42 protein-coding genes are annotated in these 57,368 nt (G+C 39.2%); 35 read left to right on the top strand and 7 right to left on the bottom strand.

What is annotated here, in order from left to right; all coding sequences use genetic code 11:
- Positions 1-103 precede the first annotated feature (103 nt).
- From gldF to dnaN, 3 genes are all read left to right on the top strand, one after another.
- Positions 104-841 (top strand): gliding motility-associated ABC transporter permease subunit GldF, encoded by a 738-nt coding sequence (gene gldF / locus RM553_RS17075; RefSeq protein WP_311536173.1) that lies wholly within the window; start codon positions 104-106, stop codon positions 839-841.
- 1 nt (position 842) lies between these two features.
- A complete protein-coding gene (gene gldG, locus RM553_RS17070) occupies positions 843-2,519 on the top strand; it encodes a gliding motility-associated ABC transporter substrate-binding protein GldG (protein WP_311536172.1) in 1,677 nt (558 codons plus the stop codon).
- A gap of 194 nt (positions 2,520-2,713) precedes the next feature.
- A complete protein-coding gene (dnaN, locus tag RM553_RS17065) occupies positions 2,714-3,832 on the top strand; it encodes a DNA polymerase III subunit beta (RefSeq protein ID WP_311536171.1) in 1,119 nt (372 codons plus the stop codon).
- Positions 3,833-4,013: 181 nt separating this feature from the next.
- Here dnaN and RM553_RS17060 read toward each other — a convergent pair whose 3' ends face one another.
- Complete coding sequence (locus RM553_RS17060; protein WP_311536170.1) at positions 4,014-4,370, bottom strand: DUF4870 domain-containing protein; 357 nt, start codon at positions 4,368-4,370, stop codon at positions 4,014-4,016.
- Between the two features lie 166 nt (positions 4,371-4,536).
- Between RM553_RS17060 and mnmE the strand changes: the two genes are divergently transcribed.
- From mnmE to RM553_RS17045, 3 genes are all read left to right on the top strand, one after another.
- Complete coding sequence (mnmE, locus tag RM553_RS17055) at positions 4,537-5,997, top strand: tRNA uridine-5-carboxymethylaminomethyl(34) synthesis GTPase MnmE (protein WP_311536169.1); 1,461 nt, start codon at positions 4,537-4,539, stop codon at positions 5,995-5,997.
- A 221-nt stretch (positions 5,998-6,218) separates the two neighbouring features.
- A complete protein-coding gene (locus RM553_RS17050; RefSeq protein WP_311536168.1) occupies positions 6,219-7,361 on the top strand; it encodes a site-specific integrase in 1,143 nt (380 codons plus the stop codon).
- Complete coding sequence (locus RM553_RS17045; protein WP_311536167.1) at positions 7,351-8,070, top strand: hypothetical protein; 720 nt, start codon at positions 7,351-7,353, stop codon at positions 8,068-8,070. Before RM553_RS17050 ends, RM553_RS17045 begins: the two co-directional genes overlap by 11 nt.
- Before the next feature lie 128 nt (positions 8,071-8,198).
- Here the strand turns inward: RM553_RS17045 and RM553_RS17040 are convergent, their stop codons facing one another.
- Positions 8,199-9,581, bottom strand: coding sequence for a sensor histidine kinase (locus RM553_RS17040; RefSeq protein WP_311536166.1), 1,383 nt, complete (start codon positions 9,579-9,581; stop codon positions 8,199-8,201).
- Complete coding sequence (locus RM553_RS17035; RefSeq protein WP_311536165.1) at positions 9,529-10,872, bottom strand: sigma-54-dependent transcriptional regulator; 1,344 nt, start codon at positions 10,870-10,872, stop codon at positions 9,529-9,531. The genes RM553_RS17040 and RM553_RS17035 overlap by 53 nt, the downstream gene beginning before the upstream one ends.
- 205 nt (positions 10,873-11,077) lie before the next feature.
- On the opposite strand from RM553_RS17035, the gene RM553_RS17030 reads away from it, so the two are divergent.
- The 11 genes from RM553_RS17030 to RM553_RS16980 are packed head-to-tail and all read left to right on the top strand — an operon-like array spanning position 11,078 to position 30,551.
- Positions 11,078-12,328: an efflux RND transporter periplasmic adaptor subunit gene (locus RM553_RS17030; RefSeq protein WP_311536164.1), complete on the top strand. Its 1,251-nt coding sequence runs from the start codon at positions 11,078-11,080 to the stop codon at positions 12,326-12,328.
- Between the two features lie 60 nt (positions 12,329-12,388).
- On the top strand, positions 12,389-13,066 hold the full coding sequence (locus RM553_RS17025) for an ABC transporter ATP-binding protein (protein WP_311536163.1): 678 nt from the start codon (positions 12,389-12,391) through the stop codon (positions 13,064-13,066).
- A gap of 31 nt (positions 13,067-13,097) precedes the next feature.
- A complete protein-coding gene (locus RM553_RS17020) occupies positions 13,098-15,488 on the top strand; it encodes an ABC transporter permease (protein WP_311536162.1) in 2,391 nt (796 codons plus the stop codon).
- 20 nt (positions 15,489-15,508) lie between these two features.
- Positions 15,509-17,908, top strand: coding sequence for an ABC transporter permease (locus tag RM553_RS17015; RefSeq protein WP_311536161.1), 2,400 nt, complete (start codon positions 15,509-15,511; stop codon positions 17,906-17,908).
- 21 nt (positions 17,909-17,929) lie between these two features.
- Positions 17,930-20,353 carry an ABC transporter permease gene (locus RM553_RS17010; protein WP_311536160.1) on the top strand — a complete coding sequence of 808 codons (2,424 nt, stop codon included), beginning with the start codon at positions 17,930-17,932 and terminating at the stop codon, positions 20,351-20,353.
- A gap of 22 nt (positions 20,354-20,375) precedes the next feature.
- On the top strand, positions 20,376-22,793 hold the full coding sequence (locus RM553_RS17005; protein ID WP_311536159.1) for an FtsX-like permease family protein: 2,418 nt from the start codon (positions 20,376-20,378) through the stop codon (positions 22,791-22,793).
- 2 nt (positions 22,794-22,795) lie between these two features.
- A complete protein-coding gene (locus RM553_RS17000; RefSeq protein ID WP_311536158.1) occupies positions 22,796-25,207 on the top strand; it encodes an ABC transporter permease in 2,412 nt (803 codons plus the stop codon).
- 24 nt (positions 25,208-25,231) lie between these two features.
- Positions 25,232-27,667 (top strand): ABC transporter permease, encoded by a 2,436-nt coding sequence (locus tag RM553_RS16995; RefSeq protein ID WP_311536157.1) that lies wholly within the window; start codon positions 25,232-25,234, stop codon positions 27,665-27,667.
- Between the two features lie 10 nt (positions 27,668-27,677).
- Positions 27,678-28,442: a head GIN domain-containing protein gene (locus RM553_RS16990; RefSeq protein WP_311536156.1), complete on the top strand. Its 765-nt coding sequence runs from the start codon at positions 27,678-27,680 to the stop codon at positions 28,440-28,442.
- An 11-nt stretch (positions 28,443-28,453) separates the two neighbouring features.
- A complete protein-coding gene (locus tag RM553_RS16985; protein ID WP_311536155.1) occupies positions 28,454-29,119 on the top strand; it encodes an ABC transporter ATP-binding protein in 666 nt (221 codons plus the stop codon).
- Positions 29,120-29,129: 10 nt separating this feature from the next.
- Complete coding sequence (locus RM553_RS16980; RefSeq protein ID WP_311536154.1) at positions 29,130-30,551, top strand: TolC family protein; 1,422 nt, start codon at positions 29,130-29,132, stop codon at positions 30,549-30,551.
- A gap of 56 nt (positions 30,552-30,607) precedes the next feature.
- On the opposite strand, the gene RM553_RS16975 is transcribed toward RM553_RS16980, so the two are convergent.
- Complete coding sequence (locus RM553_RS16975; protein WP_311536153.1) at positions 30,608-31,480, bottom strand: HipA domain-containing protein; 873 nt, start codon at positions 31,478-31,480, stop codon at positions 30,608-30,610.
- Positions 31,481-31,820: 340 nt separating this feature from the next.
- On the opposite strand from RM553_RS16975, the gene RM553_RS16970 reads away from it, so the two are divergent.
- The 18 genes from RM553_RS16970 (at position 31,821) to RM553_RS16885 (ending at position 49,383) form a co-directional block, all read left to right on the top strand.
- Positions 31,821-32,114, top strand: coding sequence for a helix-turn-helix domain-containing protein (locus RM553_RS16970; RefSeq protein WP_311536152.1), 294 nt, complete (start codon positions 31,821-31,823; stop codon positions 32,112-32,114).
- Between the two features lie 15 nt (positions 32,115-32,129).
- A complete protein-coding gene (locus tag RM553_RS16965; RefSeq protein WP_311536151.1) occupies positions 32,130-33,320 on the top strand; it encodes a VapE domain-containing protein in 1,191 nt (396 codons plus the stop codon).
- 185 nt (positions 33,321-33,505) lie between these two features.
- Positions 33,506-34,279 (top strand): DUF8464 domain-containing protein, encoded by a 774-nt coding sequence (locus RM553_RS16960; RefSeq protein WP_311536150.1) that lies wholly within the window; start codon positions 33,506-33,508, stop codon positions 34,277-34,279.
- Between the two features lie 195 nt (positions 34,280-34,474).
- On the top strand, positions 34,475-34,771 hold the full coding sequence (mbpA, locus tag RM553_RS16955) for a mobilization protein MbpA (protein WP_311536149.1): 297 nt from the start codon (positions 34,475-34,477) through the stop codon (positions 34,769-34,771).
- Positions 34,768-35,640 carry a relaxase/mobilization nuclease domain-containing protein gene (locus RM553_RS16950; protein ID WP_311536148.1) on the top strand — a complete coding sequence of 291 codons (873 nt, stop codon included), beginning with the start codon at positions 34,768-34,770 and terminating at the stop codon, positions 35,638-35,640. Before mbpA ends, RM553_RS16950 begins: the two co-directional genes overlap by 4 nt.
- An 11-nt stretch (positions 35,641-35,651) precedes the next feature.
- The gene (locus RM553_RS16945; RefSeq protein WP_311536147.1) at positions 35,652-36,101 is read left to right on the top strand and encodes a DUF6730 family protein; all 450 of its coding nucleotides are present in this window, start codon (positions 35,652-35,654) and stop codon (positions 36,099-36,101) included.
- A gap of 378 nt (positions 36,102-36,479) precedes the next feature.
- Positions 36,480-37,088, top strand: a complete 609-nt coding sequence (locus RM553_RS16940; RefSeq protein ID WP_311536146.1) for an RNA polymerase sigma factor — start codon at positions 36,480-36,482, stop codon at positions 37,086-37,088.
- Between the two features lie 93 nt (positions 37,089-37,181).
- Positions 37,182-38,123 (top strand): FecR family protein, encoded by a 942-nt coding sequence (locus tag RM553_RS16935; protein ID WP_311536145.1) that lies wholly within the window; start codon positions 37,182-37,184, stop codon positions 38,121-38,123.
- A gap of 85 nt (positions 38,124-38,208) precedes the next feature.
- A complete protein-coding gene (locus tag RM553_RS16930) occupies positions 38,209-41,736 on the top strand; it encodes a SusC/RagA family TonB-linked outer membrane protein (protein WP_311536144.1) in 3,528 nt (1,175 codons plus the stop codon).
- 10 nt (positions 41,737-41,746) lie between these two features.
- Positions 41,747-43,486, top strand: coding sequence for a RagB/SusD family nutrient uptake outer membrane protein (locus tag RM553_RS16925; protein WP_311536143.1), 1,740 nt, complete (start codon positions 41,747-41,749; stop codon positions 43,484-43,486).
- Positions 43,483-44,361 (top strand): endonuclease/exonuclease/phosphatase family protein, encoded by an 879-nt coding sequence (locus tag RM553_RS16920; protein WP_311536142.1) that lies wholly within the window; start codon positions 43,483-43,485, stop codon positions 44,359-44,361. Before RM553_RS16925 ends, RM553_RS16920 begins: the two co-directional genes overlap by 4 nt.
- Positions 44,361-45,185, top strand: a complete 825-nt coding sequence (locus RM553_RS16915; RefSeq protein ID WP_311536141.1) for an endonuclease/exonuclease/phosphatase family protein — start codon at positions 44,361-44,363, stop codon at positions 45,183-45,185. The genes RM553_RS16920 and RM553_RS16915 overlap by 1 nt, the downstream gene beginning before the upstream one ends.
- A 21-nt stretch (positions 45,186-45,206) precedes the next feature.
- The gene (locus RM553_RS16910; protein WP_311536140.1) at positions 45,207-46,799 is read left to right on the top strand and encodes a calcineurin-like phosphoesterase C-terminal domain-containing protein; all 1,593 of its coding nucleotides are present in this window, start codon (positions 45,207-45,209) and stop codon (positions 46,797-46,799) included.
- Between the two features lie 368 nt (positions 46,800-47,167).
- Complete coding sequence (locus RM553_RS16905; RefSeq protein WP_311536139.1) at positions 47,168-47,548, top strand: DUF7793 family protein; 381 nt, start codon at positions 47,168-47,170, stop codon at positions 47,546-47,548.
- Positions 47,549-47,570: 22 nt separating this feature from the next.
- Complete coding sequence (locus RM553_RS16900; RefSeq protein ID WP_311536138.1) at positions 47,571-48,155, top strand: hypothetical protein; 585 nt, start codon at positions 47,571-47,573, stop codon at positions 48,153-48,155.
- A gap of 36 nt (positions 48,156-48,191) precedes the next feature.
- Positions 48,192-48,485, top strand: coding sequence for a helix-turn-helix domain-containing protein (locus tag RM553_RS16895; RefSeq protein ID WP_311536137.1), 294 nt, complete (start codon positions 48,192-48,194; stop codon positions 48,483-48,485).
- 95 nt (positions 48,486-48,580) lie between these two features.
- Positions 48,581-49,015 (top strand): MauE/DoxX family redox-associated membrane protein, encoded by a 435-nt coding sequence (locus RM553_RS16890; RefSeq protein WP_311536136.1) that lies wholly within the window; start codon positions 48,581-48,583, stop codon positions 49,013-49,015.
- 83 nt (positions 49,016-49,098) lie between these two features.
- Entirely contained in the window at positions 49,099-49,383 is a 285-nt protein-coding gene (locus tag RM553_RS16885; RefSeq protein ID WP_311536135.1) for a DUF6520 family protein, read from the top strand.
- Positions 49,384-49,448: 65 nt separating this feature from the next.
- Here RM553_RS16885 and RM553_RS16880 read toward each other — a convergent pair whose 3' ends face one another.
- From RM553_RS16880 to RM553_RS16870, 3 genes are all read right to left on the bottom strand, one after another.
- Positions 49,449-51,563, bottom strand: a complete 2,115-nt coding sequence (locus RM553_RS16880) for a M16 family metallopeptidase (protein ID WP_311536134.1) — start codon at positions 51,561-51,563, stop codon at positions 49,449-49,451.
- Between the two features lie 703 nt (positions 51,564-52,266).
- Complete coding sequence (locus RM553_RS16875; RefSeq protein ID WP_311536133.1) at positions 52,267-53,673, bottom strand: RagB/SusD family nutrient uptake outer membrane protein; 1,407 nt, start codon at positions 53,671-53,673, stop codon at positions 52,267-52,269.
- Positions 53,674-53,683: 10 nt separating this feature from the next.
- Complete coding sequence (locus tag RM553_RS16870; RefSeq protein WP_311536132.1) at positions 53,684-56,701, bottom strand: SusC/RagA family TonB-linked outer membrane protein; 3,018 nt, start codon at positions 56,699-56,701, stop codon at positions 53,684-53,686.
- Between the last annotated feature and the right edge of the window lie 667 nt (positions 56,702-57,368).

Raw genomic sequence — 57,368 nt, 5'->3', positions numbered from 1 at the left:
TTTAAGGTTTTTTAAAATTAAGAAACCCTAATTCGAAGCACAAAATCTTCAAAACTTTTCAACAACTCACAACAGACAACAGACAACAGACAACAGAAGTTAAATGTTCGCGATTTTAAATAAAGAAATACAGTCCTTTTTTTCGTCACCAATTGGTTACCTGGTGATTGGGATTTTTTTGGTGGCTTGCGGACTCTTCCTCTTTGTTTTTTCGGGGGAATATAATATCCTGGACAATGGTTTTGCCGATGTTAAACCTTTCTTCAACCTGGCCCCGTGGATCTTTATTTTCCTGATTCCCGCGGTGACCATGAAGAGCTTTTCCGAAGAAAAAAGACAGGGCACCATGGAATTGCTGCTTACCAAACCTATCGGGTTATGGCAGCTTATTTCAGGCAAATACCTTGGCTCCATAATATTAGTGATTTTGGCCATTTTACCTTCATTGTTATACGTGCTAACGGTTTATCAATTAGGAAATCCGGTGGGCAATCTTGATATTGGCGCTACCCTGGGTTCGTATTTCGGACTCTTGTTTCTTGGCGGCTGTTACACGGCAATTGGCATTTTTGCCTCAAGCCTTTCCAGGAACCAGATTGTGGCTTTTGTTGTTGCTGTTTTCCTTTGCTTCTTTTGCTATTTTGCTTTTGAAGGCCTTGCCGGTTATAACATTTTTGGGGAAGCAACGTACGGAGTGGAATATCTGGGCATAAGCTACCACTACCAAAGTATTAGCCGTGGCGTTATAGATACCCGCGATATTATTTATTTTTTCAGCTTTATTTTTCTATTTCTGAAGCTTACCCACATCAAATTAAAATCCATTCAGCAAAAATCTTAACTTGAAAAAAACCGGCACATACACGTCCCTAGCAATTCTGATAGTTGGTTTGATCCTGCTGAATATTCTTGCAGCCAACTTTTTTGAGCGGTTTGACCTTACCCAGGACAACCGCTACACCCTTTCTTCGGCTTCCAAAAATATAGTTGGAGATGTAGAAGAACCGGTGATTATAGATGTTTTTCTAAAAGGCGATTTTCCTGCGGAATTTAGAAGGCTTCGCAACGAAACCCGGCAACTTCTGGAAGAATTTGCCGCTTATAATACCCATATTAAATTCAATTTTATAAATCCTTTGGCTGAAGGACAGGATGCCAATGCCATTGCGCAGGAATTTATGCAGTTGGGAATGACGCCGGCGCGGGTTAGCGTACAGGAAAGTGGCAGGACAAGTGAAGAAATTATTTTTCCATGGGCTATCGCAAATTATGGAGAAGCCACGGTAAAAATTCCTTTACTGAAGAATAATCTTGGCGCTACAGACCAGGAGCGGGTGAACAACAGCGTGCAGCAACTGGAATACGCTTTTGCCAATGCATTGAGCCAGCTTATTTACAAAAAGGAAAAAAAGATCGCCGTAATACGCGGCAATGGGGAACTTGCCGATCCATATCTTGCCGATTTCCTGCAAACACTTCAAAATTATTATTTTATCGCGCCGTTCACGCTGGATTCCGCAGCTGTAAATCCGCAGAAAACATTAGAGAATTTAAATGAATTTGACCTCATTTTAGAAGCCAAGCCAACACAACCTTATACCGAAAATGAGAAATATGTGCTGGACCAGTACACCATGAATGGCGGAAAGTCTATGTGGTTGGTGGAAAGTGTAGCAATGGAAACCGACAGCCTCTTAAATGAAACCGGGACCGCCTATGCCCTACCCAGGAATTTAAATTTGGGAGACTTGTTCTTTTCCTACGGCTTCAGGATTAATCCCGTGCTGGTAAACGATATTTATTCGGCACCAATTATCCTGGCCACGGGAAGCGGAAACAACACCCGCTTTAACCCTTACCCCTGGTTCTATAGCCCTCTAAGCGCCTCTCCAAATAACCATCCCATCATCAACAATATTGAAGCGGTAAAATTTGAATACGCCAACCAGATTGATACCCTGGCCAACGATTTACAAAAAACAATCCTGCTTAGCAGTTCTCCCAGGTCCAAAATTGAAGGAACCCCGCTTCAAATAAGCCTGGAAATGGTTAGCCAGAAGCCCGATATTGCAAGCTATACCGATGGGGAACAGCCCCTGGCCGTATTGCTGGAGGGACAGTTTACTTCAGCCTATAAAAACAGGGTAAAACCTTTTAATTTATCAAATCCTTTAACTGAGAGTGAACCAACACAAATGCTGGTAATTTCTGATGGCGATGTGATTAAAAACGAACTGCAGCGGGGCGCACCGCTGGAACTTGGCTTTGAAAGGTACACCGGAAACACCTATGGCAACAAGGAATTTTTACTAAATGCGGTGAATTATATGCTGGATGACAGCGGACTTATTGAAATACGCTCCAAAGAAATCAGCATTCCCTTTCTCAATCCTGAAAAAACCGCAGCAGCGCGCGAAAAATGGCAGATTATAAACCTGGTTGTCCCGCTGATTATACTGGGGATTTTCGCTTTTATTTTTAATTTTTTCCGCAGAAGGAAATACATTAAAAAAGCTTAAAGAAGTAAAGCAACCTGTCTAGCCAAAGGACATATTAACAAAATACTTTAGCGAATATTAATTATTAAATTGATTTTAAGCTGTTTACCGCAAACATCGGGTAATTTTCTGTTAATAAAAACTACTCCTGCAGGCTTCCTCTTTTGAAGTATTAAAATATATTTGTAGTAGATTCAAATTAATCAACAAAGCCGATGAAATTTATTGTATCCAGCAGTTATTTGCTGAAACAGCTACAAATACTGGGCGGTGTAATTAACAACACCAATACTTTACCCATTTTAGATAATTTCCTTTTTGACCTTAAAGAAGATGAATTAACTGTTTCTGCTTCAGATTTGGAGACCACCATGTCTGCCAAACTCAAAGTAGAATCAGATTCTGAAGGAAAAATTGCTGTTCCCGCAAAGCTGCTCCTTGACACGTTGAAAACCTTTCCTGAGCAACCGCTTACTTTTGTTGCCGAGGATAATAATACCATAGAACTAAGTTCAAACCACGGGAAATACGCCCTGGCTTATGCCGACGGGGAAGAATTTCCAAATCCAGTTGAGCTTGAAGAACCAAGCAGCACGGTTATTGAAGGGGATATTCTTGCCACGGCTATAAGCAAAACAATTTTTGCATCAGGAAACGATGACCTTCGCCCGGTAATGAGTGGTGTTTTCTTCCAGTTTTCAGATGAAGGATTAACTTTTGTGGCTACAGATGCGCATAAACTGGTAAAATATTCCAGGGAAGATGTGAGTGCCTCGCAGTCGGCTGAATTTATTATGCCGAAAAAACCTTTAAACCTTCTGAAAGGGATTTTGGCCGGAAGCGAAAGCGAAGTATTAATTGAATACAACGATTCCAATGCAAAATTCACCTTTGACGAAACACAACTGATTTGCCGCCTGATTGACGGAAAATACCCTAATTACGAGGCGGTTATCCCAAAGGAGAATCCAAATAAACTGACCATTGAAAGAAACCAGTTTTTAAGTTCAGTAAGAAGGGTTTCCATTTTCTCCAATAAAACCACTCACCAGGTAAGGTTAAAAATTGCCGGCGCCGAGTTAAATATTTCTGCGGAAGATGTGGATTACAGCAACAAGGCAGAAGAAAGATTAACCTGTGCCTACCAGGGAGACGATATGCAAATTGGTTTCAATTCAAGATTTCTTACAGAAATGCTGAATAATTTAAATTCAGATGAAGTTCAGCTGGAAATGAGCCTGCCAAACCGCGCGGGAATTTTGACACCTGTTGATGGATTGGATCCGGGTGAAAGAATTACCATGCTGGTTATGCCGGTGATGTTGAATAATTAAAAATAAAAATTGCTGCCGGAAATTAAGTGCAGTACATAAAAATGTTCTGAAAATCAAAGCCCGTTCATAATCCTGAACGGGCTTTAGTTTTATATTCGCATTTAAAATGAAAAAGTGATTATTTGTTAACAGCGTATGGCTAAAATTGATCATTCACTAAGTATAACATATCATTTTGGTTTCACTTAATCAATTCGATGGTAAGAGGATAATGACATGGCTCTCCATTGCTCGCATTTATCGCATTGATTATTGGCATAATTATCCCGAAGACCCAAACTACCCCCAGGAGTAAAAAGCCTATGCCGAAAAGAAAAATTAGTGGTATACAGATAATGCTGTAGATAAAGAGGCTAATCTGGAAATTCATTACCATTTTACCGTGTGCATCCATACCTATTACTTTATCTTTTTGTGTCGCCCAAAGAATAAGCGGGACAATAAAACCTCCAAAGCCGGTAATTAGATCCAGTAGCTGGCTAATATGTGTGATTACGAGCATTTGCCTGTCTTCTCTCATGGCTGCATAAGTTTCCATAATTGATTTCTTTTAAAACTATAAAAAATATCCAAACAAAGTACTGATTATCAGCATTTGTATTAATAAGACGAAGGGAAATTTCATTTGTTACATCTGGTTTTTAGAATTTATGACAGAAATTTAAAGAAATGGCAGATTGCCACCCGTTTCTTACCTTTGCCCCATGAAAATGAATGACACCATTGTAGCACTCGCCACGCCATCAGGGGCTGGTGCAATTGCCATAATCAGAGTTTCCGGGCCGGAGGCCATTTCTATAGTTTCTCCTTTATTTAATGCAAAAAGCGGAAAACTGCTGGAAAAGCAACCCACGCATACGCTCCATTTAGGAAATATTATTGATTCTGAAAGAGTTATAGATGAAGTTTTAGTTTCGGTTTTCAGGGCACCTAAATCTTATACAGGGGAGGAAACCATAGAAATCTCCTGCCATGGCAGTCCTTATATTCAGCAGGAAATTATTCAGCTGCTGGTGCGAAAAGGTTGCCGGTCAGCCGAAGCAGGAGAATTTACTTTGCGTGCTTTCTTAAATGGAAAAATGGACCTGAGCCAGGCAGAGGCTGTGGCCGATTTAATTTCTTCTGAAAACCAGGCCTCTCACCAGATGGCTATGCAACAGATGCGGGGAGGTTTTTCAAATGAAATTCAGCGTTTGCGGCAGGAACTTCTCGATTTCGCTTCTTTAATAGAGCTGGAACTGGATTTTGCTGAAGAAGACGTGGAATTTGCTAATCGGGAAGAATTCAAAAAACTCATTCAAAGGATACAGAACGTCCTGAAAAAATTGATCGACTCTTTTGCCACCGGAAATGTGTTGAAAAACGGAATTCCTGTTGCTATTGTTGGGGAGCCAAACGTGGGAAAATCTACCCTTTTAAATTCACTTTTAAATGAAGAGCGTGCCATAGTTTCTGAAATTGCGGGAACCACCAGGGACACGATAGAAGATGAAATGGCTATTGGCGGAGTTGGTTTCAGGTTTATCGATACGGCAGGAATTCGTGAAACGAAAGATGTGGTGGAAAGCATTGGGATTAAAAAAACGTTTGAAAAAATAAGCCAGGCACAGGTTGTGGTATTTCTGCTAAATGCAGAAAAGTTCGAAGTTCGGAGTTCGTCCCTCTCTGCCTCCGGCATCTCCCCCGAAGGTGGAGAATTATCAGAACTTAAAACAGAAATTGAAAAAATTAGAAATAAGTTTCCGCAAAAACCACTGCTGATAATTGCCAATAAAGCAGATAAAATAGAAGAAGCAGGGAAAGAAAGTCTGATAGCAGAATTAAACAGCATTGCCCAAAACAGAGAAAAAGCTCATTTCTTATTGCTTTCAGCAAAAACGGGAGCGGGAGTTGAGGAGTTGAAGGATAAATTGCTGGATTTTGTTAATACCGGAGCGTTAAGAAACAACAATACCATCGTGACCAACAGCCGTCATTACAATGCCCTGCTAAGTGCCTTAGAAGAAATCAATAAAGTACAGGAAGGATTAAAAATGGGTCTTTCAGGAGATTTAATGGCTATTGATATTCGCCAGGCCCTGCACCATTTTGGAGAGATTACCGGCGAAATCACAAATGACGATTTATTAGGAAATATTTTTGCTAATTTCTGTATTGGGAAATAAACAGCAAATTTTATTTGATATCATTTGATATCAAACAGCACCAAAACCCACCAAATTTAAGGCTTACAAAAGTTTTACTTCACTCCTTCATTCTCCTTTAATAATTCATTGTGCACCCCTTTTTGTGCCTAAAGTGCACCCCGATGTTAATTTTCTTTCTTGAGGTGCATTTCGTGCACCTCATATCTCTTTTTGTTTTATCTTTATAGAAAGCTGGAGTTATGAAAATCAATCTTAGAAAAAAGAAGTTGACAACCGGGAAGTATAGTCTTTATATAGATTATTATAAAGGAAAGGTTATTGATCAGAATGGAAAATCGAAAAACAATAGGGAATTTGAATATCTCAAGGAGTATTTATACATCAATCCTAAAAATGCTTCTGAGAAACGGGAAAACGAAGAAACCCTTTTACGAGCAGAACAAATACTCTCAATTAGAAGAGCAGAATATGCCCAGGGTAAGTATGGTATTAAAGACAGATCTAAAGACAAACTATTATTTCTAACCTACTACGAAAAATTGAAAGAAGAGCGATATGAGAGTAAAGGGAATTATGACAACTGGGATGCCGCCCAAAATCATATAGAAGACTACTGCAAAAAGAGAAACATTACTTTTGAAGATATTGATGAAGATTTTGTAATAGGATTCAAAAAACATCTCGCTAATAAAGCCCGGACAAAATCAAATACGCCATTATCTCAGAATTCCAGATATACCTACTACAATAAGTTCAAAGCTGCTTTAAAACAGGCTTTTGAAGACGGATATACCCGTAGAAATTTTGCTACCACGGTTAAAGGATTTACCCAGGGTGAAACTTCCCGGGAGCATCTTACACATGAGGAGCTTCAGGCAGTGGTAAAGGCACATTGCAAACATCCTGTTTTAAAATCCGCATTTTTGTTCAGTTGCCTGACAGGTTTAAGATGGAGCGACATCAATAAGCTCATATGGTCTGAGGTTCGGGATGAAGAAGATGAGACCCGGTTAGTTTTTAAGCAGAAGAAAACAGCGGGCCAGGAATATCAATTTATCTCCAACCAGGCAAGACAGCTTTTAGGTAAAAGAAAACGGGAAAACGAGCTGGTATTCAAAGGCCTTAAATATGGAGCACATTTTAATGCAGAACTTCTCAGGTGGTGTATGCGTGCCGGTATCACCAAGCACATTACTTTCCATAGTGGCCGACACACCCATGCTGTGCTCCTGCTCGAAAATGGAGCCGATATTTACACCGTTTCAAAAATTCTTGGACACAAGGAAATCAAAACTACGCAGGTGTATGCAAAGATTGTGGATAAGAAGAAAAAAGAAGCAGCTTATTTGATACCGGAACTTGAAATTAATAATGAGTTTTGACTTATTTCCATACCTGGCCAGTATCGCCTTTATTTATACATATGGGCAATTAGCACTTCACTTTGCTCCGAAGATTTTTTATTATTTCTTAAATGAGCCCTTTGCATGGCAAAAGCAGGTGGAAAAGCCAAGGATCTTTTTGCACCTGATAGGGTTAAGTTATATGTATCTCATGGTTTACTCCTACTCATCCTTAGGAAATAGAGGAATATTTATTCAGTTAATAACCTGGCTTGCATTTATTCTTGGATTTTTTTCATGTTATTTTACCTGGACAGAAAAATTTCAGGTGTCATTCCAATCGCAGTTGAAAAAGAATGCTACGAGATCTTCTGAGAACTTCAATCTCTCAATTTCAGATTCACAATTAGGAGGGCTATATAATGAGATGATACGGCATGAATTAATAGATCAAGACAGAACCACCGTAGAAGATTTTAAAAATGTTCTACTTAAAGATTGGAAAAGTCATGATTCTAAACTCCATTTTAAAATGGACGGGCCAAGTTGCAGGGAATTTTACGACCATCTTACCAAAAAATTTCCGAATAATACCCTGACTCTGAAAAACCTCTTTATAAATTCAGGTTTGATTTTCCGGCCAGATGGCAAAAAATATAATTATAATACCCTAAAAAACGCTCCTACCAGGACACATGTTTCTAAACAGCACGAGGTAATCATTAACATTTTTCAGAAACTAAACTAAACTAAATTATGACCATAGCCACTGGTTGAAAGACTCCATCATTAAAATTAGTAGTTGTTTCTCTGAAGAATTTGTTAACCCGTAACAGAAATTATCTCAGTCCGAAAAAAGAAGGACTAATTGGGAAATTAAAAACTTAGAACAACACTGGTTCCTTCCCCAGCTAAACTATTAATCTGGATTTTCCCTCCATGCAGCGTCATAATTTGTTTACTTAGGCTAAGCCCAATCCCACTTCCCTGTTTTTTGGTGGTAAAAAAAGGTATGAAGATCTGATCTATAATCTCTTGTGAAATTCCTGGACCGTTATCTGCTACCGCAACTTCCGTTTTCCCATCAGTTTTACGCCTGGCATAAACTCTTACTTCTGCACCAGACACTTCTTCACAAGCCTCAATAGCATTTAATATAAGATTAATAAGTACCTGTTCCAGTAAATAGGTATCAGCCTCCACTTCTATTCTATTGTCTTTAAGCTCGAATTGAAGCCGTACGGAAGTTTTATCAATTGAAGGCTTCATCAATTGCTCAAGATCACGGAAAAGTGTTTGGATCTCAATCTTTTCTTTATTAAGATGAGTAATTTTGTTCAGGCTTCTGTAGGTTTTTGCAAATTTCATAAGCCCTTCACTACGTTTGCCTATGCTGCTCAAGCCGGCGTCAAAATCTTGCAGTTCCAATACTTTTGATGGGTTTTCCAGATTTTCCTGTACCTGAATTTTTAATGTATTGGCGAGAGACGAAATTGGTGCTATAGAATTCATGATTTCATGAGTCATGACACTTAGGAGTTTTTTCCAGGCTTCCGATTCCGTCTTATTTATGGTATCTTCGATATTATGAACAACTAACAGTTTGCAATAACTTTCTTCAATCCTGAACATACTATGGGAAATAAGCACCTTTAAATTTTCCTTCCGTATTTTAATATCTATAGTAGAAGGTTCGGAATAATGATTATCAAACAGTAAATCGTAAACATGCTTATTCCTTGATTTTAAAAAATTTATATTTTTAAAACCTGGCACATCCAGCATTTCCTGAAATGATTCATTTATCCAGAGTGTTTTGCCTGATTGAGTATTGTAAGCCAGGATCCCTATGTCTATCATTTCTAATATTTTCTGAAGGTAGAGATATTGGACTTCCTTTTCAGAATTCATTTCACGAATCGTACGGTTTACGGTATTAAAACCTTTGTAAAGCCGCCTGATATCTTTGGTTTTATTCTCCTCCAGGTAATTTCTGGAAAAATCCCTGTATTTCACAGCTTCAAAAAAATCATCCATCACTTCAAAACGCTTCCCCATATACCGGAAGAATTCATAGACAAGTAAGAGCAAAATTAGTGCGGGAAGAAGGGCCAAATAATAAGTCTCCTTCACTATAAACCATGCAAGTGCAATGGCGGTAATGGTAATTACCGTCACTCTAAATAAAATCGAAGTATGGTAGCTTTTAAAGGTCATACTTATCGAGCCTTCGGTAAAGAGCCGCACGTGTAATGCCAAGCTCTTTGGCCGATTTTGAAATATTTCCTTTATTCTTATCTATAACTTTCAGAATAGCATTTTTTTCCACAGTTTCCAGGCGCATATCATCCATTTCCTGTATTTCCGGAGCCGTCTCAATAGCCGAAAATGAAAGATCTTCAGCTTTTAAAATGTTATTTTCAGCCATTATAACTGCCCGCTCTATCACAAACTGAAGTTCCCGCACATTGCCGGGGAAAGAATGACTCTTTAATTTTTCAAGAAAACTCTTTTCTGTTTTTAGCGCGCCTTTGGCATATTTTTCAGCATAAAAATCGAGGAAATAACGGCTGAGCAAAGTTACATCTGTTCCCCTTGCCCGTAAAGGGGGAATCACCATATCCACGGTATTTATGCGATATATAAGATCTTTCCGGAATTTCGATTCATCAGAAAGCTCGGAAATCTTTAAGTTAGTCGCACAGATAAGCCTGATATCTACCGGGATTACTTCATTAGAGCCCAGGGGCGTAATTGTCCTGTTTTGAAGCACAGTAAGCAGCCTTGCCTGCTGCCGTAGGCTTATATTACCAATCTCGTCTAGGAAAAGTGTTCCTCCATGGGCAGTTTCAAACCTGCCCTTCCGATCCGCCCGGGCATCAGTAAAAGCTCCTTTTTTATAACCAAACAGTTCGCTTTCAAATAAAGTTGAAGTAAGTGCACCAACATCAACTTTTACAAAAGCCTTGTTTTTTCGATTTGAATTTTCATGAATGGCCTTTGCGATAAGATCTTTCCCTGTACCATTTTCGCCAAGAATCAAGACATTTGCATCGGTTGGAGCTACTTTTTTTATTTTTGCAAAGACTTCCTGAATCTCCTCACTTTCGCCTATAATTTTTGTTTCCCCTGCTTTGGGACGTAATTTGACTCCGGACCTCTTCTTTTTCTGAAGCATTTCCGTAACCGATTCAATAACCTTTTCATTCTGCCAGGGTTTCACAATAAAATCTGCCGCGCCTTCTTTTAAAGAGCGAATAGCCAGATCTATATCCCCATAGGCAGTAATAAGGATCACATCGGTATCAGGAGCGAGTTCCTTTATGCGGTTCAGCCAGAATATGCCTTCGTTTCCTGTGTTTACGAGTCCGTTGAAATTCATATCAAGAATAATCACGTCAAACTTCTTCTCTGAAAGCAAAGAAGGAAGGTTTCCCGGCTTCTTTTCCACCGCAATTTCAGCAACATGGGGTTTCAGTAGTAGCCTCATGGCTATAAGCACATCGGGATCATCGTCTATGACCAGTATTTTGGCATTGTGTAACTGCATGACACAATATTACAATTTATTCAAGGCATGCTGAATTTTGATCAAAAGAAAAAATCGAAAGCTTAAAATTGTTTTAAAACCGAACAGGAAGTGTCTCAAAACCGAACACTTTTTTCTCTATTAAAAAACCTATTCTACTGATTAACAGATACATATTTTTTTGGCACCTTTTTCACAATAGATCCATAGAAACAAAAGAACATTTATGGACATTCCATTAGAAAAAAAACGTTTTACTCCAAAAAAAATAGCCCTGATCGCCGGCGGGGTATTGCTGGCCGCGCTAATATTATTTGTGTTTTTTTCCTCCAGCGGCAGTTCAAAACTTAATGTAGAAAGAGAACGCATCAGTATAAATGAAGTAAAAAAAGGAAATTTTCAGGAAAATATTCCGGTAAATGGGGTTGTACTACCTATAAAGACCATTTACTTGGATGCCATGGAAGGCGGAAGAGTTGAAGAAAGGTTTGTAGAAGACGGCACCATGATGAAAAAGGGAGAACCTATTATTCGTCTTTCCAATACCGATCTTGAACTTAGCCTGGTAAACCAGGAGACATCGGTATACAACCTGCTTACGCAAATGCAAATTTCGCAAAATGCGGCCAGGCAAAATACCATTAACAAAAGAAACAACCTTACCGATGTTGAAAACAATTTAATAGAAGCTAAACGCAAATATGAACTGAACAAAAAACTTTTTGAAAAAGATGCAATTGGGAAGCAGGATTTCCTGGAAGCCAGGAATAATTACAATTATCAGCAAGAGAAATTTGAATTAGCCAAAGAAGTGCTTGCCCAGGACTCCATTTCTTCCCAACAGGAAACCCAACAGGCGCGTGAGTCTTATGAGCGTACCCGAAAAGCACTTGAACTTATGCGCAAAAAGGTTGGGGACCTTGTGGTAAAAGCGCCGGTAGACGGGCAGCTTACTGCCCTTGATGCCGAAATTGGACAATCCAAACAAAAAGGAGAACGTTTAGGACAAATTGACGTGATTAGCCGATATAAAGTTCGGGCTGAAATTGACGAGCATTATATATCCAGAATTTTCAATGGGCAAAGAGGTAGTTTTACCTTCAACGGAAAAGATTATGAATTAGAGATAAAAAAGGTTTATACCCAGGTTTCTAATGGCCGTTTTCAAGTGGACATGCATTTTGTAGATGAAAGCCCCGAAAATATCAGAAGAGGCCAAAGCCTTCAGATAAAATTATCTTTAAGCCAGGAAAAAGAAGCAATAATGGTCGCAAAAGGTGGCTTCTTTCAGCAAACCGGTGGAAACTGGATCTTTAAAGTTTCCGAAGATGGAGAAACCGCTTATAAATCACCAATAAAACTTGGAAGCCAGAATACCGAATATTATGAAGTTCTGGAAGGGCTTCAACCCGGCGATAGAGTGATCACCTCCAGTTATTCTAATTTTGGAGATATCGAAGAGCTGGTGCTCAATTAATGTAACGAACTCCATTGTAACAGATCATTTAAATATAAAACAGTTAAATAATTCATCAAAATGATAAAAATCACCAACCTCGAGAAATATTATAAGACCGAAGAGGTACAAACAATCGCACTGAATAAACTCTCTTTTGAAGTAAAAGAAGGTGAATTTGCGGCTATTATGGGCCCTTCAGGCTGCGGAAAATCTACGTTATTAAACATTCTTGGCCTGCTTGACGATCCAGATGGCGGCAGTTATTTATTCAATGGGATTGAAGTGGCCGGTTTTAATGAACGAAAAAGAGCGCAGCTTAGAAAGCACAATATCGGCTTTGTGTTCCAGAGCTTTAACCTCATCGATGAGCTTAGCGTTTATGAAAATGTAGAACTTCCGTTGATCTATACCGGTGTAAAACCTGCCGAACGTAAAGAACGGGTTCATGCCGTACTGGAGAAAATGCAAATCATGCATCGTAGAAAACACTTTCCGCAGCAACTCTCCGGAGGGCAGCAACAAAGGGTTGCCGTGGCACGAGCGGTTGTAAATAATCCAAAGATCATTCTTGCCGATGAGCCAACAGGTAACCTGGACAGCAGCAATGGGAACGAAGTCATGGACCTTTTAACCGAACTCAACGAAGCGGGAACTACCATCATCATGGTAACTCACAGTGAACACGACGCGAAATTCAGTCATCGAATTATCAGGATGCTGGACGGGCAGAAGGTTACGGAAAATGTACTAGTCTAGGGGATCATTCATCAATCAAAAATTAAAAAACATGTTTAAACTTTATCTCAAATCAGCTTTCAGAAATTTATGGAACAGAAAATTTTATAGTTTTCTGAACATACTAGGCCTGGCGGTTGGACTGGCCACGAGCATCATGCTGCTAATGTGGGTTCAGAATGAGTGGAGTTTTGACAAATTTCATGAGCAGGCTGAAAACATTTACCGCATCAATTCCCATTTTAAAACAGAGACAGAAGAAAATGTTTGGGGAACCGCACCCGGACCGGTAAAAGTTTATGCTCGCGATATTCCTGAAATTAAAAAACTGGTAAGGATCAATTTTGCTTCGGGTGTGACTATTAGCGATAAAGCCAGCGAACGAAAATTTTATAATAACAAAGTAGCAATGGCCGATGAGAACTTTTTCGATGTTTTCAGCTTTCCTTTTTTATATGGAAACAAAGAGGAAGCAATGGCCGATCCTTATTCGGTAGTACTCACCCGCAAAACTGCTGAAAAGATCTTCAAAAGTGATCTTGAGGAAATTGTGGGAAAACAGCTCATCTCAAATGGAGAAACTTTTAATATCAAAGGAATTATACAGGATATTCCTAAAAATTCAACGCTGCAGTTCGATGCGGTCATCCCCATGTCTTATTACGCAGCAATGTTTAAAGCCGGTGGTGGCAATGGCCAGTGGAAAACTATCGATACAGATGTTGGTAATTACACATTTTCATCATTCGTCGAACTTTCTAATAATGCTTCGGTATCCAATGCTGCAAATAAAATGTCATCAAAACTTAAAAATGCAATTGGTGACAATGGTGATTTCAATATTTTTTTTTCATTGCAACCGCTAAAAGATATTCACCTTATTAGCGCTGATGGTAATAGCAGCTCGGCTACTCAGGTAAATATTATCATGCTTGTGGTTATTATGCTACTTGCGATTGCCAGCATCAACTACATCAATATTTCTACGGCACAGGCCATTAAAAGAGCCAAAGAAGTAAGCGTTAGAAAGATCATTGGTGCCAATAAACATCAATTATTTTTACAGTTCCTTCTGGAAACCACTCTCCTTTTCGCTTTTGCCATAATCCTTGCAATGGCACTCATTTATCTGTTAATGCCGGTTTATAATTTCATCGCAGATAATGAACTTGCTTTTTCAATTTTCGATAGCAGTGTATGGAAAATCACGGGTATCAGCTTTTTTGCCACGCTAATAGCCTCCAGTATTTATCCGGCATTATTGCTTTCTTCATTTAAACCTATCGAAAGTTTACGCGGTAGGATAAAATCGGGGGTAAAATCTGGAACTCTTAGAAAAGGATTAGTCGTTTTACAGTTTTCAATGGCTATCATATTGCTAATCGCCACACTTTTTATGTCTCAACAAATGGAGTATATGAAAAATCGTGATCTGGGATATTCCAAAGAGAATGTTGTTATGGTACCCCTGAATTCCGAAGCCCGTAAACATCTGGACGCGCTAAAAAACACCCTTAACAATAACGACGCTATTGAAAATACAGCGGTGACCAGTGTAACAGATTTTAGTGATATTGATGGTTCTACCGGAGACCTGGACTGGCCCGGGAAACCTAAAAACAGTTCAATTATTATCACACAGGTTTATGCGGAAAAAGATTTTATTCCCACGATGAAAATTGAGCTTTTGGAAGGTCATAATTTCTTTGGTACTCCAGCCGATTCTTCTTCATTCATTCTGAATGAAACTGCGGTGAGACAAATGGGTCTTCAAAAGCCTTATGTGGGGCAAGAGATCAGTTTTCATTCCAAAAAAGGAAAAATTATTGGTGTCGCTAAGGATTTCAACTTTAAACATCTTCGGGAAAAAGTATCTCCGTTAATACTCTTCTCATTTTGGAATATTAAAAATCAACTAATCGTGCGCACGAAAGCGGGACAGGAAGATAAAGCTATTGCAGCGCTGGCTTCAGCATTTGAAAAATATCCGGGGGAAGAACCATTTAGTTATTCTTTTATAGATGATCAGTTTGATACCCGTTATAAGGCCGATGAACAGTCTGAAACTCTTTTCGAAGTATTTGCGGGAATTGCCATTTTTATTTCCTGTCTGGGGCTTTTTGGACTTTCAACCTATACCGCGCAAACACGAAAAAAAGAAATCGGCGTCAGGAAAGTACTGGGGGCAAATGTAGCTACCATCGTTTCTTTATTATCAAAAGATTTCCTAAAGCTGGTTTTAATAGCGATCATTATCGCTTCGCCTGTCGCCTGGTGGTGCATGAAAGAATGGTTGCAGGGGTTTGCATATCGCATCAACCTGGACTGGACTTTCTTTTTAATTGCAGGTTTTATAGCAATTTTGATAGCTCTCTTCACCGTTAGTTTTCAAGCCATTAAAGCCGCAATCTCAAACCCGGCAAAAAGCCTTAGAACCGAATAATTCATTATCAATCAAAAAACATGATCAGAAATTATTTTAAAATAGCATGGAGGAATATAAGAGCCAATAAACTGCTGACAGTATTGAATATCGTTGGCCTGGGAATTGGCCTTTGTGTTTGTATCATTTTATTTGCTTCGGTTTCCAAGGAATTTAGTTTTGATCGCATGTATGCTAATTCCGAAGATATTTACCGGGTAAATATGCAAACTTCGGAAGAATACAACTACGAAACCTGGGCCACCATGCCCAATGCAGTAGGGCCAGCACTTGCCAGTGATATTCCGCAGGTAAAAAGTATGACACGCCTTATCAAAGACGATTTTGGAGCTACGGCTTCGCTGAAGATTGGGGATGAAAACTTTAGCGAAAAGAAACTATACCTGGCAGACTCGACAGTTTTTGAATTTTTCGACTTTCAATTTACTGAAGGGAGTAAAAAAGACGCATTTTCCCAACCAAATGCCATTGTAATTTCTGAATCTTCCAGGAAAAGACTCTTTGGTGAAAATTCGGCATACGGAAAAATGATCATCGTTAATAACCGGGATACGCTGCATGTTTCCGGAGTTTACCAGGATCTGCCAGAAAATAGCGTGGTAGATTGTAACATGGTCTATAACATTATGGATTCCTGGATGGGGAAAAATGTGTATTGGAGCAATGCGAGTTATGAAACCTATGTTCAGCTTCAACCCAATGCAGCAGTAGCTGAAGTGCAAAAACAAGCTACCGATCTTATTGACAAATATGTGGATAAGGACGGACAGTATTTTACCAAATTCACCCTTCAGCCATTAACAAAAATACACCTCTATTCTAAAGATATTCGTGAAGGGTATTCTTCCCGATTAGGAAATATAGGTACCATTAAAAGTTTATTATTCCTGGCGATCCTGGTGCTGCTTATCGCCTGTATAAATTATATGAACCTGGCAACCGCCCATTCTCAAAAACGCTCTAAAGGTATTGGGATGAATAAAGTTTTGGGCGCTACCAAAGGCCATATGCAGGCGCTTTTTTATACAGAAACCGGAATTCTCGTTTTTATAGCCGTTTTACTGGGATATGCTGTCTCCTTCCTGGTGCTTCCCATTTTTCAGCGGGTGTTGGGAACACCGTTGAATTATTCCGATTTATACACCACTACCCTTCTGGGTGGTTTACTGGTTATCGGAATTCTAGTAACAATTATCGCCGGCAGTTATCCCGCAATTTCAATGTCCAGTATTTCTCCGCTGGTGCTGGTTAATAAATCAAAAGATAAAAATTTGGTGGTGAATATTATTCGTAAAGGATTGGTGGTCTTCCAGTTTTCGGCATCCATTATTCTGATTATCGCAGTGATCGTGATCTACCAGCAAATGAATTTTATTCAGAATAAAGACATAGGTTATAATCCTAACGGGCTGATTGCGGTTTCGGTAAAATCGGAGCAAAGCAAAGAACAGGTACAGTATGTTATGCAAGAATTGGAAAACAAGGCAGCGGTGAAAAATATCTCATTGGTACAATCTGTTCCCGGTGAAAATGAAAGCGGCCGGTCGGTTTATAAACTTTCTACAGATACGGAAGGTTTACCGGTGAGCACTAATAGGACGGAAGGCAATATTGTTGAAACGATGCAGCTGAAATTACTTGCAGGGCAGCAGCTGCCGAAACATATCGCTCAGGGAGATTCTACCTGCTATACCCTGATCAATGAAAAAGTGATGAATTACTTAGGATTTAAAAGTCCGCAGGATGCCGTTGGAAAATATATTAATACCGAATTCAATGATAAATCTATTGTTTCAGGAGTAGTTAAAGATTTCAACTACAATTCATTAAAAGAGAACATTGGCGGGTATATGTATTATAAAATGGAAGGTGGCCCGGAAGCTGTACGCACTTTGTTGATAAGGTATAATACCGCAAATATTGCCGGCTTCATGCAGCAGTTACAGCAAACGGTTCAAAAGGATTTACCTAACACAGCCTTTGATTATCAGTTTTTAAACCGACATGTGGCGAATTTATACGTTTCAGAGCAACGGGCGGCAAAAGCTGCGACCGTATTTACATTACTGGCCATACTAATTGCCTGCCTGGGATTATTTGGCTTAGCAGCTTTCACGGCAGAACAGCGCGTGAAGGAAATTGGAGTTCGAAAAGTTCTTGGAGCCAGTGTTACCGGGGTGGTAAGTTTATTAACCAAAGATTTCCTGAAACTGGTCTTTATCGCGTTGGCCTTAGCCACTCCAATCGCGTGGTGGATAATGCATGAATGGCTGCTGGATTTTGTTTACCGAACACATATTCACTGGTGGGTTTTCATAGTGGCAGGTTTAGTGGCTATTGGAATTGCCTTGTTAACGATAAGCTTCCAGGCCATTAAAGCTGCAATTGCTAACCCGGTAAAAAGTTTAAGAACGGAATAATACATCATCAATCAGAAAATCATGTTCAGAAATTATTTTAAAATAGCGTGGAGAAGCATTTTTAAGAGGAAAATCTTCTCTTTTATAAACATTTTTGGCCTGGCACTGAGTATAGCTTCATGTGTTCTTATTTGTACTTATATATATAATGAACTTAATTATGATACCTATTCAGCAAATTCAGATGAACTTTATCGTGTAGAACTTCATTTAAAAGACAATGGCTCAATCACCGTTTTTCCGAACATTGATGTTGCTGTTGGCAACGGTTTAAAGAAAGCTTTTCCAGAAATTTTAGCCTCATCCAGGCTCTCGCCCCTACCTGATGTCTATCTTAAAAATGGAAGTGAACAGTTTAAGGAGCAAAATCTTGCAACCGTTGATTCAAATTTTCTGAAACTTTTTTCTATACCACTAATCGAAGGAAATATAAACAAGGCGCTTGTGGAACCAAATTCGATTGTAATTTCAAAAAAAATCGGAAAAAAATATTTTGGAAATCAGTCGGCAGTGGGCAAAACTTTAGAACTTTCAGGAAAGAAATCTCTTTTGGTGACCGGGGTTATAGATAAAGTTCCTGAAAATTCTCATTTTAATTACAATATTTTTCTAAGCACCTCAACCTTCCCATATAGTAAGGGTGATACCTGGAGTAATATTGGCTGGACCACTTATTTACTACTAAATAAAAATACAGATGTAGCTAAATTAGAATCAAAATTTCCTGATCTGGTTGCGGAACATATTGTGCCCGAGATACAAAAGGATATGAATATCAACCTTTCTCAAGCTAGAGAATCTCTAAATAAATTTCAGTTTCTTCTAAGGCCTGTGAAAACCATTCATTTATATTCTCATACTAAATATGAATTACAACCAAATGGGCATATCCAATACATTTATATATTCAGTGCGCTTGTTATTTTTATTCTTGCCCTTGCCTGTGTGAATTTTACAAATCTTTCTACAGCGAGTGCCGCTCAGCGTTCTACTGAAGTTGGTATTCGAAAAGTTCTTGGATCAAATAGAAAACCTTTAATTTTTCGATTTTTATCAGAATCTATTCTAATTGCTTTATTCGCAATGATTTTAGCGTTTGCAATTATTTACCTAGCGCTACCATGGTTTAATCAAATATCTGGAGAGAATAGAACTTTCTGGTTTTTCCTTCAACCATTATCCCTTTTGGCCATTTTGGGTTTCACCATTTTTGTTGGACTTCTGGCCGGAGTTTATCCCGCATTCTTTCTTTCTTCCTTTAAAACCATTAAAACGTTAAAAGGTGGAACTAATGAGATACTTCGAAATAAAGGTTTTCTTCGCAATGGTCTTGTCGTTTTTCAGTTCTCTGTTTCTATGATCTTAATTATCGCCACAATGATCGCCTATCAACAATTAAATTATATGCAAAATAAGCAATTGGGGTATAATAAAGAGCAAGTAGTATTGATCCCAGATTCTTATTTATTAGGGAACCAGCAGCAGACTTTTAAACAAAAATTACTTAATAACAGTCAAATTTCTAATGTAAGCATTGCTTCCGGAATACCTTCAGATCCCAACCTGAGCGGTTCTCAGGTTTATCCTAAAAGTAATCAGGAACAAGAAGCAAATTCAGAAATACATATCAATATTTACAATATAGATGATTCTTATATTCCTACTATGGGTATGACCATGCTTAAAGGAAGAAATTTCTCAAAAGAATTTGTTTCAGATTCTACTGCAGTGATTATCAATGAAGCAGCCGTTAAGGCACTTGGTTGGCAAAATGAGAATGTAATTGACAAATCTATTGTAAAATCTGGTGGATATATATATAATGTCATCGGAATTGTTAAAGATTTTCAATATAACTCGGCGAAGGAAAATATCGCTCCGTTAATGATGCGCTTGAATCCTTTTTCAAGCGGAACAATCATCGTAAAAATCAATACAGTTGAAACCAAAGCAATTTTATCCAGTATTCAAACGGAATGGGAATTATTAAATAACCAGGGAGCTTTTTCCTATACTTTCTTAGATAAAAATTACGATCGCCTCTATAGATCTGAAGAGCGGAATGGTCAGCTCTTTTCAGTTTTTGCGCTCTTGGCCATAATTATTGCTAATATTGGATTATTTGGTCTCGTTGCCTTCGCTGCCGTACAAAGAACAAAAGAAATTGGAGTAAGAAAAGTTCTGGGTAGTTCTGTTCCTGGTATTATTTTACTCCTTACCAAAGATTTTATAAAATTAATAGGTATTGCTGCACTTTTCGCTGTTCCAATTGCCTGGTACGTTATGAGACTATGGTTAGAAAATTTTGCATTCCGAATAGATATAAAATGGTGGGTTTTTCTAATAGCTGGAATTACTTCAATGGTAATTGCATTAATAACCGTCAGTTCCCAAGCGATAAAAGCAGCGATTCAAAATCCCGTAAAAAGTTTAAGAACCGAATAAATTCATCATCAATCAGAAAATTATGTTCAGAAATTATTTTAAAACAGCGTGGAGAAGTCTCTGGAAAGAAAAAACGTTCACATTTCTTAATGTTTTCGGACTTTCGGTAGCCTTTGGGGTAGCCGTTCTTCTATCCATTTACGCTTTTTTCGAACTCTCTTTTGACAATTTTCATGAAAAAAGTGACAATATTTACCAGCTCTACCATACCGAATATTCTGCCCAGGGTGCACAGGCTGAAATTTCAAATCCTATTCCGCTGGCCGGAGCGCTCCAGGAAGAAGTCCCCGGAATTGCAAAAATATCACGCTTTAATGGCGGTGGCCTCCAGGCAGAACTAGGCGAAAAACAGGTGCATTTACAATCGGCTTTTGTAGATCCGGAATTCTTCGATATTTTCACTTTTCCCGTTGCGAAAGGCGATCAGCATCCTGTTCAGGAGAAATCTGAAGTCGCTATTACTAAAAAAGCTGCGATAAATCTCTTCGGAAAAGATGATGCGCTGGGCAAAACCCTGAACCTCTTTATCGGGGAGCGGGAAGTTCCTTTTAAAATCACTTCGGTGATGGAAGATCTTCCGGTGAACAGCAGCCTTAAATTTGATATCGCGCTGAATTTTAAAAGCCAGGCAGACAGGAATTATGCCGATGCTAAAGATCGCTGGGATCACGCCAACCACGAAGTTTATATAGAGCTTGCCAACGGGGTGAGCGTTTCTCAGTTTGAAAAAGCAACCAGAGATTTTACCAACCTTCACTTTTCAAACGATATTGAGAATGCCAAAAGAGATGGTATACAGCCAGATGAAAATGGGCAATATATTCAACAGCGGCTTTTCTCCATCAGGGATGTTCACTTTGGAAGCGAGAATAACGGTATTGCAGAAGCAAACCGCACCTATCCTTATTTGCTGCTTGGGGTCGCTTTTCTCATTCTGTTAATCGCCAGCGTGAATTTTGTGAATATGAGCATCGCCAGAAGTTCCCAACGTTTGCGGGAGATAGGAATGCGCAAGACTTTAGGCGCTGGGAAAGGGCAGCTATTTTTGCAGTTTTGGGGTGAAAGTATTCTAGTTTTTCTTGTAGCTGTGATCCTTGGAATTCTGTTGGCCAAAGTTTTGCTGGAGCCATTTCAGACATTGTTCAATACAGTGGCTTCTTTCGAAAATGTAGTTAGTTTGCAAAATATCTCCACATTTATTCTTGGTGTCGCTCTAATTACTTTTATCGCCGGTGGTTATCCCGCTCTTCTTCTGAGTAAACTCGGAACTCTTAAAGCGCTCAAAGGCAAACTTGACCTCAACGGCGGCCATAGACTAAGAAACGCACTGATCGTTGTACAGTTCAGCATTGCCATTCTGCTTATTAGCGGAACACTTATTCTTCGTGAACAGCTGAATTTTATGAGGACTAAAGATCTTGGTTTCAATAAAGAACAGGTGATTTCTTTTCCGCTTAACGGAAAAAAGAATGATGCCCGTGTGGTAGGTTTACTTCGGAATGAGTTACAGGGAAAACCGGGAATTGAAAGTGTTTCCGCAGCTACCAATATTCTGGGACTCGGCCGCGACCATACATCTTCTACCAGCGTTATGGGCTTCGATTATAAAGGCCGCGGAATAAAAACCAATCTTCTTACCGTAGATTACGATTTCCCTAAAACCGTAGGGCTGGAAATTATTAAAGGCAGAAGTTTTGATCGTTCCCGCCCTTCAGACAGTACAGCAATTATTATCAATGAAGCAATGGCAAAGCAAATGGGTGACGAAGATATTCTGAGCAGTAGCATCATCCTGGATGACAGTGTACATTTTCCGGTAATAGGAGTGGTTAAAAATTACAATTTTCAGGATCTTGATAAGCAAATTGAACCCTTAACCCTTTTTCTGAATCCGGGTGATCATATGCGTTATGCTTATGTAAAGGTTTCCCGCGGCAATCTTTCCGGAAGTCTTGACCAGGTAAGAATAGCCTGGAATAAGATCGAACCGAATGTCGAATTCCTGGGGTCGTTTCTAGATGAAAATATAGACAGAACCCTGAGGAGGGAGCAAAATATGGCTACGATGATCACCAGCGGCTCCGTAATTGCCATTATTCTAAGCTGTGTTGGTTTATTCGCCATTTCTTTACTGGTGGTTTCTCAACGGCGAAAAGAAATCGGTATCCGAAAAGTAGTTGGGGCGAGTGTGAGCAAAATAACAATTATGCTAACCTCCGATTTTTTAAAACTGGTGGGAATCGCCTTTATTATTGCAACTCCAATCGCCTGGTATTTTAGCGGAAAATGGCTGGAAAATTATCCTTTCAGAATAGATCTCAGCATCTGGGTCTTTCTTCTGGCCGGTATCATCGCAATCTTAATCGCCGTTTTCACGATAAGTTTCAGAACGATTCGGGCAGCAATTCAGAACCCGGTAAGAAGTTTAAGAACCGAATAGTTATGATCAGGAATTATTTAAAAACAGGCTGGCGTAACATTATAAAGAGTAAAGGCACTTTTACGGTCAATATTATCGGGCTGGCGCTGGGAATTGCTTCCGTTATCATGATCATGCTATATGTATCCAGTGAATTGAGTTATGATCGGTTCAATAAAAAAGCCGACCGCATCGCTCGCGTTGTTTTCAGGGCCAATATCAATAATGAAGAAATGAAAGAAGCCGTGGTAATGGCGCCGGTGGCTCAAACTTTAAAAAATGATCTTCCGGAAGTAACCGATGCTACTCGGCTGGCGAAATCGTATAACAACCGCTTGGAATATAATGGCACCTACTACGGCCAAAGCAGCATGGGATATGTAGATCCTAACTTTTTCGACGTTTTCACTTTGCATATAATGAGTGGAGATCAGCACAGTCCGCTTGATAAACCCAATACCGCGGTAATTTCTGAAACACTGGCCCGGAACGTCTTCGGAATTACAGATCCTGTTGGTAAAACCTTCCACATTACGAATCGCGAAGAAGATTACACGGTTTCGGCAGTAATGAAGGATATCCCTGAAAATTCTCATTTTCACTTCGATATTCTTGCATCTACATTAGGCTACGCCGCTGCCAAAAAAACCACCTGGATGCAATCTGATTTTTTCACCTACCTAGTCCTAAAAGAAGGTGCTACTGTAGCTGAAGTAGAAGCAAAATTACCGGCAATCACCAGGAAATATATGGGTCCGCAGATGACTGATGCTATCGGAATGTCGTATGAAGAGTTTGAGAAAAATAATGACTTGGGACTTTTTCTTCAGCCGTTAACCGACATTCACCTGCATTCCGATTTTTCTGATGCGACTACACTGGAGCAGGGTGGAGACATCAAATATATATATATTTTCAGCATTGTGGCCATTTTTATGCTGGTCATTGCCTGTATCAATTTTATGAACCTCGCAACGGCTTCGGCTTCCAAACGATCTAAAGAGGTGGGTATTCGGAAAGTTCTGGGGTCAAACAAAAAGCAACTAATTTACCAGTTTTTGGCCGAAGCATTTATTTCCACGGTCCTTGCGACTATTTTTGCCATTTTGATCTTCGGATTATCCTTGCCTGGATTTAATCAATTAGCCGGAAAAAGTATCGAATTGGATTCTCTTCTGAAACCGCTTTATATTTTTTCCTTTATTGGGTTAATCTTTTTAATCACCATTCTTGCGGGTGGTTACCCGGCATTTTATCTTTCCTCATTTAATCCACTGAATGCGCTGAAATCAAAATTTTCCGGTAGCGGAAAGAATTCAGGGATTCGTGGCGGACTCGTGGTTTTTCAGTTTGTGATTTCCGCAGGACTCATTCTTGCCACTCTCGTGGTAAAAGAACAGATGAATTATATTCAGAATAAAGATATTGGCTACGAAAAAGATCAGTTGCTGGTGGTTCGCAACACTTACCTGCTGGGCAATAATGAAGATAACTTTATCCAGGAAATCAAAAATTATCCAAGGGTGGAAAATGTGACGCATTCTGCCTTCGTACCCGCCGGTGAAAGTGATAACGAAGTTGGCGGAATTTTTCTGAATGGGGAGTTTTTACGCCGCATGTATTTCTACAATGTCGATGAAAATTATATCCCGACGATGGGTATGGAATTATTGGCGGGACGAAATTTTTCCAAATTTTATGGGGATGAGAATGATAATGTGATCATTAATGAAAAAGCGGCAGAAGCGCTTGGCTTTGGAAAGGATGCCATTGGAAAAACTTTCCAAAGGGATACCGATGATGGTCCTCGTGACATTCATGTAATTGGAGTCATTAAAGATTTTAACTGGAAATCGCTCCACCAGGAAATTGACCCATTAGTTCTGAAAAGGAATCCTTATGGTGGGGTGATCGTTCGTTCTAAAACCGCAGATATGTCCGGGATTATTGAAAACCTGAATTCCAATTGGAACAGTTATAACCCAAAAGAAGCCCTGGATTATAGTATTCTGGATGATTCCTTCAACCATACCTATTTAAAAGAACGAAAAATGGGAACTATTCTCACACTTTTTGCCATTTTAACCATTATTGTGGCCTGCCTTGGTTTATTCGGATTAGTGACTTTTACTGCGGAACAGCGGTTTAAGGAAATCGGGATCAGGAAAGTTCTGGGTTCTTCAGCTACCCAAATTGTAGCCTTACTTTCCAAAGATTTCATCAAACTGGTAGGAATTTCATTTTTGATCGCCTTCCCGCTGAGTTATTATCTCATTAATAAATGGCTTCAGGATTTTGCCTTCAGAATTGAAATTAAATGGTGGTTATTCTTACTGGCTGCGATTATCACACTGGGAATCGCTTTCCTTACGATCGGGATCAAAAGTTTTAAAGCGGCAAGTATGAACCCCGTAAAAAGTTTAAAAACCGAATAAAATCATCAATCAAAAAATTTAAATATGATCAGGAATTATTTCAAAATAGCCTGGAGAACTATTCAGAAAAATAAACTGTTTTCAGCAATCAATATCCTAAGCCTCGCCATTGGTCTTAGTACTTCATTTGTTATAGGCCTTATGGTGTATTATGAGTTTTCATTCGACAATTTCCATCCTGATAAAGAGAAGATTTACAGGGTGGTCACGAATTTTGAACGCCCGGAAGGAAATGATGTGAACAGAGGCGTTTCGAAACCTCTCAAAAAAACTATGAACAACATTTCCGGGGTTGAAACTGCCAGTCTCTTCCTTACCTATGAACCGCTGAAGATTTCAACAGGCGAAAATGATAAAATATATAACAATCCCGAAAATGTTATTTTTACTGATGAAAATTATTTTAAAATATTTCAGTATAAATGGCTTGCGGGTAATAAGAATGACGCCCTTAAAGCACCCAATGAAATCGTAATTACTAAGGAAAGGGCAGATAAATATTTTCCGGGTATAAATGCGCAGGAAATTATTGGAAAAACTCTAGTGTACAACGATTCTATTAATACCAAAATTAAGGGTATCGTTTCCGAATTCCGAAAGAATACGGACATTATATTTCAGGAATTTATTTCACTTCCTACCGCAAAACAAAGTTATCTCAGAGAGACTTTAGCAGATGACTCCTGGCATAGTACAAATTCAGCTTCGCAGTTATTTTTAAAAATAAATTCTAATTCTGGCAGAAAAAATATTCAGCAACAACTCGATAAAATTTCCTTGGAATATTCTTCTAAAGAATCACTAAGAGAAGGTAGAAAAAGAACATTTCAGCTTCAGGCCTTAAAAGAACTTCATTTCAGTGAAAAATATGGAATTTTTGATTACGGCCATGACGCTGCCAGTAAAAAGGTTTTGCTGTCGCTGGGAGCGGTTGCTATGTTTCTGCTACTTTTAGGCTCAATAAACTTTATCAATTTAAGTACTTCACAGGCTACACAGCGCGCAAAAGAAATAGGCATCCGCAAAACTATGGGCAGCTCCAGGAAACAGCTTATTTTTCAATTTTTGAGCGAAACTTTTCTGCTAACGCTAATTGCGGGATTATGTTCTGTAATAATAGGAATCCTTCTATTAAAAATTTTTAACGAATTTATCCCGGAAAGTCTAAATTATCAACTCTTTTTTAAACCTGAAATTATTCTTGGAATAGCAGGGATACTCGTGCTCATCAGTCTGCTTTCAGGAATTTACCCGGCATTAATTCTTTCAAATTTCAGCACTACTTCCGTATTAAGAAATAAAACTGGAACAGGAAATAATATATCAATCCGAAGATATCTTACTGTTTTCCAGTTTACCATAGCTCAGGTATTGGTAATTATGACCTTACTGGTAAGTAAACAGCTTCATTATGCTTTAAGTAAAGACATGGGATTTAAAACTAGCGCCATAGCATTTGTAAGAACGCCGTGGAAAGAGAATGATTTCAATAAAAAATTAAGGCTCGAGAATAGTTTAAAAAATGATCCGAAAATTTCTAAAATAAGTCTCGGTGGTTCTCCTCCGGCTTCTACCAGCCTGCATAGTACGGGAATAAGTTTTTTTAAAAACGAGCAGGAGATTAAAATACCTCTTGAACTTATATATGGAGACCCTGATTACCTTGATCTTTACAATATTAACTTACTGGCTGGGAGGAAACCATTAAATGATACCATTCAGGAATATGTAGTAAATGAAACCTTTATGCACAGGGTAGGTTATAAAAGTCCTGAGAATCTGATAAATAAAAATTTAGTGAAAAATGGGAAAAACTATGTAATCGTTGGCGTTATGCCAGATTTCAATCAACGCTCTCTAAAGTCTACAATTCATCCCATGGCTTTTGTTCCAGATTATTCCAGAGAAACGGTGTCCCAATTTAATACCGTTCATTTTCTATTTAATGAAACCACAGATTTAAGTGAAACTATTTCTGATATTGAGAACAAATGGAAATCTATTTATCCAGATTCCGATTTTGAAATCCGCTTTATGGATCAAACAATTGCAAATTTTTACGAGAAAGAAAGAAGTACTAGAAAGCTTCTCGCCTGGGCTACGGGCCTGGCTATTCTAATAAGTATTTTAGGGCTGCTGGGACTGGTTATCTATTCAACAGAAAAGAGAGCAAAAGAAATAGGAATTCGTAAAGTCTTAGGGGCTTCTATTGCGAAACTTAATTTTCTTTTATGTCGGGATTTTATTGTTCCTATCGCGATCGCTTACTTAATCGCTTTACCTTCTGCAATATGGGGAATACGCATATGGCTACAGGATTTCGCCTATAAAGCCACTATGAGCTGGTGGATCTTTGCACTGAGCGGAATTGGAATGGTGCTAATCGCATTAATTGTAGTGAGTGTAAAAACCGTAAGTACAGCAATGAAGAACCCAGTAAAAACTCTAAAAATTGAATAAAATCAAACCTATGAAAAATAAATTTTTAGTTGCGAAACAGTCACTGATCGCTTTGATGATATGTGTTTTCAGTTTCAATTTCAGTAATGCGCAATCTGAAACCGTGAAGGTTTATCACTTTTCAGAAGTAACAATCAGTCCTTATATCGAAGCTGTATTTAAACAATCCAACGAAGAATCTGTGGTGATTGAAAATTCTAAGGTAGCTCGTGAAAAGATCAATATTGAAATTGACGGAAAAGAGCTTCATATCTACCTTGAAGACGCAAGAATTGTAGGAAAAGAAAAAGAAGTTCATGTTAACGGGCATGAGGTGGATAAGCCTATCTACAAAGGTACCGAAGTGCGAATTACAGTGAATTACAAAGAACTGGACGGAGTGGAAATACGGAGCGAGGAACGAATTCAGTTTAAAGACCCGATAAAAACGGTAGATTTTGCCCTGGATATTTATGGTTCTCCCAAAGTTTATTTTGAAAGCATTACTGCGGAAGAATTTAAAGTTGCCCTCTACGGCGAAAGTTACCTGAAAGTTAAAGGTGGAAAAGTAGATTTTCAGCGCTATCGCTGCTATGGAAGCAGTGAAGTGAACACGCTTGATCTGGAATCTGATAAAACAAAAATTGCCGCTTACGGCAGTAACCATGTGGTCATTAATGTTTCAGAAGAACTTAAAGTCTCGGCTTTTGGAGAATCAAACATTGAGTATAAAGGCGACGCCAGGCTCAAAAATGGGTTAAAAATTGGAGAAACAGTTATTCATAAAATTCATTAAAGAATTAAAATATGCTAAAATTAGAACACATCTATAAATGGGTAAATTCCGGCGGAAGAAGAATCTTTCTTTTAAATGATCTAAGCCTTCATGTTGAAAAAGGAGAATTCCTTTCTGTTATGGGTCCTTCCGGATCGGGAAAATCAACCCTGCTTAATATTATTGCCATGTTGGACGATTTTAATGAAGGGGAATATTATTTTGATGAGGAAGCCATTCATGAACTTAAGCCGAAGAAAAGAACAGCCATTTTTAATGAAAATATCGGCTTTATCTTTCAGGCATATCACCTCCTGGACGACCTTACCGTGTACGAAAATATCGAAACTCCCCTACTCTATAAAAAAGTAAAAAGTTCAGAGAGAAAGGCCTTGGTGGCCGATATTCTCGATCGCTTTAATATCGTGGGAAAAAAAGATCTCTTTCCGCATCAACTCAGCGGTGGACAACAACAATTGGTGGGAATTGCACGAGCGCTAATTATCAAGCCCAAGCTTATTTTGGCCGATGAGCCTACAGGAAATTTGAATTCCAAACAGAGCGAAGAGATTATGCAGCTGTTTAAAGAATTAAATGAAGAAGGAGTTACCATTATCCAGGCCACACATTCTGAAAGCAATGCAGCCTATGGCTCAAGGACCATTCACTTACTGGATGGAAGTGTCAAACATTATTAAAATCATCATTTTGAGTAAATTCATCATTATCATCACAATCTTCTTTTCCGGTATTTTAAAAGCCCAGGATCAATATTTAAGTTTAAACGAGTGTATTAAAATTGCTTTGGAGGAAAATATAGGCCTGAAGAGATCAAATCTTAATACAGAAACTTCTAAAGTATTTTTAAGGCAGTCAAAATCAGCTTTATTTCCAAATATCAATGCTAATTATAATTTAGGTATTAATAATGGCCGGAGTATAGATCCTTATACCAATGATTATATAGACCAGCAGCTCAAGTTCAGCAATGTAGGAGTAGATCTAACCGCGCAGCTTTTTAAAGGCTTTGAACTTCTAAATTCCATCCAACGGGACCGGTATAACTGGAAAGCCTCAGAAGCGGAAGCGGAAGAGGCAAAGCAGCAACTTATTTTAGAGGTGACACTGGCTTATTTCCAGGTATTGAACAACCGGGACCTGGTGGAACTTTCACAACTAAGGATGAAGGCCACAAAAGACCAAATGGAACGCCTGCAAAATTTGTATGAAGAAGGTGAAGGAAATCCTGCAGACTTTACTGACATCCAGGGGCAGATAAATGCTGATGCGGCCAGCTTACTGCAGGCAGAAAATGCCCTTTTGAGTGCTAAACTTGAACTTGCGAACCTGTTGAACCGGGATGAGGATTTCGAGGTAGATAATATTACATCAGATTCCGTGACACCATATATGTTATCTGCAGAGGAAGTTTATGCACAAGCCCTGGAGAATTTTCCTGGATTTGAAGCAGACAGATTACGTATTGATGCTGCTCAGGAAAATGTTGCTGTGGCAAAATCGCTGTACATGCCTGAAATTTCCCTTTTTGCCCAGGTTAACAGTAATTATTCCAGCGTTGCCAGGATATATACGGAAAATGGCACTGAGGTTATCCAGACTGGCCAGTTTATAACGGTAGGAGAAAATAATTATCCCGTCCAAACCAACCAGGCCCTGTTTGCCGAAGAAAAAATATCCTATTTGGAACAATTGAACAACAACCTGAATTCTGTAGTGGGCCTTTCGGTATCTATCCCAATTTTTAATGGTTTTCGAGCTAAACAACAGGTAGACCTAAGAAAAATTGAACTTGAGGATTCCAGACTGGAATTGGAAGCAACCAAAAATGATCTGGAACAGGAAATAAAACTCGCTTATAACCAGATGCAAACAGCCTATAAAAATTATTTTATCCTGCAAGATCAGGTTGAGGCTTATAGTGAATCTTACCGAGTGAATGAGATTAGATTCAGCAGCGGGGTTTCTAACTTTGTGGAATACATCATCAGCAAGAACAACCTGGACCGTGCAAAAATCAACCTCACTAACAGTCTATATGAATACATCATTCGGAGAAAAATCTTAGATTATTACGCTACAACAGATAATAATTTATTTATTATCCCGTAGATTGAGGATCATCAGGTGAATTTCAAATAACTACAGGAAAACTATCGTTAGAGACATTAGTTGTCTGTAATAACGGCATACCGCTGTTCCAGTAATTCCATATACTTTTCCTGATATTCCTCTGAAAGAAAGGAATTCCTGATCCAGTGTAAAGCAACTTTTTTATTCAGGCCGCATCTTTTAAAAACCCCATTGATTTGTTTCCTGTTCAGTTCCAGGTGTTCTCCCAATCGTTCGAAGTGTTCTTTCTTTATTTTCTTCTTTTTCCCCTCAAGCGTCAGCGCCAGCTCCTCATCATCTTCAGGATTGACAATTGAGACATTTAATAAATCATATGCAGGTGACAGGGACCAAATATCTCCTCTTTTGATGAGGGAGAAGTTCTTCAGATGCATATCATTATTTCCAGTAAGGAAACTGAAAACAGCTATTTCAAAAAAATAAAGCTTATCAAGTAAAGTATTATCAGAATAAGAACCGATGGCCTTCCCTACTCTTTCCATAGATCCTTTGTATTTATCAAAAGCTTCCAGGACCTGGAACATATCTAACATATGAATATTTTCATTGGAATCAGTGCGATCTGCTCTTCTGCTTATGTAAGACACTTCCCCACTCTGCAATCTGATTAAGCTGGACAAAACGGTTTTTATTCCAAAAGCCTCTGCAATTCTCATGGTCACATGTTCATTTTCAGGCATTTCAGGAGAGATTTCTAATGGTGGCTTTAAAATATAATTTCCATCTAAAGCCCCGATTACAGTTAATCGTTTCCTCTCTTCAGCAAGGGAACCATCAACAAGAGAGAGAGATAGCTTTGGTTGTACCCCTGGTACTGCAATGCTTCGTTCTACTACACTTTTTGCCAGTTCGGTCATTTCATTTATGGAATAGTTTAATTCGGGTGGATTTTCAGTTCCAAAAAACATCAGGCTACATTTCCTGTGGAAATCCTTTGGGTCCGAATTTCTTAACTTCTCATAGCAGTACAAACATCTACCTTGCATTTCCTTAAGTTATCGGGTGAACATTTACTGCACCTATGCAGTTTTTGCAGCATACTACATTTAGGTAATTTTCCACCTTTATATATGCAAAAAAATATAATCCCCGTTTTTTTAATATGCAGATTATGCATACCTAAGATAGAATTTTACATACCTCGTATCCAAAGCATACCATCTCTTTAATTTCCCTTCTTAGCTTGCCTTGAGAAATCAGCCATTAAAGGCCTCTTAATTCTTTTCTAATCTTAAACTTTTGATCTCAATGGAAACTTTAAAAATTTTAGAACAACTGGACCGCATTGAAAGACTTGTACGTGCCAATAAGAACGTACTAAACTTCGAAGAAGCCTCCGATTACACCGGCATCTCCCGCAGCTACCTGTACAAACTTACCGCAAGGGGTGAAATTCCCTTCTCCAAACCAAGGGGTAAAATGATCTTCTTTTCTAAGGAAAAACTGGATGACTGGCTGCTTTCCAATCAAAGAAAGTCCAAAGCTGAAGTAAGAACTGAAGCCGTGGACTATACCTTCAGAAACAAGAAAAGATTCTGGTAATCAATCTCATTAGTTATGTCTTCTTCACCTGAGAAAATATATGGAGTAAAAGAACCTAAGAAGAAAACCATCTATGACGCTATTTATGAATATACGGTGGTAAAGTATGACATCCGTTTTGATGAACTGGGACATGAATTTCAGATTTCTTTTAAAGATCAAAACCAGTGGGAGATCCTGGAAACTAATTCTTTTTTGATAGAGCTGGCACAATCAAACATTGAAGTTAATCCTGCAAAGCTGGAGATTTTCTTAAGATCTCATTTTATTCCTCGATTTAACCCTATAGCAGAGTATTTTAAAAAGCTGCCTAAATGGTACGGTGAAGACCATATTGGTGCTTTGGCTTCTTACCTTCCGCTAAAGGAACCTAATTTATTTATATATCACTTCAGGAAATGGCTGGTAAGAGCTGTGAAATGTGCTTTGGAGCAGGATTACTTCAATAAGCAATGCCTGGTCCTGGTGCATCCACAGCAGAATTCAGGGAAATCAACCTGGTGCAGGTTTCTCTGCCCTCCTGCCCTGTCTAGATATTTTGCGGAAGATATGACCACAGATAAGGATGCGAGAATTCAGTTAACAAAAAACTTTCTTATCAACCTTGATGAATTATCCATTTTGGCAAAAAAGGAAATAAATGCTCTAAAAGCTTATTTCTCCAAAACGATGATCAATGAAAGGCTTCCTTATGATAGAAAAAATACAACGCTTTACAGGACCTGTAGTTTTATTGGCTCTACAAACCGCGCCACTTTCCTTAATGATGAAACAGGTTCTGTGAGATGGCTTTGTTTTGAGCTGGAAGGGAGAATCGATTTCAGTTATTCCTGGAAAGTGGATATCAACAACATCTGGTCGCAGGCTTTTCATTTGGCCTATATAGATGAAGAGTTTTATCCTGAGCTTACCATTAACGACATCATCCACAACGAAGAACGGAATAAGAGTTTTAGAGAAACAAGTATGGAGGAAGAGTTATTAATTAAATATTATACGCCTAGCTCCGATCCTGCTGATTTCAAAACTGCTTCAGATCTGGTCATTCAGCTGGCCTGTATTAATCCCCGCTTAAACATGTATAGTATGGGAAGGGCATTGAAATCTGTGGGTTATGAAAGAGTAAAATCAAAAGAAAGCCGGGTCTATGGCTACCTGGTCAGGCAAAGGTTCAAGTCCACTCCTTTAGACATTTTATTAAAATAATTTACCCAATTACCCTATACCTGCTAAAAGTGCATAGACTAAGGATCCGCTAAGGGTAAATAAGTTATTGAACCATTTACCTCAATTACTTCCGGGGTAATTGGGCAAATAGAAAAAATAGCAAAAAAGAAGGAAAAGCCAGTATTCATGGGAGCTGGGTAAATGGATCATTAAAAAATAAAAAAATGGAATCAAATAATTTATCGTGGAGAAGTGCCCGTAATATTTGCATCGTAAAAACGCTGGCAAAATTAGGGCACTACCCCACCAAAACAACGGAGAAAGAAGCTTGGTTTCTGAGTCCCTTGCGGTCAGAAACCCAAGCCTCTTTCAGCGTTTCCTTGATTAAAAATCTTTGGTTCGATTACGGAATGGGAAAAGGTGGAAATATTATAGATCTGATTATGGTCATAAAAATCTATTCATTTCGGGAGGCAATAAATTACTTATCTGATAATGGTTCTGATTTCTTCTTTTGCCCGCCTCTGATTTCAGAAAGTACAAAAAGATCAGGGAAAATTGAAATTATAAAGACTGGGGCGATTACTCATCCCGCTTTGCTTCGATATCTTAAGGAAAGGTGTATATCAGTTCCTGTTGCAAAGAAGTATTGCAGGGAAATCTGGTACAAACTTGATGGCAAAAAATATTTTGCTATCGGATTGCAAAACAATTCCGGAGGATGGGAACTTCGAAACAAATACTTTAAAAGCTCCAGCTCACCGAAATCTTATACCCAACTATATAATTGTAAGGATCGTCTGCTAATAACGGAAGGCATGTTTGATCTTTTGTCCCTGGCTATTTTAGAACCTGAACTGGTGAGATATTCTGCATGTATCATTCTTAATTCACTGGCATTTATTGAACCTGTTAAAAGGCTACTTCCTGAATATGATCAGGTATATCTCTACCTGGACAATGACCCTGCAGGAAAAAAGCCACTACAGAACTTTTAAGATTTTATGATCATGTTACTGATTGCAGCAACTCATATAAAAAATATAAAGACCTGAATGAAAAACTGATCGCTGTTAAAAACGCTAATGGATTTGCTGTGGACATTTAAAACCAAGGAATAACAAAGCAAGATGTGTCATTGTCATGACAAATCTTGCTTTGCGCCCGGAGGTTGCAAAGATTTAAATGAAAAAATGAAAAGGGAATACATCCAGATCCGCTGCTCGATTTACGAGAAGAAGCTGCTTAAAAAAAGAGCGGCCAGGGCAGGAATTTCCCTTTCTGAATATATAAGGGCTACCGCTTTTGAAAAAAATATTGTAGAACGGATCAGTTCGGAGCAGCTGGAAGCTTACCAGATGCTGGTACAGTACAAGAACAATTTTACCCGCATCAGCAATATGTTTAAAAAACGGGATCCGAAACTGGCTACTGCTGTTAGCCGGCTTGCGGAAGAAATCAGAATCCACCTTAAAAACTTTAAAAAATGATCGGGAAAGGACATGCTATTTCCAGGACAGGGGCTTCTTTAGCCTACGGCTGGAACCAGGAGAAAGAAGCCGAAGTGGTATTAAAAGAACATTTAGCCGGGGACACTCCCGCGGAAATTACCGAAGAATTTAAGATCATCCAGTCCCAAAACCAACGCTGCACCAATAACACCCTGAGTTTTATAGTAAGCCCTACCATAGAAGATGGGAAGCACATGAGCTCCAAAGAGCTGGGAGAACTTGCTAAAGAATTTTTGCAGCAGATGAAGCTGCAAAACCACCAGGCGATTGGTTTTGTTCATAGGGATAAGGCGCATACCCATATTCACATCTACGCTAACAGGATCAGCCTTTCAGGAGATGTCTATAAAGACAACTTTATCGGAAAACGAAGCCAGCTGGCTGCAGATCATGTGGCTCAGAAACTAGGACTAACTACGGTACAGGAAGTACAAAACGAAAGACTGCTGGATTTAAAAGGAATCAGACAGGAGATCAAAAACATCAATGATAAAGTTCTGGAAACAAGTCCAAAATCCCTGGATGAGTATATCCATAAGATGAAGGAGCACAGGGTGAATGTTATTCCTACCATTAATAAATTGAACCAGCTGCAGGGCTTCCGGATGGAGTATAAAGGAGTGAACCTAAAAGCAAGCGAGGTAGATCGTGGCATGAGCGGGAACAGGCTTATTGCACAAATTTCCCTGAACAGGAATTTCACATTATTAAAGGAAGCACCGAAAAGCCTTCAATTGCTGAACAAAACAGTGCAACTCAGCTCCAAATTAACCACTAAAATAGCTAAGGATATTGTCAAAGGAGCTATAAAAATAGTACGGGATACCGGCATAGGCATGGGATATTAAATTTTTAAGCGATGAAAAAACTAGATGAAATTATGGAACTCATGGCCGATGAAATGGCCGATTTTAAAAAAGCTGTGCTGCAGCTTCAACTGCTTTCCAGGCAATTATTTGACCTAAGCATTCCCATCAGCACCGAAGCTTTGGAAAACCAACTAGACATATTTCTGAAAAAACAGGAAGCGCAAAGCCAGGAAAGGGATGAAATGCTGAGAAGCATTGATAAGAAACTAAAAAATGCCAGGCTTATTCCTGATTACCTGATTATCCTTTTTACAGTGCTGGGGATAACTGCCTTAGGATTGATTGGATATTTTGGTTATACCGCCAATGCAAAACAGGAAGAAAGCTTTAAAGTTTACCGCCTCATTAAAAAATCGGAAGATCAGCTGCAAGAGGATATTTTTGCAGCATATCCTGAGGTTAAAGAGGAATATTGCCAGTGGCTGGAAGATCAAAAGTAAGATTTGTCATGACAATTGGCCTTGTGGCAAAGTAATTAGTTTTTTCAGTACATCTTCCGGGAAGCCCTGAAAACAGGCAAAAATTTACAGTAAAAATATAAGTAGGATGCGCCCTATGCTGTTTTTATTTCCTGCCTGCCCCTTCTCCTTCGGGGCGGCAGGCAGACACGTTTAACTTCCCGTACGCTATAAAAACAGCACAGGAACCTCGCGCAGGTAAGTTATGGTAGATTTGGGGGGCACTAAAAGTAAAGTCGTGATATTAGTTCGGTTTAAAATATATTAGAAGGCTTCTTTGATTGGATAAGGAAAAAAGTAAACTATTTAATCATCACATAACTAAAATTTAAAATTACTTAAAGCCAGCGCTGCTCAGAAATGTTTTCTTTTGAATTTACCCTACAGCAGATGAGAAAACAGCTTCAATACCTAAACGATGAGCAGCTTTTAAAGCTAATGAAAAAAGGAGATGGCAAAGCTCTTGAGGAAATTTTTAATAAATACTGGAAAAGGCTTTTTTCCTATGCTTATAAAATATACGCTGAAGAAGAAATTTGTGAAGATATAGTCCAGGAAGTATTTATTAGCTTATGGAAAAAAGCAGGTACTTCAAAAATACTCCATCTTGAATCTTATTTATTGCATGCAATAAAGTACAAGGTTGCAAAGCATATAAGGAATTTAAAATTCGACCATACAAATTTGGAGATTCTAAACAATGCACCTTCTGCTGTTGAGAAAGGCCTGGAGTACACCGAACTCGAAGAAAAGATACATTCCGAAATTGGTAAGTTGCCTCCAAAGTGCAGGCAGATATTTATCCTAAGTCGTTTTGAAAACTTATCCAATGATGAAATTGCCCGAAAACATGATATTTCCATTAGAACTGTGGAAACACATATAAGTTATGCTTTAAAATATTTAAGATCCAGGGTGGAATTCATTCATACGGTACTCTTTATTATGATAATGTTTCTGAATAGTTAGCTACAACTCCTTTCTATTAAAAAATCTTTAAACGAGTAATTAGCACTAAGTGTTACAGGGAAAAAATGGGACTTACCGGTAAAAGCGACTATTTTGAAGCAAGAAGAATTCATAGCTTTATTTGAAAAATATGCCGAAAATTGTTGCAGCCGCAAAGAGAAAAAAGCTGTTGAAAGTATTTTAGGTCAATTTCAGGAGAAAAACAGAAATCTTTTTCCAGACCTGTCCCGGGAGAGAAAAAAAAGATTGATATCCACTATTGAGGTGTCCATACAAACTAAAAAGACTAAATCTCTCATTCCCATAAAGAAATTTGCTTTGGCGGCGGTTCTTGCTGTAATTATTGGCTTGGGGCTTTGGGTTTCTCTCTTAACCCCCTCAAAATCAATCACTCATTATTCCGGAAATGCAGAAAAAAAAGAGGTGCAGCTACAAGATGGTAGTAAGGTCACCTTAAATTCCAATAGTCGCATCACCTATTTTAAAACTTTCAGGGAAAAAAGGGAAGTCATCTTAGAGGGAGAAGCATTTTTTAAAGTGGCCCGCAATCCTGATAAACCTTTTACCATTACCACCGGTACAGTCAAGACCACTGTTCTGGGTACTTCATTTAATATAAATGCTTATGAACATAATCTGGTGAAGGTAAGCGTAAATACGGGAAAAGTAAAAGTGGAGTCGGATAAAAGCAGTGAGATGGCAATGCTTTCTAAAGACCAAAGGGTTTTATTTAAAGATGGTTATCCTGAAGCCATCCATAAAGGAATAAGTGAAGATTTAAGCGCCTGGACCAAAAATATAATCCTGTTGGATAATACCAGTTTAGCTGAAACCGCAAAAATCCTGAAAAACTGGTACGGGATTAAAATTGATATTGATGAAAAAACATTAGAAAACTTGACAATCTCCGGAAAATTTCAAAATGAAAATCCTCAGGATATTCTCCGAAGTATTGCCCTTGTAAAAAAGCTAAAAATAGATACGATCAACCAAAATCAGATTCTTATAAGAAGAAAAACGAAAATTTTGAATTAGCCAAAAAAGCCCATTCCTGCTGCAACAGGAATGGGTTGTAAAATTTAAGACTACAAAAAGTACTAATGTATATCCAAAATTTATAATGAATACTAAACTACAAATTTTTCTTAGAATTTTAGGAAAGAGACAGGCATGGCTTTTAATTTGTGCCATCTCCTCTTTACAGGCAGCACTTGCTTTCATTCCAAACAATCAAAATTTAGAAAATGTATATGTAAGCCTAAGCCTGCATAACGCTTCAGTTAAAGAGGTGTTTGCAACTATTGAGGAGGAAACCGAATTTAGTTTTGTTTATGATAACGGGGTTTTGAATACTTCGAAACTTTTTACCATAGAGGGAAAACATGAAAACCTGAAGTCTATCTTAGACGCTATAGGGATAAGAGCAGGATTTCAGTTTAAAAATTTCAATAAAACTATAACTGTAACCAAAATCAGTACTGCACCGAAGAATAATCCTCAACAACTAATCCAGGGAAAGGTCCTAGACGAACAAGGATTACCACTTCCCGGCGCTACAGTGAGGGAAAAAGGTACCTCTAACGGAACCAATACCGATTTTGACGGAAATTTTACTCTCGAAGTAAACAGTAATTCTCCTGTTTTGGAAATTTCCTTTATGGGATATGTAACCCAAGAACTAAGCCTTGAGGAAGGCCAAAATAAGATTAATGTACAGCTGATGACGGACAGCAACGCACTGGACGAAGTAGTTGTTGTTGGATACGGAGAAACCAGCAGGCAGAATCTATCTACTGCTGTGGGTACGGTGAATACCGCAAACATTGATCAACGTCCTGTAGCCGATGTAAGTTCAAGCTTGCAAGGACTTAGCCCAGGCTTAAACGTGACACAATCCACCGGAAAAGTTGGAGAGGAACCGCGTATCAATATCCGTGGATTTACCTCTATAAACGGTGGTACGCCTTTAATTTTAATAGATGGCGTAGAAGGTGATTTAAGCAATTTAAATCCAAACGATGTTGAATCCATAAGTGTTCTCAAGGATGCCGGTTCTGCAGCTATTTACGGAGCTAGGGCTGCTTTTGGAGTGGTGTTGGTAACTACCAAGAATGCCAAAGAAGGTGCTATTGTGGTAAATCTTGGAGCTACCACAGCTCTCAGTTCACCTACGATGAATACAGATTTCGTTACCGATCCTTATCTAGCGGTTAGCATTGTAGATGAAGCATTCAGAAATAATAGCGGAGCTTCATACACAGGTTACACTGAGGCGGATATGGAAGCCTTACTGGAAGTGTCCCAGAACCCTTCCCTGGCAAGGGTAATAGTTGATCAGCGAAATGGCCGGGAACAATATGTGCATTATGCACATACCGACTGGTGGGACACTTTTTTTAGAAAAACTTATCCCTCACAAATTTATACCGGTTCGATATCTGGCGGATCTGAAAAGATCAACGCTTATTTCTCATACCGCAATTTTCAGTCAACAGGGATTTTGAAAGTTCAGGATGATGAATATCAAAAATATAATCTTCGGGGTAAACTGGATATTGAAGCTACGGACTGGCTGAGCTTTTCAAATAACATGCAGTACAACAGTTCTGAAGATTTGGAACACGGAGGGACACAGTATGGGTACAGAGATGTCTGGGGAAGTATGATATGGGTGCATGCCCTGCCATCTTATATGCCAACCAATCCCGATGGAAGTGCTCTATGGCGAACAGAGCTTAACAACTACACGATTGGAGACGGCATTTATGCTTCTTTGTTACAGGGAACTTCAAAACAGGTAACCAATGAGAGTGGTTTTTCCAATATCGCAACTGCTGTTTTGAAACCATTCTCTTCCTTAGAATTTAATGCAAGTTATGCAATTCGCAGGAATAGCTACAGCCAGTATGAACGATCTACAAGAATTCCCTACTCCATTTACCCCGGGCAGATTCATTTGATGGGCTATGATTATTTAAATGAATACAAGACCGAGAGTAAATATGATGCTTTAAACGTATACGGAGAATACCGGGATGTTTTTGGCGATCATAGCATTAAGGCTACCTTAGGATATAATCATGAAATGTTCTTAACCAAAAGTATTTCGGCCGGAAAACAGAACCTAATTTCTAACGATCTAAACTCCCTAGGACTAGCCACGAATAACCCTACTGCAGACGGAAGTGCTTCAGAATGGGCTCTGCAGGGCTTGTTTTACCGATTGTCTTACGATTACGATGATAAATATCTCCTGGAATTTGACGGTAGGTATGATGCTACTTCCAGGTTCCCCTCAGCCTACAGGTGGGGATTTTTTCCATCGGTATCAGCAGGCTGGTTGATCAATAAAGAAGATTTCTTCAGAAATCTTTCAGGAGACGCTTTCAATTTATTAAAAATCAGGGCCTCATACGGTTCATTAGGGAATCAGAACATTGCAGATTACGCTTATTTCTCTACCCTACCTAACGGTATATATGATTATGCCATGAATGGGAGTAGGTTGAACTATATTGAATCTCCGGCTTTAAACCCTACAGAAATTACCTGGGAAGAAGTGAGTACTTTAAATCTTGGTGCCGATATTGGTTTATTTGATAACCGCTTATCCCTAATTTTTGATTGGTTCCAACGAGATACAGAGGGAATGTTAGCCCCCGGTGCCACTTTGCCAAGTGTTTTAGGAGCAGGTTCTCCACTTGAAAATGCAGCCGATTTAAGAACCCGGGGATTTGAACTCTCTATGAGTTATGGGGATTCCTTTGAGTTAGCTAACGACCCGTTTTCATTTTCCATAACCGGAAATTTATCCAACTCCAAGACAGAGATTACCAGGTTTGAAAATCCGAACTTAAGCCTTATTGATTTTTATGAAGGTATGACCGTTGGTGAGCTTTGGGGATATCGATTAGATGGCCTTTTTCAATCTGAAGAAGAAATAGCAAATCATGCCGACCAGAGTTTCGTATCCAACCGTATTACTTCCGGCGGAGGTTTGCAACCGGGAGATGTAAAATACATGGATCTAAACGGAGACGGCGTGGTAAACGAAGGAGAGAACACGGTCAACGATCCGGGTGACAAAGAAATTATTGGGAATACGGCTCCTCAATACCTGTATAGTTTTACTCTTAATGCACAGTGGAAAGGTTTTGATCTTTCGGCATTCTTCCAGGGAGTGGGAAAACAGGACTGGTATCCAAATTCAGATTCCCGGCTTTTTTGGGGGCCTTACAACAGGCCTTACAACTCTTTTATAAGAAAAGACCTGGCCAATAACATGTGGTCGCCGGAAAATCCTGATGCTTACTTTCCAAGGAATTACGGATATATAGCTTTGGGAGGTTCACTAGAAAAAGTAAACGACAGGTATTTGCAGAGTGTGGCTTATCTACGTTTAAAAAACCTCACTTTTGGGTATACCATACCGGAGGGTGTTATTTCAGATTCGGCTTCTACCAAGCTTCGCATTTACTTTAGTGGTGAAAACATCCTTACCTTTTCCCCTTTAACAGATTATATAGATCCGGAAGCGGCCAGTAACTCTGTAAATCTCAACCAGCCTTCCACTTCTGCCAACAGAAGTACAGCGCAAACAGTGCCATTTTCCAAAACCTATTCGTTAGGAGTATCATTTCAATTTTAAAAATAAAGTCATGAACTATAAACGCATTTTATTTATTAGTGCTATTTGCTTTAGCCTTTTTGCTTGTACCGAAGATTTTCTGAATAAAGAACCATTATCTGAGGTCACGCCTGATAACTTTTTTGCCACAGCCAGTGATCTACAACTGTATACCAACGGGTTCTACAGGATGTTTCCTGCTACTTCCATTTATAATGGAGATTCCAGGACAGACAATCTTATCCAAAATGAACTTAGTGATGAGTTGCGGGGTACACGTCTCGTCCCTACATCCGGAGGAGGCTGGGATTGGGAATATCTACGGGATATTAATTTCTTTCTTGAAAATTATGAAAGGAGCGATGATGAAGCTGCCAAGAATAAATATGGAGGGATCGCACGGTTGTTCAGGGCGTACTTTTACTTTGAGAAATTACAGCGATTTGGTGAAGTTCCTTGGTATGAAACCACTATTGACCCTACAGACGAGGAAGCTTTAACAAAGCCAAGAGATTCCCGACAGTTTATAGCAGGCAAAATCCTGGAAGATCTAAACTGGGCCATAGAACATATGCCAGCCGAGCAGGAAGTATATGAAGTAACAAAGTTTACGGCTTTAGCTTTAAAGTCCAGGGTAGGACTTTATGAAGGTACTTATGAAAAATATAGAGGAATCGAAGGATATGAAAGTTATTTAGAGGCTTCGGTAGAAGCTTCGGAGGAACTTATAACTAATTCTCCATATACCATATATAGCACGGGAAACCCGCAGGAGGATTATGCCAACCTTTTTAATTCCCATGATGCTATAGGCACCGAGATGATTTTGGCAAGAGCATATTCAGAAGCGCTGAATATAGGCCATAATGTGAACTATTATACCACCACTTCTTCATACGGAAGACCGGGAATGCCCAAAGACTTGGTGAATAGTTATCTCAATAGTGATGGTTCTCGTTTTACCGATCAGGAAAATTACAACCAGGTATTTTTTACTGAAGAAGTTGATGATCGTGATCCTCGCCTGGAACAAACAATCCGTACTCCGGGTTATACCAGGAAAGGACAATCAATGGAGCTCGCACCGAATCTTGGTGCTACGGTTACGGGTTACCAAGTTACCAAATTTGTAACCGAGCCGGTTTATGATACCAACGGGCAATCGATAACCGATTTGCCTTTATTCCGGTTTGGTGAAGTCGTATTAAATTATGCTGAAGCAAAAGCAGAACTTAATACCTTAACACAGGAAGACCTGGACAATTCCCTAAATCTTTTAAGAGAAAGGGTGGCTATGCCCCATTTATCAATGGAAACGGCTAATAGCCATCCCGACTCTTTTCTTGCCGGGCAGTATCCTAATGTATACGGAAGCAACAAAGGAGTGATTTTAGAAATTAGAAGGGAAAGGCGTATTGAACTTTTTATGGAAGATTTTAGATGGGACGATATTGTACGTTGGAAGGCAGGAGAAACACTAACGCAGCCAATACGCGGTATGTATTTCCCAGGAGCCGGAGAATATGACTTAACAGGAGACGGGGAGACAAATGTGGTATTGTATGAAGGAGAGCGACCCGGCAACCTTATATCTGGAGTCCAGTATTATGAACTCGGTGCCGATATAACTTTGGATGAAAATGGATTAATTGAACCACATCCCGATTTTGGCAATCGCACTTTTAACGAGAATAAAGATTATCTCTATCCAATTCCGCGTATAGAATTACAATTAAATCCAAATCTTGAACAAAATCCAGGCTGGGAATGAAAAATTTCATAATTACTATAGCTTTTACTCTGGCAAATCTTGCCGGAACAGCACAAAAAACAGAATCAGGTTTAACTGTGGCATCTTATAACATAAGATATAACAGCCCTGACGATGGAGTTAATGTATGGGAAAACAGAAAAGAATGGCTTAGTCATAGTATCAACTTTTTTGATATTGATGTTGTGGGAGCACAGGAAGTGACCTACACACAATTGACGGATATGCAAAATTTCCTTCCCGACTACCAATCTATCGGCGTAGGTAGAGAGGGTGGGAAAAAAGGTGAATACAGTCCGATATTTTATGCTAAAGACCGGTTTGAAGTATTGGACAGCAGCACGTTTTGGCTCTCTGAAACACCACAAAAAGTAGCTTCAAAAGGCTGGGACGCGGCACTGCCCCGTATTGTTACCTGGACTAAATTTAAAGACAAGAATAGTGGAAATACCTTTTATTTCTTTAATACCCATTTTGACCATAGGGGAAAAGAAGCCAGGAAAAACAGTGCAGCATTGATTGCTGAAAAGATTAAAGAAATTGCAGGGAACGAACCTGTTATTCTAACCGGGGATTTTAATACGGCTCCAGATGCCGAGCCCCATAAAATTCTTATTGATAACCAGCTTTTAGATACTTTTTCTGAGTTGCCTGCAGAAAAAAAATATTCCCCCGGCTATACATTTAATAGTTGGGATGTTGAAGCAGGCGGCAATCGCTACCGCATTGATTATGTCTTTTATACAGGCGAGGGATTGTCTCCTGAAAAATACCAGGTTCTTGATGGCCAGAGAGGAAGAAATTTTATTTCCGATCATTTTCCGGTAATCGTGAAGTTTAAATGGGAGAATTCTGAAGCTTCAAATAAGCAATGATGAGGTCACTGTCTTTCATATTGATATTGGAGGTTGTCTTTTTGGTGACCTCCTTTTCTTCATATTTTCCACATGCTACTTTTCAGAATTCCGGTGAAAGTAAACAGGAGCTTCTCGTGATGTCCTATAATATTCATCACGCTAATCCTCCTTCTAAACCTGATAGTATAGATATTAATGCTATAGTACAAACTATAATGGCCCAACAGCCAGATCTTGTAGCCCTGCAGGAAATAGATGCCGATACTGAAAGATCAGGAAAGGGAAACCAGGCACAAATAATTGCAGAAAAGCTTGGGATGCATTTCTTTTTTGGCAAGGCTATAGATTTTGAAAGTGGTGGATATGGAGTGGCCATTCTTTCAAAATATCCTTTATCAGAAAAAACCGTTCGTAAATTACCATCAAAACCAGGAACCGCCGGTGAAGCCCGTGTCTTGGCCACTGCAAAGGTCACACTTCCAAACGGAAAATCTCTCCGGTTTGGAAGCACACATCTGGATGCACAGAAAGAAAATATCAACCGGCTCCTTCAAATTAAGAAAATAGCAAAAATTTCTTCGGAAGAAAAATTTCCCTTGATTATAGCCGGGGACTTTAATGATACTCCGGACTCCGAGGTTATTGAGATTCTGGATAATAATTTTAATAGGACTTGTAACAACTGTAAACCAACTATTCCGGTGAATACTCCTTTACATGCAATTGACTTTATTGCCTATAAGCCACAGGAAGATTTTTCGGTTACAGAACACGAGGTTATAAACGAAACTTACGCTTCAGATCATTTACCAGTAGTAGCGACCATAAAACTCAATTTTTAGTACCTTCAAAAAAATGATATCATGATTCAACTCTACCATATTTCAAAAAAGATACTGCTTACACTTAGCACTTTAAGCCTGGGCCTTGCACTTGCCGCTCAAAATAACGTACAAGGTTACGTGTACGAAGATACCAATAACAATGGCAAACGAGACAGGCGTGAAAGCGGAATTGCTGAAGTTGCCGTTACCAATGGTACCGCAGTGGTATTGACCGATAACCAGGGAAGATATGAACTTCCGGTTGGCGATGACAATATTATTTTTATTATAAAACCTGCTGGTTACATGTTGAAAACGAACGAAAATAACCTGCCACAGTTTTATTACCTTCATAAGCCCAAAGGATCTCCGGAGGCCGAATTTAAGGGGGTGAGCGCAACTGGAAAATTACCGAAATCCCTTGATTTCGGATTACTTCCTTCAGAAGAAAAAGAAGAGTTTACCGCTCTTATTTTTGGAGATCCGCAACCGTATTCTTTAGAAGATATGGATTATTTTGCCCGTGGCGTAGTCTCAGAAGTGGAGGGGATAGAAAATGTGCTTTTTGGCATTAGCCTTGGCGATCTTGTGGGGGATGATCTCGATCTATTCAAACCCTATATTAATACGATGCAGAAAATTGGAATTCCCTGGTACAACGTGATGGGCAACCATGATATGAACTATGATGCCGAAGAAGATTCGCTAAGTGACGAGACCTTTGAAGCACATTTTGGCCCTGCCAACTACGCATTTAACTACGGAAAGGTACATTTTATTATACTGGATGATATCCTCTATCCAGATCCGCGTGATGGGGAAGGATACTGGGGCGGCTTTAGAAAAGACCAGCTTGATTTTGTCGAAAACGACCTGAAATTTGTGCCTGAAGATCACCTGATAGTCATGGCCTGGCATATTCCGCTTGGTGAACCTGAAGGGGATCCGTACAGGGATGAAGACAGGGAACGGCTTTTTGAAATATTAAAAGATTATCCTCATACCTTATCGCTTTCAGCACATACCCATATCCAACGCCAGGATTTCTTCGGAAAAGAAGAAGGCTGGCAAAGGGAAAAACCGCATCACGAATATAATATAGGCACCACTTCAGGCGACTGGTATTCCGGCAAACTTGATGAAGAAGGAGTTCCTGTTTCTACGATGCGTGACGGTACGCCAAAGGGTTATGCCTTTATCCACTTCAACGGAAATGAGTATGATGTAAATTACAAAGTAGCCGGTGAAGAGAAAGATTACCAGATTAAAATTTTCGCTCCCAAAGTAGTGGCAAAAGATCAGGGTACACAGGCGGGAATTTTTGCGAACTTTTTTATGGGAAATAAAAACGATAAGGTAATGTACCGCATTGATGAAGGAGAATGGAAAGAAATGAATTATGTGGGAGAAGAAGACCCGAGCTATGTGGCGATGGTTTATGAATGGGATCTGGCTGATGAATTAATGCCAGGCCGGCGATCTTCTAATCCTATAAACAGCAAGCATTTGTGGAGGGGCAGCATTCCTACCCGCCTGGAAGCCGGGGAGCATACCATCGAAGTTAAGGCAACCGATATGTATGGAAAAACATTTACAGCAAAAAGCAGTTATAGATTAGAGCAGCAGAATTAAAGTTCCTTGTTTAGTTTTGATTGTGGAGGCCTGCCAGCAAATTATTTTGATGGTGGGCCTTTTTTCTTTTTCTTACCAGCTCCAAAACTGGAAGATTACCTTTGCCTCTTTTATTTACTTTATCATTTTTACCCGCTATAACAGAACCTATCCTTATAGTGACAATGATACTTACTTGACCGCATGGAAGTACAAATAGCTATACCAGAAAAAATTTTGCCTTTAAATTTTTTGATTTGCCTCAGCAGTCTTTTTTTCTGAGAAGATTTATTTAAGCCATTAACACTTTACCTTTATCAATAAGAATTAGTTCGTTTTTGATAAGTTTTTCTTCGTTAATTGACTATAATTTCTAAAAAAGGCTAGTAATGTTCGGGATGATGTTTGAGGGAGAGTACGCTAATATAAGCATAGAAGATAATATTTTGTTTCTGGAATACAGTCCTCGCCTGGTTTTGACTTACCATGTAGCAAAAGAAGTTTTAAGCAACCGCCTTGCTTTTCAGCAAAATAAAGCTTACCCGGTATTTTGTAACACATCAGGTATTATAAGTGCCGAAACTAATGCATTGGACTACTTATCCCATGAAGGCACGCTGCTTATCATGGCTATAGCTTTTTACGTTAATGCCCCACTTAATAATCTTCTTACTGAATTTTTCCTGGAAACCCACAGCAGAAAAATTCCTGCAGGGATTTTCAAATATAGAAACCAGGCGCTAAAATTTTTAAGACCCTACACCCAATGAAGTAGTAACTGAAATTTGATTTATGGAGCGGGAATTTACAAGGGAGAGTCTAAGGGGAGTTTACAGGATGTTATTTGAACTGGCCAAAGGGAATTTTGCATATCAGATAAGACGAACCCAACATCACGACGAATTGGAAGGCCTGATTGCCCTTTTCAATATGACTGCTGAAAAGTTAAACAGGAACAGGAATCAATTCCTGTGGATCAACCGGCATAATGAAGTGGTGGTTGTAAAAACATTAAGCTTTTTACTCAATAGGGAACTGCAGGTTCTTGATTATAATGCTGAGGATGAAAAATTAAAAGAATTTGCCAAATCTGGAAAAATTAAACGGCAAGCTTTCGAGAATCTATTAACTCCCGAATCTCGAATACAGTGGAGGAATGCTCTTCAACAACTCTTTAACCACACTAGGAATTTTATCAGTTTACTACTGGAGTATGAGCTTCATGATAATTTAGAACTGAATTTACCGTCTGTTATTGCCAAAGTACATCATGAAGATATTGTGAAATTTATAGTTACCTCTTCCCTGCTGGATACCCAAAAGGATGAATTCTTTAATTTTCAGGGGAACGCTAACTTGAATAATCTTTCTATCTGAGACCAGCAACTCTTCCAGGATATTGAGGATTATATTTTGGATCACCTGGACGAATCATTAAAGCCTCTCTACGAAATCGCTGCTCTTCATAATACCAACGAGCATAAAATTAAAACAGGATTTAAAAAGGTTTTTGGATCAACGCCAAACCAGTATCATCGGGAACAGCGGATAGAACGGAGTAAAATACTTATTGAGAATACCGATCTCTCCTTATCTGAGATAGCGCAAAAAATGGGGTTTGCTTCCTACCCTGCATTTTCTAAAACATTTAAGCAATTAGCAAAAGTCACCCCCAGGAAATACAGCAAATCTACCAGGAATTCATAGCATTTGATATTATTTCTCCTTATTTGACAAGTTCTCCTACACTTGAGATAAGTATTCTTCTGCAATTTTATATCATAATCAAAAGAGAATATCAGATGCCACTAAAGGTTTACATAGAGGAATTTATCAGGTATACATTTATACTCTTATTTTATTATGCAGCGGTAACCAAACTTTTGGAGCACCCAAAATTTTACAATGACCTCCTGAACAGCCCTGTGTTTGAATACAAAAGAATAGCAGGATTAATGTCATGGTTTATACCCATACTTGAATTAACTATCGCCGGATGCCTAATTAGCACGGTTTACCGGTGGCTGGGAATGTATCTGGCATTCGGTTCAATGGTATTGTTTACAGTTTACATATCTGGAATATTATTATTTAGTGAAAATATTCCCTGTTCCTGTGGCGGGATCATCAGCAATTTTACCTGGCAGGAGCATCTCATCTTTAACATGTGTTTTCTCTTATTAGGATTACTTGGGGTATATCTTCAGCAAAAAAGATATACATCAAAATATACATGAAATAGTATTGCGCAATACTACAGAAGGACGCCTGAACCTAAACCGGGAAAAGGCATATTGTTTAATTTTTAAATATTATAATTATGAAAAAATCCAAAATTTTAATGCCCGTGATGGCATTCGTAATGGCAATCGGTCTGGCATTTGCCAATAAAGCAAATGTGCAGTCTGCCGGATGGATTAATCTGGATGGAGTTGCCACACAATTAAACGATGATCCGTGTAATGGTACGGGATTTAGTTGCCGGGTCACTTTTGAAGATGATGAACAGGAGCGTATTTTTACAGTATATACAAACCAATCGCTCCAGACTCCTAAACCAAGTTCCTCTCTTTCTCCACATAGTCTGCCAGAAATGCCAGATTAGGAGTTGAAAAGCCCCGGAGGAAATTCCGGGGCTTATTTTTTAAATCAGGCAGTTGTTGAAACTCTTTAATCCTGCAACGCCTTTCCAATAAAGTCAAACCTGCTACTTTCCGTGAAAAATGTCTGAGCCGCCTCCTTAATCGCTTGTGGAGTAAGAGATGAACAATATTCCTCAACCCTTGCCTTTTGTGGTGGTACGGCATCGTATTTGTAATAATCATACAAACGTTCCAAAGCTTTAGAAGTACTGCCTTTCCATTCCGTATATTTGGGGATTATCGAATTATCCAAAAAATTATCCAGCTCTTCCTGGGTAATTTCTTCATGCTGCATTTCTTGTATAATTTCTTGAATGTCATTTAAAATCAGGTTAGCCTCGCTTTCCATACATGGGACCGTGACACCAAGCATTGTTGTATCAATATCTCCATTATTACTATATGAGGGTATTACAATATATATTCCCCTTTTTTTATTATTGCGCAACTGGTTCACCTTTCGAAACAGAATTTTGGCAAGTACCTGAATTTTAATTCTGTTCTTCCAATCATCATACTCCTGACGTTTAATATAACGAGCGGATATTATAGTGTTCCCATTAGTTATAGTTGGAATATCAAGAATTTGATGTTTCGGACCTTCGGGTAATTGAAAGTCATCTAAGGACTTGAAAAGACTTTGATTATGGTTGGGCAAATTACCCAGGTATCTATCAATCAAAGGGATTAGCTTTTCACTTTCCACAGAAGAGGTTATTAAAAAAGTAAATTCTTTAGCCTCATCGAAAATAGAATGGTAAATTCGATAAGCTTTATCCATTTCAATATCCTGTACAGCTTGATATCTTTTACTTATAGATAAACTACTATTGGGAATTAGAAGTTCAGTATTTACTCCCCCAACAAAATCACTTGTGGACTTTTTATAGGGAGGATGAAGGAATCGCTGCCACTCCTCCCATTTCCAACTTTTAAATGCCGTCAGGTCCTTCCTGGGAGAACTCATATATTTGTAGAGCATTTGAAAAAAAGTTTCAAGATCTTTCTCCTGAGCTCTACCATTAATACCGCTTTCGGTATCCGATATATATGTTTGTAACCGGTGAATAGAGTTTCTGGATAAGAGTTCACTCAATTGAAACTTGTCCAGGTTTTCAATTCCGGCATTATTAATCACTAGAGGAGAAAGTAAAGCCGTGTAATAATCCTCTTCCGGAAAATTTAATGCGCCTATATTACGAAAACCATGAACATTAATACTCCCTTTATTCATTGAGGTCTCTGGTAATTCTTTTAAAACAACCTTAAGACCATTTGAAAGTTTAAAAATTCTGGATCCTAACGAATCTTTTGGCAACTCCTTTAAACCTTTGGTTTTAAGCACATCATTGAATTTTAAGCTATCCTTATTCTTTAAAATGGGCTTAATCATCTTCGGTCTTACAGAAGCAATCCATCGCTTTGTATTTTTTTTCCAATATTCCTTATTTTGTTGTTGGGTCAGAGGAGCTATAACCGCTATATCATCTGGCATTTCAGGAATAAAATCTCTAAGTATCGCATTGAATTCCCGCAAACTTAAATTGGACCACCACGATTTTATTTTATCCGGACTTTCCAGTGGCACCTTTTTTTTACTGAGCACCTGTTCTTTAATTTTGTTGCTCCAGTACCCAAAAGAAGAAGTGTCTGTGTTTTCCAGGTTTTGAATGCCTTGTATTTGAATCTTTTCCCATTGGGGAGCAGAAATTCCCTTATTTTTCAAACCCTTTATTAGTGCATAACTCTTTTGTAATGCGGGAATTTCATATCCTGATTCAGCTTTTATCATTATGTCAAGAGCAGGTATATTAAAACTCCAATTTGAACTTGAAATATATCTGACCTTATAGTCTTTTTGTTGATTCCAAAGTAAGTCATTGATGCTTCGGTTTAAGATTGGTTTTATCCATTTCCATTGCGCATCGGTTAAATAGTTTAATTTCCTATCCCTTATGAAGCAATGAAAAATCACTTCTTTCTTATTTCCCACGTCCTGGTCTTTACTTTCCAGGACTAAAAACTGAGAAGGACCATTCAGAAATTTTTCTGAACACTTTTCATCAACACCTCCAACTGGTTGATCCTCCGAAGAAGAAAAAAAAGATTGTATCTCAGATTTCCATTTTGCAATATTTCCCACATCACCAATGATTACCAGGGAACTGCGCTCTGGCCGGTACCAGGTGTTTAAAAAATCCTGAGTTTCTTTTAAATTGAATTGCTGTATATGTCTTAACAGAGAATCAGGTTTAACGGGAGTAACCAGGCAATCAGAAAGTTGCGCATTGATTAAGGCTTCCTGATAAGAAAATTCAGTGGTAGCCTCCCTGTAAACAAACTCTTCATAAAGCACCCCTTTTTCAGAATTTATAACTTCCGGATCAAGTTGCAGATTACCCGATGACAGTTTTGAAAAGAGAGACAGTATTGTTTTCCTCAGAAATTCATCACCCGAAGAATAGGTGAAACTATAGCTGGTGTGGTCGTTAGAGGTTGAGGCGTCCAATTTAATTTTACCTAAATTAAACGCTTTTTGCAAATTATGGTTAGCCATCAATGCCCTGTTGCGAAGCTGTGTCATAGGCAGGTGCTCTAAAAAGTGAGCTAAGTCCCATTGCCCTTCTAACTGGTTTTGTTTTCCGGATTTAACGTACAGGTTTATTTGTATTTGATTGCCTGGATCTTTTAACGGTTTAATATAATATGTAAGCCCATTTTCCAGTTGTCCCGAAAAAATGGAATCTCTCGCTGTGCTATTAATTTCCCAGGCATTGGCCGGAAAACAGGATATACTAATAAATACAAGTAAAGGCCATATTAATAGCATTCGATTAGCGCCTGGTCTAATATCCCTCATTTTGCTCAAGGTTTGGATTTTTCATTCGTTCCTGTTCGGGTATTGGGTAAAACACATCGGTTGGCTCCCATAATGGTTCATTGTTTAGTACCTCACCGGCAGAATCGGTGCGTTTAAGATCCAGCCATCTGTGGCCCCACTCTGCAAAAAATTCCCTTCTTTTTTCCAGGAGAATAAGATCAATTAGTTGACTTGATGATATCCCGGGACGGGTTTCACTTATTAGAGGTATTTCGGCTCTTTCCCTAATGATATCAATATCTGCAACAGCTCCATCAATATCATCCATTCTGGCCCGGGCTTCTGCCCTTATTAAAAACTGCTCCGCCAGCCTGAGCACCATGGAATATTCCATGATATCACCTCCGGAGGCATCGTATTGTATTTTATATTTATTCGGATAGAAATAAGAACCGGTATCATCACTATAAGTTCCAACCCAGTAGGTAAACCGCTGGTCGCCCTCTTCCCAAAGTGCCATTAAATCTTCTGAAATTTCAACCGGGCTGCTTCCTGAAGAAATCCTAACAAACAGGTTGCCTTCTCGTGTGTGCCGAAAGCTTCCACCCCATCCTGCCGGAGAGATCTGCCAAATTGCTTCCTGGCTGTTTGCCAGAAATACCTGATTGGGATCATCCAATAATTGGTACATATTCCCTGCTGAAATCACCTGCGTACTATAAAATTCCGCCTGCTGCCAGTTTTCCTGAAATAGGTAAACCCGTGCCAGCAAGGCCATAATGGCATAAGAGTTTACATAAGTTCTTTGGTCATCAGGATATTCCGACCCTACCAGTTCAAGTGCTTCATTAAGGTCAGCAATAATTTGTAAATTAATTTCTTCTGTTGTGGCATTGGAAGCCAGTGCATTGTTATTATAATCTGTAGTAAGAATAAGGGGGATTTCATTATACAGGTTTACCAGGTAGAAATATGTAAAGGCCCGGATAAATTTTGCTTCTCCCAAAATACGGTTTCGGCTTTCCTCGGTTAAGCCGGAGAAATTTTCAACACCTTCCAGGAGGGTATTAGCCATATAAATTGTACTATATGCACCCGACCACAGGTCAAGGTTAAAACTGTTAGAGGGAGATATTTCATAATCCGCGAATTCTACCATCTCTTCTGTAGAAGTGGTTATGGCAAAATTATCGCCTGATAAGCCTGCCAAAAAGGTAACCGAACGGTTTCCACCGGCTGCAAAGGAGGTATTAAATAATTGGGTATAAAGTCCCTCCAGGGCACTTAGTGCTGTTTTATCATCATTAAATACGGTTTCTCCTGTAATTCGATCGGAGGGGACATCTACTTCAACAAAGGATTCACAAGAACATAACATTCCTATGACGCACAGTCCATAAAAAAACCTGCTACATATATTATTTACTATCATTTTTCAATGTTTAAAAGTTAATTTCTACTCCGGCTGTAATAGTTCGCAATGCCGGTAATTCTATACTTCCGGGAACCTCCGGATCCAATCCCTTATATCCGGTAAATGTGTAGAGGTTCTGGCCCTGCAAAAAGAGCCTTGAGGAATTTATAATTTCACTGCTTATTGGCAGACGATAACTTAAGGCGAGAGATTTAAGTCTTACGAAAGAGGCATCGGTTGTGATATAATCACTGCTTAGCGCATTGCGATAAGCACGATTGGACAATGTTGATTGTGAAGCTTTTTGGGTAACATTTAGGTCTCCCGGAGCTTGCCATCTGTTATCAAAATCTTCCTGTAATACATTAGCCATTCGCCCAGGCGCCGTTCTATAAAATTTAGCACCTTCCTGGCCTACGAATTCCAGTAAAAAGGATAAATTCAAGTTTTTATAACTAACCTGGTTTTGGAGTCCCCCAAAATACTGCCTGCCCAAATCCTTAATTACCACCCGATCCTCGTAATCATATGTCCCGTCCTGGTTTACGTCCTCTACCTGGAATAAACCGGTTTCAGGGTCAACACCATTAAACCGGTATAACATTGAAATACTTAAAGGCTGTCCTACCTGATAGATGTTGGCATAGGATGTTTCTTCAATACCGGGAAAGGCAACAAGCTTGGTTTCAGGTAAGGTAATGTTGAAACTGGTTTCCCAGCGCCAGTTATCGGATTGAAGATTTATTGAAGACCCTTCTATCTCCCAACCCGTATTTTGTACTGTGGCAGGAAGGTTAGCCTGAACAAAACCAAATCCGGTAATAGCAGGAAGGGTATATCCCACCAACTGGTTTGAAGACCTGTTGCGGTACCAGCTTAACTGAAGCCTTACCCGGTTTTCAAAAAATCCAAGTTCCGTAGCCGCTTCAAGCTTTTTATTTGTTTCCCAGGAATAATCAGAATTTACAAGTTGAGTTGGATATAAACCGCCCGGTGCCGGTGTAGGCGAAAAAGTATCAAGGTAACCGTAATCCTGGATCTGGTCACTACCGGTTATACCGTAGCTCCCCCTGATTTTCCCGAAGCTCAGCCATGAATTTTCTCTTATGAAACCTTCTTCTGAAAATATCCAGGCAGCGCCTATGGCCCCAAAATTAGCAAAGCGCTTGTCCGGTCCAAATCGGGAAGAACCATCGCGCCTCCCTGTCAAATTCAATAAGTAGCGATCTTTAAAATTGAGCCCCAACCTGGCAAAAACGGCATTGTATTTATATATGATTTCACGATTATCTGAAACATAAACAGCACCGGCAGAGGCAAGGTTTCCTACCAGTTGCTCATTGGAATAACCAACGCCGCTCATCCGTAAATTTTTACTTCTACGCTCCTGAAAGGTAGATCCTATTAAAGCATCCAGCTTTAATTCTTTTATTTGAGAATTATATTGCAATTGGGGTTCTATAATCCAGGAATTCCTATTCGTAAGAGAGTGGCTGGAACGGGCTTGCGCCCTGTCCCATAACCTGGGGTCATAAGCTTCTACGGGATTTTTAACCAGTTCATCGTTATCCAGCATGGTATAGCCTGCATTCGTTTTGAACTTTAGGTCTTTTATTATTTCGTAAGATATACCCAGGCTGCTTATTAGCTGTTGTACGTTTGCAGTACTGGTATTGAGAGTAACCGCAAGAGGATTGGTCCAGGTAGAGTTTTCCCAGTTTAAACTGCCATCATCATTATAAAGTGCCGGTGCATTGGGTGAAAGTGCCAGTGCGTCAGATATAAAGCTTGAACTGTTAAACTGCTTATTGACATCAATACCATAATTAACAGATAACTGCGCATTAAAACGATCATCCTTATTTCTATGGTTTAGTGCAAGTCCCGTAGTCCATTTCTTATAGCCAAAATCTCCCGGGAAGACTGTACCCGTTTTAAAATATCCTCCGGATAACCGGAATGAAGTGTTTCTATTTCCTCCTGAAATGTTTATATCGGCATTTGTAGTTTCAGCGGTTCCGCCAAAGAGTACCTTTTGCCAGTCGGTATCCCTTTCCTGGCTCCAGAGCAGCAGGTCTTCTGCATTGGTAGGAGTGGGATTTTCACCATCATTAGCGAAAGCTTCCTTCCGCAATGCCAGGTAATCTGGGGTGTGTAATATGTCTATAAATCGGGCTACTTCGCTTACCCCGGAATAAACCCGCGCGGTAACTTCTGTTCTTTGTCCAAATTCATTACCGTTTTTTGTAGTAATCAAAATTACACCATTGGCGCCTCTGGAGCCATAGATAGCCGTCGCATCGGCATCTTTTAGAACTTCAATACTTTCTATATTGGAGAGGTTTAATGAGTTTAATGGATCCAGCCCCGTAATCGTGGAAGAGGTCATCCCGCTAAAACTGTGAATAGGGCCTGAATCTATGGGAATTCCATCTATTATATAAAGAGGTAAGTTTCCGTTATTCTCAAAAGAAGTACGTAAGCTGTTCTGCCCACGTATTTGAATTTGAGAAGCTGTTCCGGGAATACCACTTCTTTGTACTACGGAGACCCCCGCCATTCTCCCCTGCAATGCCTGGATGGGGCTTACCACCGGCAGGTTTTCTATTTCCTCTGCGGTTACGCGGGAGATATTTCCCGTGCTTTCCCTCCTTGTAGTATTGTAGTAACCGGCATTAATTTTTACCGCATCCAGGGCATTTACATCTTCCTCCAGTTGTACGTTGATCTCGGTTTGGTTCCCTACCGGGATCTCCTGCCTTTTATAACCTAAAAAGGAAAATACCAGGGTTTCCCCCTGCCCCGCGGTTATGGAATATTCTCCCTCAAAACTGGTTACGGTACCGCGGGCTTCTCCTTTTACAGATACGGTTACCCCCGGCAGCGGCAGGTTGTCTTCTCCCGTTACCGTACCGGTAATTTGCTGTTGTTGTGGTGTGTGTTTTGTAGTTAAAACTGCCGCATGTGCCGGCACTGCCAGTATGTAGATAATAATGGCAACAATTATCCACGCCAGGAACTTCCAGCGCTTGTAATTATTTTTCATAATTTTGCTGTGCTTTTAGTGAAACGATCTTTTACTTAAGCTTAGGCCTTCCCCAACCAGACTCCAATCTTAGGGGAAGGCTTTTTAGCTTAACACCTATCTCTAGGCCAATTCAAACTTTCTTCTCATAAACAATCTTTTTTTGTTAACACCTACAGCCCCTAAAGCCGTAGTCCTAAAAAACAAACTTTGCCCAAGGCCCTTTTAACTATTCTACAGGTAAGCAGGCCCCACCCAACTACTGCCGCCATTATAGGGATGGCTGCAATAACCCACGGGATTGTTTAAGAGATTAGACCGTTCCCGCAACAGGATTAATAAAACCAGTAAAAGCTACCGCCGGCCACTTTGGCCATTTAAAGTGTGTTGCTGTGGTTTGTTTAAATGCGAACCTTTATATGAAGAAACAAAAGCTTTAAAGCAGTTAAGCAGGAAGCACCTAAATACAAAAAGGCGTGAAAGCTCAACTTATGCCATCAAGGTACTGGTATACCGTGCAACGATAAGAGAGCCCACGCCTAGGTCGTGAGCATCCTTGCTTATCATCTCGTTGCATAAATTACCAGTTTTTGACGGCGAGATTCAAAGCGAATGCTTCTAATATTTTACTCTAAGAAGTATCGCAAATATATTAATATGAGGCAAATATAATAAAAATTATGAAGAA

Origin of the sequence: Autumnicola tepida (assembly GCF_031846485.1) — a bacterium.
GTDB lineage: Bacteria > Bacteroidota > Bacteroidia > Flavobacteriales > Flavobacteriaceae > Autumnicola > Autumnicola tepida.
The sequence above is the reverse complement of the archived record's forward strand: the minus strand, read 5'-3'. Positions and strand labels throughout refer to the sequence as shown.

What these genes read in the sequence shown, in the direction of transcription:
- RM553_RS16965 (WP_311536151.1), top strand. Translation starts at nt 32,130, where the DNA reads ATGTCTTCTTCACCTGAGAAAATATATGGAGTAAAAGAACCTAAGAAG.
- RM553_RS17020 (WP_311536162.1), top strand. Translation starts at nt 13,098, where the DNA reads ATGTTTAAACTTTATCTCAAATCAGCTTTCAGAAATTTATGGAACAGA.
- RM553_RS16920 (WP_311536142.1), top strand. Translation starts at nt 43,483, where the DNA reads ATGAAAAATTTCATAATTACTATAGCTTTTACTCTGGCAAATCTTGCC.
- RM553_RS16950 (WP_311536148.1), top strand. Translation starts at nt 34,768, where the DNA reads ATGATCGGGAAAGGACATGCTATTTCCAGGACAGGGGCTTCTTTAGCC.
- RM553_RS17030 (WP_311536164.1), top strand. Translation starts at nt 11,078, where the DNA reads ATGGACATTCCATTAGAAAAAAAACGTTTTACTCCAAAAAAAATAGCC.
- RM553_RS16995 (WP_311536157.1), top strand. Translation starts at nt 25,232, where the DNA reads ATGATCAGGAATTATTTCAAAATAGCCTGGAGAACTATTCAGAAAAAT.
- RM553_RS17025 (WP_311536163.1), top strand. Translation starts at nt 12,389, where the DNA reads ATGATAAAAATCACCAACCTCGAGAAATATTATAAGACCGAAGAGGTA.
- RM553_RS16885 (WP_311536135.1), top strand. Translation starts at nt 49,099, where the DNA reads ATGAAAAAATCCAAAATTTTAATGCCCGTGATGGCATTCGTAATGGCA.
- RM553_RS16945 (WP_311536147.1), top strand. Translation starts at nt 35,652, where the DNA reads ATGAAAAAACTAGATGAAATTATGGAACTCATGGCCGATGAAATGGCC.
- dnaN (WP_311536171.1), top strand. Translation starts at nt 2,714, where the DNA reads ATGAAATTTATTGTATCCAGCAGTTATTTGCTGAAACAGCTACAAATA.
- RM553_RS16960 (WP_311536150.1), top strand. Translation starts at nt 33,506, where the DNA reads ATGGAATCAAATAATTTATCGTGGAGAAGTGCCCGTAATATTTGCATC.
- RM553_RS16900 (WP_311536138.1), top strand. Translation starts at nt 47,571, where the DNA reads ATGGAGCGGGAATTTACAAGGGAGAGTCTAAGGGGAGTTTACAGGATG.
- RM553_RS17045 (WP_311536167.1), top strand. Translation starts at nt 7,351, where the DNA reads ATGAGTTTTGACTTATTTCCATACCTGGCCAGTATCGCCTTTATTTAT.
- RM553_RS17000 (WP_311536158.1), top strand. Translation starts at nt 22,796, where the DNA reads ATGATCAGGAATTATTTAAAAACAGGCTGGCGTAACATTATAAAGAGT.
- RM553_RS16975 (WP_311536153.1), bottom strand. Translation starts at nt 31,480, where the DNA reads ATGTTTTTTGGAACTGAAAATCCACCCGAATTAAACTATTCCATAAAT.
- RM553_RS16890 (WP_311536136.1), top strand. Translation starts at nt 48,581, where the DNA reads ATGCCACTAAAGGTTTACATAGAGGAATTTATCAGGTATACATTTATA.
- RM553_RS16925 (WP_311536143.1), top strand. Translation starts at nt 41,747, where the DNA reads ATGAACTATAAACGCATTTTATTTATTAGTGCTATTTGCTTTAGCCTT.
- RM553_RS16990 (WP_311536156.1), top strand. Translation starts at nt 27,678, where the DNA reads ATGAAAAATAAATTTTTAGTTGCGAAACAGTCACTGATCGCTTTGATG.
- RM553_RS16870 (WP_311536132.1), bottom strand. Translation starts at nt 56,701, where the DNA reads ATGAAAAATAATTACAAGCGCTGGAAGTTCCTGGCGTGGATAATTGTT.
- RM553_RS16905 (WP_311536139.1), top strand. Translation starts at nt 47,168, where the DNA reads ATGTTCGGGATGATGTTTGAGGGAGAGTACGCTAATATAAGCATAGAA.
- RM553_RS16930 (WP_311536144.1), top strand. Translation starts at nt 38,209, where the DNA reads ATGAATACTAAACTACAAATTTTTCTTAGAATTTTAGGAAAGAGACAG.
- RM553_RS17050 (WP_311536168.1), top strand. Translation starts at nt 6,219, where the DNA reads ATGAAAATCAATCTTAGAAAAAAGAAGTTGACAACCGGGAAGTATAGT.
- RM553_RS16940 (WP_311536146.1), top strand. Translation starts at nt 36,480, where the DNA reads ATGTTTTCTTTTGAATTTACCCTACAGCAGATGAGAAAACAGCTTCAA.
- RM553_RS17010 (WP_311536160.1), top strand. Translation starts at nt 17,930, where the DNA reads ATGTTCAGAAATTATTTTAAAATAGCGTGGAGAAGCATTTTTAAGAGG.
- RM553_RS16875 (WP_311536133.1), bottom strand. Translation starts at nt 53,673, where the DNA reads ATGATAGTAAATAATATATGTAGCAGGTTTTTTTATGGACTGTGCGTC.
- RM553_RS16985 (WP_311536155.1), top strand. Translation starts at nt 28,454, where the DNA reads ATGCTAAAATTAGAACACATCTATAAATGGGTAAATTCCGGCGGAAGA.
- RM553_RS17060 (WP_311536170.1), bottom strand. Translation starts at nt 4,370, where the DNA reads ATGGAAACTTATGCAGCCATGAGAGAAGACAGGCAAATGCTCGTAATC.
- RM553_RS17035 (WP_311536165.1), bottom strand. Translation starts at nt 10,872, where the DNA reads ATGCAGTTACACAATGCCAAAATACTGGTCATAGACGATGATCCCGAT.
- RM553_RS17015 (WP_311536161.1), top strand. Translation starts at nt 15,509, where the DNA reads ATGATCAGAAATTATTTTAAAATAGCATGGAGGAATATAAGAGCCAAT.
- RM553_RS16970 (WP_311536152.1), top strand. Translation starts at nt 31,821, where the DNA reads ATGGAAACTTTAAAAATTTTAGAACAACTGGACCGCATTGAAAGACTT.
- mbpA (WP_311536149.1), top strand. Translation starts at nt 34,475, where the DNA reads ATGAAAAGGGAATACATCCAGATCCGCTGCTCGATTTACGAGAAGAAG.
- RM553_RS16910 (WP_311536140.1), top strand. Translation starts at nt 45,207, where the DNA reads ATGATTCAACTCTACCATATTTCAAAAAAGATACTGCTTACACTTAGC.
- mnmE (WP_311536169.1), top strand. Translation starts at nt 4,537, where the DNA reads ATGAAAATGAATGACACCATTGTAGCACTCGCCACGCCATCAGGGGCT.
- gldF (WP_311536173.1), top strand. Translation starts at nt 104, where the DNA reads ATGTTCGCGATTTTAAATAAAGAAATACAGTCCTTTTTTTCGTCACCA.
- RM553_RS16915 (WP_311536141.1), top strand. Translation starts at nt 44,361, where the DNA reads ATGAGGTCACTGTCTTTCATATTGATATTGGAGGTTGTCTTTTTGGTG.
- RM553_RS17005 (WP_311536159.1), top strand. Translation starts at nt 20,376, where the DNA reads ATGTTCAGAAATTATTTTAAAACAGCGTGGAGAAGTCTCTGGAAAGAA.